The following is a 56,901-nucleotide window of genomic DNA, read 5'->3' on the forward strand; positions in this document are numbered from 1 at the left end:
ACGTGCTCCAGCCCCTCGACCAGGGCGTCGACCTCGGCCGGAGTGGAGTACAGATAGAACGACGCCCGCGTGGTCGCAGGAATTCCGTACCGCAGGCAGACCGGCCGCGCGCAGTGGTGGCCGACCCGGACCGCGATGCCCTGCTCGTCCAGCACCTGCCCCACGTCGTGGGGGTGGATGTCCCCGAGCGTGAAGGAGATCGCCGCGCCGCGGTCCTCGGCCGTCGTGGGGCCGATGATCCGCAGGTCCGGGACCTCCTGGAGGCGCCGGACGGCGTACTCGGTGATGGCGTGCTCGTGGCGCGCGATGTTCTCCATGCCGATCGCGGACAGGTAGTCCACGGCGGCACCGAGCCCGACGGCCTGGGCGATCGGGGGCGTACCGGCCTCGAACTTGTGCGGGGCCGGCGCGTAGGTCGAGGAGTGCATCGAGACGGTCTCGATCATCTCGCCGCCACCGAGGAAGGGCGGGAGGTCCTCCAGGAGCTCCTGCCGTCCCCACAGCACGCCGATGCCGGTCGGGCCGCACATCTTGTGGCCGGTGAAGGCCACGAAGTCGGCCTGGAGCGCCTGCACGTCCAGCACCATGTGCGGGGCCGCCTGGGAGGCGTCGATGCAGACGAGGGCACCGACCTCCTGGGCACGCCGGATGATCGTCTCGACCGGGTTCACCGTGCCGAGGAGGTTCGAGACCAGCGTGAAGGAGACGATCTTCGTCTTCTCGGTGATGACCTCCTCGATGTTCGAGAGGTCGAGACGGCCGTCGTCGGTGAGGCCGAACCACTTCAGCTTCGCGCCGGTGCGCTGCGAGAGCAGCTGCCACGGGACGATGTTGGAGTGGTGCTCCATCTCCGTGATCGCGATCTCGGTCTCGTGGTCCACGCGGTAGGGCTCGTCGGCCCAGCCCAGCATGTTGGCCACGAGGTTGAGCGACTCCGAGGCGTTCTTGGTGAAGATCACCTCGTCGCGGCTCGGCGCGTTGATGAAGGCGGCGACCTTGTCGCGGGCGCCCTCGTACAGCGCGGTGGCCTCCTCGGCGACCGTGTAGACGCCGCGGTGGACGTTGGCGTTGTGCCGCTCGTAGTACGTATTGAGGGCGTCGAGGACCTGGCGCGGCTTCTGCGAGGTCGCCGCGGAGTCCAGGTACACGATCTTCTTGCCGTCGTGGACCACGCGGTCCAGGAGCGGGAAGTCCTTGCGGATCGCCTCGGTGTCGAGGAGGCCGGTCAGCCCCTGATGGGCGGAAGTCACGCGGATGCGCCACCCTTCACGTACTTGTCGTAGCCCTCGTTCTCCAGCTGGTCGGCGAGCTCGGCGCCGCCGGACTCGACGATGCGGCCGTTCGCGAAGACGTGCACGAAGTCGGGCTTGATGTAGCGCAGGATGCGCGTGTAGTGCGTGATCAGCAGGGTGCCGACCTCGCCGGTCTCGCGGACGCGGTTGACGCCCTCGGAGACGATGCGCAGCGCGTCGACGTCCAGGCCGGAGTCGGTCTCGTCGAGGATCGCGATCTTCGGCTTGAGCAGCTCGAGCTGAAGGATCTCGTGGCGCTTCTTCTCACCGCCGGAGAAGCCCTCGTTGACGTTGCGCTCGGCGAAGGCCGGGTCCATGTGGAGCTTCTCCATGGCCTCCTTGACCTCCTTCACCCAGGTGCGGAGCTTGGGGGCCTCGCCGCGGACGGCGGTGGCGGAGGTGCGCAGGAAGTTGGAGACCGAGACACCGGGGACCTCGACCGGGTACTGCATGGCGAGGAACACGCCGGCGCGGGCGCGCTCGTCGACCGACATCTCCAGGACGTCCTCACCGTCGAGGGTGACGGTGCCGCCGGTGATCGTGTACTTCGGGTGTCCGGCCAGGGAGTACGCCAGGGTCGACTTGCCGGAGCCGTTCGGGCCCATGACCGCGTGGGTCTCGCCCTGCTTGATGGTCAGGTCGACGCCCTTGAGGATCTCGCGGGGGCCGTTCTCCGCATCGACGGAGACGTGCAGGTCGTGGATTTCGAGCGTTGCCATGGGTGACTCAGGACTCCTGGGTGACGGAGACGAGCACATCGTCCCCTTCGATCTTTACGGGGTATACGGGGACGGGGCGCGTCGCGGGAAGGCCGGACGGCTTGCCGGTGCGGAGGTCGAAGCTGGAGCCGTGCAGCCAGCACTCGATGGCGCAGTCCTCGACCTCGCCCTCGGAGAGGGAGACGTTGGCGTGCGAGCAGATGTCGTTGATGGCGAACACCTCGCCCTCGGTACGCACCACCGAGACGGGCGTGCCGTCGACCTCCACCCGCTTCGGGGTGTCGGCCTCCAGCTCGCTCAGCGCGCAGACGCGGACGAAGGCCATCAGACGGAGGCCTCCAGCTCGGCCTCGATCTTGGCGATCAGGCGCTCCTCGACGTCCGGCAGACCGATCTGCTGGACCAGCTCCGCGAAGAAGCCGCGGACGACCAGGCGGCGGGCGTCGGCCGCCGGGATGCCGCGGGACATCAGGTAGAACAGCTGCTCGTCGTCGAACCGGCCGGTGGCGGAGGCGTGGCCGGCGCCGGCGATCTCGCCGGTCTCGATCTCCAGGTTGGGGACGGAGTCGACCCGGGCGCCGTCGGTGAGGACGAGGTTCCGGTTGAGCTCGTAGGTGTCCGTGCCCTCGGCCGCGGCCTGGATGAGGACGTCACCGATCCACACGGCGTGCGCGTCCTGGCCCTGCAGCGCGCCCTTGTAGGCCACGTTGGAGGTGCAGTGCGGGGTGTTGTGGTCGACCAGGAGGCGGTGCTCCTGGTGCTGGCCGGCGTCGGTGAAGTACAGGCCGAACAGCTCCGCCGAACCGCCCGGGGCGGCGTAGGCCACGCGCGGGTGGATGCGGACCAGGTCGCCGCCGAAGGTCACCACGACCGACTTGAAGGAGGCGTCGCGGCCGACCAGCGCGTTGTGCTGGGCGACGTGGACGGCCTTCTCGTCCCAGTCCTGGACGGAGACGACGGTGAGCTTGGCGCCGTCGCCGAGGACGTAGTCGACGTTGGCGGCGAGCACCGCGTCACCGGTGTGGTCGATGACCACGACGGCCTCGGCGAAGGCGCCGAGCTCGATGACCTGGTGGCCGAAGGCGACCCCGCCCTCGCCGTGGACGGCGATGCGGATCGGCTCGGCGAGGACGGCCTCCTTGGCGACGGTGACGACCGAGGCCTTCTCGAAGGACGAGTACGCCTGGGCGGCGACGCGGTCGACGGGCGTGCCCGCCCGGCCGAGCCGCTCGTCGTCGCGGCCGACGGTCTCCACCGTGACGCCCTCGGGGGCCTGGATCTCGACCTTGACGCCCTCGCCCGTGGCCACCGCGGTGCCGTCGTGGAGCCCGCGCAGCCGCTCCAGCGGGGTGAAGCGCCACTCCTCCTCGCGGCCGTGCGGCACGGGGAAGTCCGCGACGTCGAAGGACGGGGGCGCGCTCATGCGCGTGGCGACGGTGGACTCGGCGGCCACCGCGATCGAGCCGGCGGTGGTGGAGCCCGCCGGGATGTTCTGGGCCTCAGCCATGGCTGTCGTGTTGCTCTCTTCCTGCGTACGTGGAAACGGTCGCTGCTGGTGCGGAGGGACTTAGCCGACCGCGCCTTCCATCTGCAGCTCGATCAGCCGGTTGAGCTCCAGCGCGTACTCCATCGGGAGCTCCTTCGCGATGGGCTCGACGAAGCCGCGGACGATCATGGCCATGGCCTCGAACTCGGTGAGGCCGCGGCTCATCAGGTAGAACAGCTGGTCCTCGGAGACCTTGGAGACCGTGGCCTCGTGGCCCATGGAGACGTCGTCCTCGCGCACGTCCACGTAGGGGTACGTGTCGGAGCGGGAGATGGTGTCGACGAGCAGCGCGTCGCAGAGCACGTTGGACTTGGCGCCCGGGGCACCCTCGCCGATCTCGATGAGACCGCGGTAGGAGGTGCGGCCGCCGCCTCGCGCCACCGACTTGGAGACGATGTTGGAGGAGGTGTTCGGGGCCATGTGGACCATCTTGGCGCCGGCGTCCTGGTGCTGGCCCTCGCCCGCGAAGGCGATGGAGAGGGTCTCGCCCTTGGCGTGCTCGCCCATGAGGTAGACGGCCGGGTACTTCATGGTGACCTTGGAGCCGATGTTGCCGTCGACCCACTCCATGGTGGCGCCCTCGTAGGCGACGGCGCGCTTGGTCACCAGGTTGTAGACGTTGTTCGACCAGTTCTGGATGGTCGTGTAGCGGCAGCGGCCGCCCTTCTTGACGATGATCTCGACCACGGCGCTGTGCAGCGAGTCCGAGGAGTAGATCGGCGCGGTGCAGCCCTCGACGTAGTGGACGTAGGCGTCCTCGTCGACGATGATCAGCGTCCGCTCGAACTGGCCCATGTTCTCCGTGTTGATGCGGAAGTAGGCCTGGAGCGGGATCTCGACGTGCACGCCCTTGGGGACGTAGATGAACGAGCCGCCGGACCACACGGCCGTGTTGAGCGAGGCGAACTTGTTGTCGCCGACCGGGATGACGGTGCCGAAGTACTCCTTGAAGAGTTCCTCGTGCTCCTTCAGCGCGGTGTCGGTGTCGACGAAGATGACGCCCTGCTCCTCCAGGTCCTCGCGGATCTGGTGGTAGACGACCTCGGACTCGTACTGGGCGGCGACACCGGCGACGAGGCGCTGCTTCTCCGCCTCCGGGATGCCGAGCTTGTCGTACGTGTTCTTGATGTCCTCCGGGAGGTCCTCCCAGGACTCCGCCTGCTTCTCGGTGGACCGAACGAAGTACTTGATGTTGTCGAAGTCGATGCCCGACAGGTCGGAGCCCCAGGTCGGCATGGGCTTCTTGTCGAACAGCTTCAGCCCCTTGAGACGCAGCTTCAGCATCCACTCGGGCTCGTTCTTCTTCGCGGAGATGTCGCGGACGACGTCCTCGCCCAGGCCGCGCTTGGCGGCGGCACCGGCCGCGTCGGAGTCGGCCCAGCCGTACTCGTACCGACCCAGGCCCTCGAGCTCGGGGTGGCTGATCTCGGTGGTCATGCGGGGTTCCTCCCGGCCGTGCTTGCGGATGCTGTTTCGGTGGTCTGTGGGGCGCCGTGCGGGATGAACGTGGTACAGACGCCGTCACCATGCGCGATGGTGGCGAGACGCTGGACGTGCGTTCCCAGGAGGCGGGAGAAGATCTCCGTTTCCGCCTCGCACAGCTGGGGGTACTGCTCGGCGACGTGGGCGACCGGGCAGTGGTGCTGGCAGAGCTGCTCGCCGACCGGCGCGTTCCGCGCGGTGGCAGCGTACCCGTCCGCCGTCAGGGCCTTGGCCAGCGCCTCGGTCCGGCGTTCGGGCGGGGCCGACTCCACGGCCTCGCGGTAGGACTCGGCCTGGGCCTCGATCCGGTCGCGGGCGAAGGCGGCGACGGCCGCCTCTCCTCCGGCGTTGCGCTCGATCCAGCGGAGCGCCTCGACGGCGAGGGAGTCGTACGACTGGTCGAAGGCGTCCCGGCCGCAGTCGGTGAGCGCGAAGACCTTGGCGGGACGTCCCCGGGCCCGGGTCCCGTAGACCCGCTTCTCCCGGGGTTCGACGACCTTCTCGGCGACGAGCGCGTCGAGGTGGCGCCGGACGGCTGCCTGGGTGAGGCCGAGCCGCTCGGCCAGATCGGCGACGGTCGACGGCCCGTGGTCCAGGATCGAGCGCGCGACCCGGTTGCGCGTCGAACGCTCACGGGTCGCGAGTTCCTCCACGGGAGCCGCGCCTACGTTTTTCACAACGCCATTGTTGCGTAATTAATCCGGGGGTGACAAGCGAGGCCCGGACCGGTGACGGTGCTCTGCGTCACGCAGGTAAGGCTTACCTGACCTGCGGAAACGATCACTCCGGACCGGTCGCGGGAGCCGCCGGACGCGCCACGGCGCGGCCCGTCGCGGCCATCGCCCGGGTGAAGGAGACGGCGTTGCGGACGGCCGCGCCGCCCGGGTCGTTGTTGAGGAACACGTACACGTCGGCCCCCTCCGGCCAGCTCGCGGCCACCCTGTCGGCCCAGCTCACGAGCGCCTGCCGGCCATAGGCCGGCCACGGCCGCGCCCGTCCCTCGTGCAGCCGCAGATAGCCCCAGCCGGCCGTCCGCCACAGCGGGGTGAGCGGCCGGGACCCGCGGTCCGCCCAGCACAGGGCGGCGCCCCGGGCGGCGAGGACGGAGGCGATCTCCTCGGTCCACCAGGTCTCGTGCCGCGGCTCGACCGCGACGCGCACCCCGGACGGGAAGCGGGCCAGCGCGGCGTCGAGGAGACCGGCGTCGGCGCGGAGCGTGGGCGGCAGCTGGAGCAGCACCGGCCCGAGCCGGTCGCCGAGGGCCCGCGCCCGGCCCAGCAGCCGTTCCACGGGCTCCTCGGGGTCCCTGAGGCGTTTGACGTGCGTGAGGAAACGGCTGGCCTTCACGGCCATGACGAACCCCTCCGGCGTACGGTCGCGCCACTCGGCGAAGGTGTGGCGTTCGGGCAGCCGGTAGAAGGCGTTGTTGTTCTCCACGGCGGCGAACCGGCGCGCGTACTCCTCCAGCCAGAGCCGCTGGGGCAGGCCCTCCGGGTAGAGGACCCCGCGCCAGTCCCGGTACTGCCAGCCTGAGGTACCGACGAACACGGGCATACGACAGCGGTTGCCCCGTTCGGCGCGGCTCACCCGGCGCGGGCGCTCGCGGATCCGGAAACGGCGGCCGGCCCCGGGCGGGCCCCGCGCCGAGACCGCCCCGCCGGGCTCTCTAGACTTCCCGGCATGCGAGAAAAGTCCGTCGACACCGCCGTCCGTGTGCGCGGCCTGGTCAAGCGGTACGGCAACAGGACCGCCGTCGACGGCCTCGACCTCGACGTGCGGACCGGCACCGTCACCGCCGTCCTCGGCCCCAACGGGGCCGGCAAGACCACCACCGTCGAGACCTGCGAGGGCTACCGCCGGGCCGACGCCGGCACCGTCCGCGTCCTCGGCCTCGACCCGGTCGCCGACGCCGCCGCCCTGCGCCCCAGGATCGGCGTCATGCTCCAGTCCGGCGGGGTCTACTCCGGCGCCCGCGCCGAGGAGATGCTCCGCCACATGGCGAAACTGCACGCCCACCCGCTGGACGTGGACGCCCTGATCGAGCGCCTGGGCCTCGGCTCCTGCGGGCGTACGGTCTACCGGCGCCTCTCCGGCGGCCAGCAGCAGCGCCTCGCCCTCGCCCTGGCCGTCGTCGGGCGCCCCGAACTCGTCTTCCTCGACGAGCCGACGGCCGGCCTGGACCCGCAGGCCCGCCGTGCCACCTGGGACCTCGTCCGGGAGCTGCGCGCCGACGGCGTCACCACGGTGCTGACCACGCACTTCATGCAGGAGGCCGAGGAGCTCGCCGACGACGTCGCGATCGTCGACGCCGGCCGGGTCGTCGCCCAGGGCAGCCCCGAGGAGCTGTGCCGGGGCGGGGCCGAGAACACCCTGCGCTTCACCGGCCGCCCCGGCCTCGACCTCGGCTCGCTGCTCAAGGCGCTGCCCGACGGCACGGCCGCGGCCGAGCTCACCCCGGGCGCGTACCGGATCAGCGGCGACGTGGACCCGCAGCTGCTCGCCACCGTCACCACCTGGTGCGCCCAGCACGGCGTCATGCCCGAGGGCATCGCGGTCGAGCGCCACACCCTCGAGGACGTCTTCATGGAGCTGACCGGCAAGGAGCTGCGCGGATGAGCACGGGAACCTACTCCCCGAGGCCCGGGGCGGCCCCGGTCGGCCGGATGATCGCCGCCCAGGCGGCCCTGGAGACCCGGATGCTGCTGCGCAACGGCGAGCAGCTGCTGCTCACCGTGGTCATCCCCTCGCTGCTGCTGGTCCTCTTCTCCACCGTCGACGTCGTCGACACGGGCGCGGAGAAGGCCGTCGACTTCCTCGCCCCGGGCGTCCTGGCCCTCGCCGTGATGTCCACCGCCTTCACCGGCCAGGCCATCGCGACCGGCTTCGAGCGCCGCTACGGGGTCCTCAAGCGGCTCGGCGCCTCCCCGCTCCCCCGCTGGGCGCTGATGACCGCCAAGACGCTGTCGGTGCTGGTCACCGAGGTCCTGCAGATCGCGCTCCTCACGGTGATCGCGTTCGCGCTCGGCTGGTCCCCGGAGGGCGGCCCGCTCCCGGTGGCCCTGCTCCTGATCCTCGGTACGGCGGCCTTCTCGGGCCTGGGGCTGCTCATGGCCGGCACGCTCCGGGCCGAGGCCACGCTGGCCGCCGCCAACCTGGTCTTCCTGCTGCTCCTGGTCGGCGGCGGGGTGATCGTCCCGCTGGAGAAGTTCCCGGACGCGGCCCGCGCGGTGCTCGAACTGCTGCCGATCTCGGCCCTCTCCGGCGGCCTCCGGGACGTGCTGCGGGGCGGGGCGGGCATGCCCTGGGGCGACGCCCTGATCCTGGCCGTCTGGGCGGTCCTGGGGCTCGGCGCGGCGGCCCGGTTCTTCCGCTGGGAGTAACCGGATCGTTCCGTTCAGGTACTTTCGACCCCCTCGTGAAAGCGTGCACAAGCCCCGGCCTACGATAGGGCGCGTGCTGAACCCCCTCGCCTCCATCGCCCGGCGCTGGACCCCGTCCCCCCGGACGCTCCGACGCGCAGCGCTCTCCGTCGTCGTGATGAGCGTGGTCATCATCGTCACGGGCGGCACGGTGCGGCTGACCGGTTCCGGTCTCGGCTGCGACACCTGGCCCAAGTGCACGGACGACAGCCTCTTCGCCACCCCCGAGCAGGGCCTCCACGGTGCCATCGAGTTCGGCAACCGCCTGCTGACGTACGTGCTGTCGGCTGCGGTCGGCTGGGCGATCGTCGCCGCCCGCTCCACCAAGCCGTGGCGGCGCGGGCTGACCCGGCTCGGCTGGGCGCAGTTCTGGGTCGTCGTGCTCAACGCGGTCCTCGGCGGCATCACCGTGCGCCTCGAACTGAACCCGTGGACGGTCGCGGCCCACTTCGTCGCCGCCAACCTGCTCCTCACCGTCGCGGTGATCACCTGGCAGCGCACCCGCGAGGGCGACACCGCGCCCCGCCCACGCGTCCCGGGCCCGGTTCGCAAGCTGTCCTGGGCGATCACCGGCGTCTCCGCGCTGCTCATCGTCCTCGGCACGGGGGTGACCGGTTCCGGCAAGCACGCCGGTGACAGCAGCGAGGTCCCCCGTATGCCGTGGGACTGGACCGCCGCCGCGCACGTGCACGCCATCGCCGCCTGGGTGGTCTGCGCCCTCGCCGTCGCGATGTGGCTGGTGCTGCGGGTCGTCGACGCCCCGGACGACACCCGGGCCCGCGCCCGTGACCTGCTGCTGGTCCTCCTCGCTCAGGGGGCGATCGGCTACGTCCAGTACTTCACCGGCGTCCCCGAGCTGCTGGTCGGCCTGCACATGCTCGGCTCGTCCCTGATGTGGATCGCGGTGCTGCGGCTCGCCCTGAGCCTGCGCGAGCGCCCGGTCCCGGCCCCGGAGATCCCGGCCCAGGCCGACCCGGAGCCCGCCACCGTCTGAGCGGCGTCCGGGCGTACCGGACAGGCCGGAGGCCCGCCACCGTCGACGGTGGCGGGCCTCCGGCGTGTCCTCAGGGCAGGCGGTAGACGCGGCGCGCGTTCTCCGCGGCCAGCATCGCGGCGACCCGCCGGGCGTCCGCCGGCGACCAGGCCCCGTCCCCGACCCACTCCCCCAGCACCCTGGTGAGGGCCGACCGGAAGGTGTGCGCGGCGACCACGTGCAGCTCCGGCAGCCCGTCGGCGCCGCTGGAGAACAGCAGCTTGCCGAACGGAGCGAGCTCCAGGACCTCGGCGAGGACGGCCGCCGCGCGGGCTCCGGTACGGGCGAGGGCCGGGCCGAGGTCGGCGTGGACGTGGGGGTGGATCCCGGTCAGCCGGGCCGCCGTGCGGTGGTGCGGGTACGCGTGCATCAGCACCAGGTCGGTGCCGAGTCCGGCGGTGGCGGCGGCGAAGCCGGCGAGGCTGCCCGGGTCCCGGTCGCCGGTGTGCAGCTGGAGGGGGCGCCCGGTGGTGACGGCGATCCAGACCAGGTGGCGCAGCAGGACGGGATCGGCCGTCCGGTCGCCGGCTCGGCGTGCGGCCAGGCACCGCCCGGCGGCGCGGCGTACCTCGGCGGGGTCCGGCGGGCCGGGCAGGGCGGCGAGCCCGCTGTGCGCGGCCGTCACGGAGGTGAAGGCGACGGCGCGGACGGCGGCGCCGTGGACGGCCTCGGCCAGATTGGCGAGGAAGGCGTCGACCGTGCCCGAGGTGGCGGCGACCTCCTCGGCGAGGAGTTCGAGGCGGACGATCTCGTGGGCGGTGGCGGCGCCCGTGGCGGCCAGCTCGTCCGGCCCCGTGAGGTCGCCCGGGGGGCCGGTGTCGACGAGGTAGGTGGCGATGCCGGAGGAGCGCAGCAGCCGCCGGCCGGTCTCCCCGACGCCCAGCTCGCGGCGGCGGGCCAGGTAGCGGGCCGGCGGGCAGTGCGGTTCCAGGCCGAGCAGCGGCGGGCACCAGCGGCGCACGGCGAAGCCGGTCTGGGTGTCGAAGAAGGTGGTGCCGGGGGCGGGCGTGGAGCCGCCCGCGCCGAGGCGGGCCTCGAAGGTGCCGAGGCCGAGCTCCGTACGGAGTACGCCGTGGCAGTACTGGTCCACCAGGCTCGGTATGTCGATCATCTCGGGGGGCTCCCTGTGTGGACGTGTCGGCACACGTCCTAACGGGTGAGCCCCGCGCGAGGTTGTCGCCCGGCGGCGGGCCGGCCGCCGAAACCGGTCCCGCGCGGCGGCGGACACGGCGGTTCCGCGGCGGCGGCCGTACCGGGCGTCAGCGGTTGGCGGGGCCGCCGATCTGGATGCCGGCCATGCGGGACCACTCGTACGGTCCGGTGACGACCTTGGCGGCGAACTCGCCGTCGAACTCCTCGTGGAGCGTCAGCCCGGCCTTCTCGGCGGCCTGCTGGGCGATCGCGTAGGTGGGCGCCACGAGGTCGCCCCAGCCGCCGTCCTCGCCGACGAGGACGATCCGGGTGCCGGCCTGGCCGATGTGGGCGAGCTGCCCCTCGGCGCCGCCGTGCTCCGCGGCGAAGGCCCGGATCTCCTTGGCGAGCTTGGCCGCCTTGCGGTCCGACTGCTTCGTGACCGTCGTCGTCTCTGCCGTGGTGTCTGCCATGACAGGGATGCTACCGAGCGGTAGATCGACTGACGACGGCCGGGCCACGTGGGACAGCCCACACGGCCCGGCCGTCGGCGGAGTCCTCGGTGCCTACCGCAGGAAGGGGTCCACCGCGACCGCGACGAACAGCAGCGAGACGTAGGTGATGGACCAGTGGAAGAGGCGCATCTCCTTCAGCTTGGCGCCGGTGACCTCGGCCTTGGCCCGGTTGAGGAGCCCGTGGGCCTCCCAGAGCCACCAGCCGCCGGTGACGAGCGCCACGGCCGTGTAGAACCAGCCGGTGTAGCCCAGCGGGGTGAGCAGCAGCGAGACGGCCACCATGACCCAGCTGTAGGCGACGATCTGCTTGGCCACGACCTTGTTGGAGGCGAGGACCGGGAGCATGGGGACGCCGGCGCGCGCGTAGTCGTCCTTCACCTTCATGGAGAGCGGCCAGTAGTGCGGCGGCGTCCAGAAGAAGATCACCAGGAAGAGGATGATCGCGGCCCAGGACATCGAGTTGGTGACGGACGACCAGCCGATGAGGACCGGCAGGCAGCCGGCGATGCCGCCCCAGACGATGTTCTGCGCGGTGCGCCGCTTCAGGATCATCGTGTAGACGACCACGTAGAAGAGGAGCGCGCCGAGCGAGAGCGCCGCCGACAGCCAGTTGACGAGCAGGCCGAACCAGAGCGTCGAGACGACGGCGAGGGTGAGGCCGAAGACCAGGCCCTCGCGCGGCGTGAGGACGCCGGTCACCAGCGGCCGCTGGGAGGTGCGGTCCATGAGCGCGTCGATGTCGCGGTCGATGTACATGTTCAGCGCGTTGGCGCCGCCCGCGGAGAGGTAGCCGCCGAAGCAGGTGGCGAGGACCAGCCACAGGTCCGGGACGCCCTGCTCGGCGAGGAACATCACCGGAACGGTGGTGATGAGCAGCAGCTCGATGATTCGCGGCTTCGTCAGCGCCACGAATGCCTTGACGCGGGCCCCGAACGGCCGATGGCCCCCCGGGCTGGGAGTCAAGACGACCCCTGCGGGTCGGGACTCGACGGCCGTCACGCACACCCCTGACAGAGAAATCCCAGCAAGCTCCCCGGATGAAGGCGGGGTGAAACTTGCGCGTACCACGCCACTGTAGACGTTGCCCAGACGCCGATCTTCGCGGGGGTGGGGTCGTGTTGAGGCGCCCCGCCCGGGGACGCCGGGCCTCCCCCGGGCGGGTGCCCCGGAGCCGGCCCGCCGCCACGCCGTCCCACCTGGTGGACAGGGTTTCGATGACGACTCGGTGACGACGCGGGCGCGGTCGGCGGACCGTTCGGGAGGCGAAGTCCCGCCGTCGGCGGCAGTCTGGCTCTGTCCGCTCATTTGAGGGGCATGACCCCGAAAAGAGGGGGCTTTCTCGGGGGTAGGCTCGACAACACCGGTGCACCCTCCGTGACCGGCTTCCGACTTGTGGAGAGGAGCCCTGACCCAGGGTGAGCACTCAGCCGACCACCACAGACCTCGAGTGGACCGAATTGGACCAGCGGGCCGTCGACACCGCCCGCGTCCTGGCCGCGGACGCCGTACAGAAGGTCGGCAACGGCCATCCCGGTACGGCGATGAGCCTCGCGCCCGCCGCGTACACCCTTTTCCAGAAGGTGATGCGGCACGACCCCTCCGACCCCGAGTGGGTCGGGCGCGACCGGTTCGTCCTCTCCGCGGGCCACTCGTCCCTGACCCTCTACACCCAGCTGTACCTGGGTGGCTTCGGTCTCGAACTGGACGACCTGAAGTCCTTCCGCACCTGGGGCTCGAAGACCCCGGGTCACCCCGAGTACGGCCACACCGCCGGCGTGGAGACCACCACGGGCCCGCTGGGCCAGGGTGTCGCCAACGCCGTGGGCATGGCGATGGCCGCCCGCTACGAGCGCGGTCTGTTCGACCCGGAGGCCGCCGCCGGCACCTCCCCGTTCGACCACCGCGTCTACGTGATCGCCGGTGACGGCTGCCTCCAGGAGGGCATCTCCGCCGAGGCGTCCTCGCTGGCCGGCCACCAGAAGCTCGGCAACCTGATCATGCTGTGGGACGACAACCACATCTCGATCGAGGGCGACACCGAGACCGCCGTGTCCGAGGACACGATGAAGCGGTACGAGGCGTACGGCTGGCACGTCCAGCGCGTCGAGCCCAAGGCCGACGGCGACCTGGACCCGGCCGCCCTCTTCGCGGCGATCAGGGCCGCGGAGGCGGAGACCGAGCGCCCGTCGTTCATCGCGATGCGCTCGATCATCGCCTGGCCCGCCCCGAACGCGCAGAACACCGAGGCCGCCCACGGCTCGGCGCTCGGCGACGAGGAGGTCGCGGCCACCAAGCGCGTCCTGGGCTTCGACCCGGAGAAGACCTTCGAGGTCTCCGAGGAGGTCATCGCGCACACCCGTGGCCTCGGTGACCGCGGCCGCGAGGCCCGCGCCGCCTGGGAGAAGTCGCTCGCGGAGTGGCGTACGGCCAACCCGGAGCGGGCGGCCCTGTTCGACCGCGTCCAGGCGAACGAGCTGCCGGCCGGCTGGGCGGAGAAGATCCCGGTCTTCGAGCCCGGCAAGAGCGTCGCGACCCGCGCCGCCTCCGGCAAGGTCCTCCAGGCGCTCGGCTCGGTCATCCCCGAGCTGTGGGGCGGCTCCGCCGACCTGGCCGGCTCGAACAACACGACGATCGACAAGGGCTCGTCCTTCCTGCCGGCGGGCAACCCGCTGCCGGAGGCCGACCCGTACGGCCGCACGATCCACTTCGGCATCCGCGAGCACGCCATGGCCGCGGAGATGAACGGCATCGCGCTGCACGGCAACACGCGCATCTACGGCGGCACCTTCCTGGTGTTCTCCGACTACATGCGCAACGCCGTGCGCCTGTCGGCGCTGATGCACCTGCCGGTGACGTACGTGTGGACGCACGACTCGATCGGTCTCGGCGAGGACGGTCCGACCCACCAGCCGGTCGAGCACCTGGCCTCGCTGCGGGCCATCCCGGGCCTGAACCTGGTCCGGCCGGCCGACGCCAACGAGACGGCCATCGCCTGGCGCGAGATCATGCTGCGCCACACCAAGGTCTTCGGCAAGGGCGCCCCGCACGGTCTGGCCCTCACCCGCCAGGGCGTGCCCACCTACGCGCCGAACGAGGCCGCGGCCAAGGGCGGCTACGTGCTGTTCGACGCCGAGGGCGGCCAGGCCGAGGTGGTCCTCATCGCGACCGGCTCCGAGGTGCACCTGGCCGTGGAGGCCCGGGAGCAGCTGCAGGCGGCCGGTGTGCCGACCCGTGTGGTGTCGATGCCGTCGGTGGAATGGTTCGAGGAGCAGGACCAGGAGTACAAGGACTCCGTGCTGCCGCCGTCGGTCAGGGCCCGGGTCGCGGTCGAGGCCGGTGTCGGACTGACGTGGCACAAGTACGTGGGCGACGCCGGCCGGATCGTCTCGCTGGAGCACTTCGGTGCCTCGGCGGACGCGAAGGTCCTGTTCCGCGAGTTCGGGTTCACCCCGGAGGCGATCGTCGCCGCCGCGCGGGAATCCCTGGACGCCGCGGCGCGCTGACGCCCTTAGATACGACTTTTGGAGAACCTCTCATGACAGACGCTCTCAAGCGCCTCTCCGACGAAGGCGTCGCGATCTGGCTCGACGACCTCTCGCGCCAGCGGATCACCTCCGGCAACCTGGCCGAGCTCATCGACCAGAACCACGTGGTGGGTGTGACCACCAACCCGTCCATCTTCCAGAAGGCCATCTCCGAGGGCCACGGCTACGACCAGCAGCTGGCCGACCTCGCCGCCCGCCGGGTGACCGTGGAAGAGGCCATCCGCATGATCACGACGGCGGACGTCCGTGACGCCGCCGACATCCTGCGGCCGGTCTTCGACGCGACCGACGGTCAGGACGGCCGGGTCTCCATCGAGGTGGACCCGCGCCTGGCCCACGACACGCACGCCACCGTCGCCGAGGCCAAGCAGCTGGCCTGGCTGGTGGACCGTCCCAACACCCTGATCAAGATCCCGGCGACCCAGGCGGGTCTGCCGGCGATCACCGAGGTCATCGGCCTCGGCATCAGCGTCAACGTGACGCTGATCTTCTCGCTCGAGCGCTACCGCGCGGTCATGGACGCCTACCTGGCCGGTCTGGAGAAGGCCCGCGAGCGCGGCCTCGACCTCTCCACGATCCACTCGGTGGCCTCCTTCTTCGTCTCCCGCGTGGACACGGAGATCGACAAGCGCCTGGACGGCATCGGCACCGACGAGGCCAAGGCCCTCAAGGGCAAGGCCGCCCTGGCCAACGCCCGCCTGGCCTACGAGGCGTACGAGGAGGTGTTCTCCTCCGAGCGCTGGCAGGCCCTGGACAGGGCGCAGGCCAACAAGCAGCGTCCGCTGTGGGCCTCGACCGGCGTCAAGGACCCCGCGTACAAGGACACGCTGTACGTCGTGGACCTGGTCGCCCCGGGCACGGTCAACACCATGCCCGAGGCCACCCTGGAGGCCACCGCCGACCACGGCGAGGTCACCGGTGACACGATCCGCGGCACGTACGACGCGTCCCGGGAGGTCCTGGAGTCCGTCGCGAAGCTGGGCATCGGCTACGACGAGGTCGTCCAGCTGCTGGAGGACGAGGGCGTCCAGAAGTTCGAGGCGTCCTGGAACGACCTGCTCAAGTCCACCGAGGCGGAGCTGCAGCGCCTCGCACCTTCGGAGGCGTAAGCACCTTGAGCGCTGTCCACGGAGCCAACCCGCTCCGTGACGCCGCAGACCGACGGCTCCCGCGCATCGCGGGGCCGTCGGGTCTGGTGATCTTCGGCGTCACGGGCGATTTGTCCCGTAAGAAGCTGATGCCCGCCGTCTACGACCTGGCCAACCGCGGCCTGCTGCCGCCGGGCTTCTCGCTCATCGGCTTCGCCCGCCGCGAGTGGCAGGACGAGGACTTCGCGCAGGAGGTCTACGAGGCCGTCAAGCAGCACGCGCGCACCCCCTTCCGCGAGGAGGTGTGGCAGCAGCTGATCCAGGGGATGCGTTTCGTCCAGGGCGACTTCGACGACGACGACGCCTTCGACCAGCTCAAGACGACGATCGAGGAGCTGGACAAGGCGCAGGGGACGGGCGGCAACTTCGCCTTCTACCTCTCCGTGCCGCCGAAGTTCTTCCCGCTGGTCGTGCAGCAGCTGAAGAAGCACGGCCTGGCCGACCAGAAGAACGGATCCTGGCGCCGCGCGGTCATCGAGAAGCCCTTCGGACATGACCTGGCCTCCGCCAAGGAGCTCAACGAGGTCGTCCACGAGGTCTTCCCGCCCGAGGCGGTCTTCCGCATCGACCACTACCTCGGCAAGGAGACCGTCCAGAACATCCTGGCCCTCCGCTTCGCCAACACCCTCTTCGAGCCGATCTGGAACCGGTCGTACGTCGACCACGTGCAGATCACCATGGCCGAGGACATCGGCATCGGCGGCCGGGCCGGCTACTACGACGGCATCGGCGCCGCCCGCGACGTCATCCAGAACCACCTGCTCCAGCTGCTCGCGCTGACCGCGATGGAGGAGCCCGCCTCCTTCGACGCCGACGCGCTCGCCGCCGAGAAGACCAAGGTCCTCGGCGCGGTGAAGCTGCCGAAGGACCTGGGCAAGAGCACGGTGCGCGCACAGTACGCGGCCGGGTGGCAGGGCGGCGAGAAGGCCGTCGGCTACCTCCAGGAAGAGGGCATCAACCCGGAGTCGAAGACCGACACCTACGCGGCGATCAAGCTGGAGATCGACAACCGCCGCTGGGCGGGCGTCCCCTTCTACCTGCGGACGGGCAAGCGCCTGGGCCGCCGCGTCACCGAGATCGCGGTCGTCTTCCAGCGCGCCCCGCACTCCCCCTTCGACCACACCGCGACCGAGGAGCTCGGCCGCAACGCCATCGTGATCCGGGTCCAGCCGGACGAGGGCGTCACGGTGCGGTTCGGTTCGAAGGTGCCGGGTACGCAGATGGAGATCCGGGACGTCTCGATGGACTTCGCCTACGGCGAGTCGTTCACGGAGTCCAGCCCCGAGGCGTACGAGCGGCTCATCCTCGACGTCCTGCTCGGCGACTCCAACCTCTTCCCGCGGGTCGAGGAGGTCGAGCTGTCCTGGAAGATCCTCGACCCGATCGAGCAGTTCTGGGACACGCACGGCAAGCCCGCGCAGTACCAGTCCGGGACCTGGGGTCCGGTCGAGGCGGACGAGATGCTCGCACGAGACGGACGGAGCTGGCGCCGGCCATGAAGACCGACCTGACGGACACCACGTCCTCGAAGATCAACAAGGCGCTGGTGCTCGGGCGGCGGGCGATCGGCACCCCGGCCGTCGGCATGGTGCTCACCCTCGTCATCGTCACCGACGAGGAGAACGCCTACGACGCGCTGAGGGCGGCCAACGAGGCGTCCCGCGAGCACCCCTCGCGGACCCTGGTCGTCATCAAGCGGGTCTCGCGCTCGCCGCGGGACCGGGCCAAGACGCGGCTCGACGCCGAGGTCCGCCTCGGCGCCGACGCGAGCACCGGGGAGACGGTGGTCCTGCGGCTGTACGGCGAGGTCGTCGACCACGCCCAGTCGGTGGTCCTTCCGCTGCTGCTGCCCGACGCGCCCGTGGTCGTCTGGTGGCCGGTCAACGCCCCCGCCGACCCGGCGAACGACCCGCTGGGCGCCCTCGCCCAGCGCCGGGTCACGGACACCTACGCCGCCGAGCAGCCCATCCAGGAGCTCATAGGCCGGGCCGAGACCTACACCCCGGGCGACACGGATCTGTCGTGGACCCGGATCACCCCGTGGCGCTCGATGCTGGCCGCCGCGCTCGACCAGGTCGCGTGCGAGGTCACCTCGGCCGAGGTCGAGGGCGAGGAGTTCAACCCGAGCGTCGAACTGCTCGCGATGTGGGTGGCCGAGCGGCTGAAGGTGCCGGTACGGCGCTCGAAGTCGGCGGGACCCGGTCTCACCTCCGTACGGCTGGAGACCAGCGCGGGCCCGATCGTGCTGGACCGGGCGGACGGCTCGCTCGCCACGCTCTCCATCCAGGGCCAGCCGGACCGCGGCGTGGCGCTCAAGCGCCGCGAGACGGCCGAGCTGATCGCGGAGGAGCTGCGCCGGCTCGACCCGGACGACACCTACGCGGCGGCGCTCCGGTTCGGTCTGGAGCGGCTCGACGAGCGGGCGGCGACCACCGCGCCCGAGCCGGCCGCCCCGGAGGCGGAGCCGGCGCCGGCCGCGGAGCCCGCCCCCGCCGCGGCGGAGGCCGCGGAGACGGACGGAGGCGAGGGGACGGACGGCGCCGCCGAGCCCGCGCCGAAGGCCGCCTCCAAGAAGGCCCCGGCCAAGAAGGCGGCGGCCAGGTGACCGCCCCCCAGCTGGTCGTGCACCGCGACAAGGAGCTGATGGCCCAGGCCGCCGCGGCCCGGCTCATCACCCGGATCGTGGACGCGCAGGCGACGCGCGGGACGGCCTCGGTCGTGCTGACCGGCGGCCGGAACGGCAACGGCCTGCTCGCGGCGCTCGGTTCGGCGCCCGCCCGGGACGCGATCGACTGGTCGCGGCTCGACCTGTGGTGGGGCGACGAGCGGTTCCTGCCCGAGGGCGACCCCGAGCGGAACGTGACCCAGGCCCGGGAGGCGCTGCTCGACCGGGTGCCGCTGGACCCGGCGCGGGTGCACGCGATGCCCGCCTCGGACGGTCCTCACGGTGACGACGCCGACGCGGCCGCCGCCGCGTACGCGGCCGAGCTGGCCGCCGCCGCGGGCCCCGACGGCCTCGACGGGGTGCCCTCCTTCGACGTGCTGATGCTGGGCGTCGGGCCGGACACGCACGTGGCCTCGCTCTTTCCGGAGCTGCCGGCGGTCCGGGAGACCGAGCGGACGGTGGTCGGGGTGCACGGCGCGCCCAAGCCGCCGCCGACCCGGATCTCCCTGACGCTCCCGGCGATCCGGGCGGCGAAGGAGGTCTGGCTGCTCGCGGCCGGCGAGGACAAGGCCAAGGCGGCGGCGCTCGCGCTGTCCGGCGCGGGCGAGGTCCAGGTCCCGGCGGCCGGTGCCCGGGGTCGCTCGCGCACCCTGTGGCTGCTGGACGCGGCGGCCGCCGCGGAGCTGCCGCGGAGCCTGTACCCGCACGCGACGGCCTGACCGCGGAGGTCACCGGAACAGGACGGAGGCCCGGTTCACCCGAGGGTGGGCCGGGCCTTCGTCGTGTCCGGGACGTGGGCGTCCGGGGTGTCGGCGTCCCGGGTGTGCGCGTCCGGGGCGTGCGCGTCCGGGGCGTGCGCGGGCTCCAGGAAAGGGGCGAGCAGGCCGGGTACGGCCTCGGCGGCGAAGGCGAGGCCCTGGTCCACCCCGGCGTCCGGGACGGTGTACGCGCCCGCGCCGGCGGCCGTGGTCGCGGTCACCGTCAGGAGGCCGGCGCGGCGCTGGACGTACGACTGCTTGACGGTCCATCCGATGACGCCGGAGCGCCGGAGGGCGACGGTCGACCGGCGGATCGTGCCCGAACGGGCCACCAGATAGGGGCCGCTGACGGCGTGTCCGAGCGAGCGGTAGGCGTCGCGGGCGAGGAGCACGGCGAGCGGGGCGAGGACGGCGGCCCCGCCGGCCGCCACGTACAGCAGGACCGGGGTGAGGAGAACGCCGAGGACGGCGAGGGCCGCGGCCGGGAGGAGGACGGCGGCGAGCGCCCACCGCAGCCGGCGGGTCCCGGCGGCGCGGGGGTGGGCGGCCAGCGGCGCGGACGTGGGCGGTTCGGCCTCGCGCAGCACCTGGGCGGCGACCCGGTCGGCCGTACGGCGCTCCGCGGCCGGCAGCAGGTTCTTCAGGTCGCCGTGCCGGTCGTCGTCGTCCTCGACCAGGCCGGTGGCGACGGCGTCCACCCGGGCGGCGCCGCAGAGGCGCACGCCGAGCGGTTCGACCAGCTCGACGCCGCGCAGCCGGCGCTCCTCGATCGAGACCGAGCGGGCGGTGAGCAGTCCGCGGCGGACCCGCAGGGTGCCGCCGGGCTCGCGCTCCAGGCGGTAGTTGCCCCACATCTCGACCCACAGGCCGAGGGCGCCGAGAGCTCCGGCGGCGGTGGCGACGAGGACGAGGGCGAGGACCGTCCAGGGCAGCGGGACGTCCTGGAAGCGGTCCCCTATCCAGTGGATGACCTCCCCCTGGGCGCCGAACCACTCGCTGACCTGGAGCACGGCGCCGGCGGCGGCACCGCCGAGGGCGGGGGCGACGAAGGAGACGGGGGCGTAGCGGATCCAGCGCGGGTCGAGGACGGCGAGGGCGCCGTCGTGGCGCGGGTCGCCGGGAGCGGCCGCGGGCCGGACCAGAAGCTCCCGGCGGAGCCGTTCGCCCTCGGCGCGGGCGACCAGGTCGAGTTCGAGGGTGGACTCGGCCCCACCGGTGCTCTCGCCGGTGCCGATGCGGACCTTGACGAGCCCGAGGACGCGCTGGAGGGGGTTGGCGGTGAGGTCGACGCTGCGGATCCGCTCCCGGGCCAGGGAGCGGCGTTTGAGCAGCAGGAGCCCGGTGTGGAGGTCGACCCGTTCGGGTCCGTCCCGGTAGCGGGTGCGGCGCAGGCGGACGAGGTCGGCGGCGGTGCCGCCGAGGACGAGGAGGAGGGCGCCCGCGATCACCCAGACGACGGCGTGCGCCGCCGGCGTCCCTGCGATGCCGACCGCCAGGGGCAGACCGGCGCCCGCGGCGACCCCGCAGAGAACGGCCGCGGTGACGGCCGGCGTGCGGGGGTCGAGGCGCCGCCACTGTCCCGGCTCCCCCGGTCCCCCGGCGTCCGGGCCGCCGTCCGCGCTCATGTGGCGTCCCCGGGCGTGGCCTGGGTGAGGGAGGTCAGCCGCTCGCCGAGCGCGGCGGCCAGCTCGTGGTCCAGGCCCTCGATCCGCAGGGCCCCCTTGGAGGAGGCCGTGGTCACCGTGACGGTGCCGAGCCGGAACAGCTGCTCCAGCGGGCCGCGTACGGTGTCGACGGTCTGGATCCGGGAGAGCGGGGCGATCCGCCACTCCTGCCACAGGGCCCCGGTACGGACGTAGACCGCCTCGTCGGTGACCTCCCAGCGGTGTACCCGGAACCACCAGAGGGGGAGGAACGCGGTACCGGCGAGGCCCGCCACCGCCACGAGGGCGGCGGCGGGGACCAGCCAGGTCCTGGCGGGCCCGACGAGGGCGCCGAGGAGGCCGAGGACCGCCGCCGGGGCGGCGGTGGCCATCAGGCAGCGGGTGCGCCACCAGGCGACGGCCCGCCGGTCGACGGCGTTCCTCGGCGGCCGGAGCCGTACCGCGCCCTCCCCCGTCACCGGATCAGCTCCGGCCGCGCAGCGTGCGGTAGGCCGCGACCAGTCCGGCGGTGGAGCTGTCGAGCTCCTCGCCGCCCGTGCCCTCGGTCAGCACGGGCTCGATCCGCTTGGCGAGGACCTTGCCGAGCTCGACGCCCCACTGGTCGAAGGAGTCGATGTCCCAGATGGCGCCCTGGACGAACACCTTGTGCTCGTAGAGCGCGACCAGCTGACCGAGGACGGACGGGGTGAGGGCGTCCGCGAGGATCGTCGTGGTCGGGTGGTCGCCGCGGAAGGTCTTGTGCGCGACGAGCTCCTCCGGGACGCCCTCGGCCCGTACCTCCTCGGGGGTCTTGCCGAAGGCCAGCGCCTGCGTCTGGGCGAAGAAGTTCGCCATCAGCAGGTCGTGCTGGGCGACGAGGCCCGGAGCCAGGCCGTCCACGGGGCGGGCGAAGCCGATGAAGTCGGCCGGGACGAACAGGGTGCCCTGGTGGATCAGCTGGTAGTAGGCGTGCTGGCCGTTGGTGCCGGGGGTGCCCCAGACGACGGGACCGGTCTGCCAGTCGACCGGGCGGCCCTGGCGGTCCACCGACTTGCCGTTGGACTCCATGTCGAGCTGCTGGAGGTAGGCGGTGAACTTCGACAGGTAGTGGGAGTACGGCAGGACGGCGTGCGACTGGGCGCCGAAGAAGCCGCCGTACCAGACGCCGAGGAGGCCGAGGAGGAGCGGCGCGTTCTCCTCGGGCGGCGCGGTGCGGAAGTGCTCGTCGACGAGGTGGAAGCCGTCGAGCATCTCGCGGAAGCGCTCCGGGCCGATGGCGATCATCAGGGAGAGGCCGATGGCCGAGTCGTACGAGTAACGGCCGCCGACCCAGTCCCAGAACTCGAACATGTTGGCGGTGTCGATGCCGAACTCCTCGACCTTGCCCGCGTTGGTCGAGAGGGCCACGAAGTGCCGCGCCACGGCCTCCTGTCCGGCTCCGAGGCCCGACAGGAGCCACTCGCGGGCGGAGGTGGCGTTGGTGATCGTCTCGATGGTGGTGAAGGTCTTCGAGGCGACGATGAAGAGGGTCTCGGCCGGGTCGAGGTCCACGATCGCCTCGTGGAGGTCGGCGCCGTCCACGTTGGAGACGAAACGGAACGTCAGGTCGCGCCGCGTGTAGGAGCGCAGGACCTCGTAGGCCATGGCGGGTCCGAGGTCGGAGCCGCCGATGCCGATGTTGACGATGTTCTTGACGGGCTTTCCGGTGTGGCCGGTCCACTCGCCCGCCCGGACCTTGTCGGCGAAGGCGGCCATCTTGTCGAGGACGGCGTGGACGCGGGGGACCACGTTCTCCCCGTCGACCTCGACGACGGCGTCGCGCGGAGCGCGCAGCACGGTGTGGAGGACCGCCCGGTCCTCGGTGGTGTTGATCTTCTCGCCGCGGAACATGGCGTCGCGGAGCTCGGCCACGCCGGTGGCGGCGGCCAGTTCGCGCAGCAGGGTCAGCGTCTCGTCGGTGACGAGGTGCTTGGAGTAGTCCAGGTAGAGGTCACCGACGCGCAGCGTGTGGTCGGTGCCGCGCGTCGGGTCGGCGGCGAACAGCTCCCGCAGCCGGGTGCCTTCCAGCTGCTCCCGGTGCTTGGCGAGGGCCGCCCACTCGGGCAGCTGGTTGAGCCTCGTACGGCCTGTGCTGGTCATCTCGGACATCGCCCACTTCTTCTCGTGCTTTTCTGCCCCGCTGCCCTTCAACCTAATTGATCAGAGGGCGCAGCGAGGCGACGGCGAGCGCGAACAGCGCCGCCGCGAGGAAGGCGGGGGCGTGCGGTCCGGCCCCGGCGGCCACGGCGCCGCCGAGGACGGCCCCCAGGGGCGTGCCCGCGACGGCGAGGGTGCGGAAGGCCGCCGCGACGCGGCCGAGCATCCCCTCCGGGGCCCGCTCCTGCATGAGGGTCGTCTGGTGCACGTTCCACACCGTCCCCAGGAGACCGAACACCGCCAGGGCCGCGATCGTTACCGCGAGGGTCGGGACGGCGCCCAGGAGCACGAGGCAGCCGGTCTGCGCGGCGCCGGCGAGGAGGATCGCGCGTATGCGCCCGGTCCGTCGGGCCAGGCGCCGGGCGGCGAAGCCTCCGGCGACGGCGCCGGCCGCGTAGGCGGTGACGGAGGCCGCGTACCCCGCCTCCCCCGCTCCCAGTCCGTCGGTGACGTGGACGACCAGGGTGGCGATGAGCACGCCCACGCCGATGTTGCAGAGGGTGGTGGCGACGCAGAGCCCGCGCAGGTCGCGGTCGGCGCGGAGCGCGGCGATGCCCTCGGCCGTCTCGGCGCGCAGGGTGGAGCCGGCCGGGCGGGGCGGCCGGGCGGGGGCGGGGACGCGCAGGGAGGCGATGAGGAGGGCGGCGAGGACGTAGGTGGCGGCGTCGGCGGCGTACGGCACGGCGGGCCCGGCGAGGAGCAGGAGCGGGACGAGGGGCGCGGCGAGCAGCCCTCCGGCGAGCTGCTGGCCGGTCATGAGCCGCGCGTTGGCCCCGGCCAGGGTCCCGGCGGGCACGAGGGCGGGCAGCAGGGCCGTGGCCGCGTTGTCGAAGAGGGTCTGGAGGGTGGTGAGGGCGAAGGTGACGGCGAGGAGGAGGGGAAGGCTCGCGTGGCCGAGGGCGACGGCGGCGGCGAAGCCGGCCATGAGGGCGCCGCGCAGGAGGTCGACGGCCCACATGGCGCGCCGCTGGTCGACCCGGTCGGCGACGGCCCCGCCGAGGAGGCCGAAGAGGAGCCAGGGCAGGAAGCCGCAGGCGGTGACGGAGGCGATGAGGAGCGGGTCGTCGGTGAGGGAGGCGGCGAGCAGAGGCAGCGCGGCGGTGCGCAGCGAATCGCCGAAGCGGGAGACGACGGCCGCCGTCCACAGCCGTCCGAAGCCGCCCCGCCAGGCGGGCGCGGCCCTGGCGCCCGCCGTCCCCGCGGTCTCCGTCGTCGTCACGCGTCCCCCTGGGTCCCGTCGGCCGTCTTCCGTTCCGACGGTAGGGGACGCCACTGACAACGGTTCAGGGAACGGCGAAGGGCCCTGCCGGCGAACGGTGTTCGCGGGCAGGGCCCTTCGGCCGTCGGTTCTTCACACCACGCCGGGAGCGCTCAGATCTCGCCCCGGAGCTTGGCGAGCGCCTCCGCGAGGATCGCCTCGCCGTCGGCGTCGCTGCGCCGCTCGCGGACGTACGCGAGGTGCGTCTTGTAGGGCTCGGTGCGCGGGGGGTCCGGCGGGTTGTCCCGGTCCTGTCCGGCCGGGAAACCGCACCGCGGGCAGTCCCAGGTCTCGGGGACCGCCGCGTCACTGGCGAAGCTCGGCTGGGTCTCGTGCCCGTTCGAGCACCAGAAGGAGATGCGGAGACGCGGTGCCGACTCGCCCCGCTCGGCCTCGCCCATCGGCCCCGCTCCGACCCGGCTCCCCCGGATCGCGTTGCCACTTGCCACGGTCGTAACTCCCTGCGTGATGGTGCTCGAAGATGCCCCAGTCTACGTAAGGCCCAACGCGCGTCCAGTGTTCGGAGTTACCCGTCCAACTTCATCAGCAGACCAAGTACGACAATGCAGGCGAACCACAGCAGGCCGACCACGATCGTGATGCGGTCGAGGTTGCGCTCGGCGACCGAGGAGCCGCCGACGGACGACTGCATGCCGCCACCGAACATGTCGGAGAGGCCGCCGCCCTTTCCCTTGTGCATCAGCACGAGCAGCATCAGCAGCGCGCTGAAGACGATCAGGGCGATCGAGAACCCCATAACCACGGCTGGACCAACTTCCTCGGACTTATACGGACGGGGGCCGGGCACCTGCCCGGCCCCCGCAAGGGTACGACGGATCGCCGCTACGGCATACTCACCGGTCGCGTCACTGGTCGCGGAAGCGCACGATCCTGACGAACTCGTCGGCGTCGAGCGCCGCGCCGCCCACGAGGGCGCCGTCGACGTCGGGCTGCGCCATGATCGCGGCGACGTTGCCGGCCTTGACGGAGCCGCCGTACTGGATGCGGACCTTGTCGGCCAGCTCCTGGGAGTACAGCTCCGCGAGGCGGCCGCGGATCGCCCCGCAGACCTCCTGCGCGTCCTCGGGGGTGGCGACCTCGCCGGTGCCGATGGCCCACACCGGCTCGTAGGCGATCACGATCGACTCGGCCTGCTCGGCCGGGACGTCCTTCAGGCCGCCGTCGACCTGCGCGAGCGTGTGCTCGACCTGGCGGCCGGCCTTGCGGACGTCCAGGCCCTCGCCGACGCAGAGGATCGGGGTCAGGCCGTGCTTGTAGGCGGCCTTCACCTTGGCGTTGCAGACCTCGTCGGTCTCGGCGTGGTACTGGCGGCGCTCGGAGTGGCCGACGGCCACGTAGGAGCACTTCAGCTTGGACAGCATCGCGCCCGAGATCTCACCGGTGTAGGCACCGGAGTCGTGCGCCGAGATGTCCTGGGCGCCGTACTTGATCTTGAGCTTGTCGCCGTCGACCAGGGTCTGGACGGACCGCAGGTCGGTGAAGGGAACCAGGACCGCGACCTCACAGGCGTCGTAGTCCTTGTCGGTCAGCGCGAAGGCGAGCTTCTGGACGTGGGCGATGGCCTCCAGGTGGTTGAGGTTCATCTTCCAGTTGCCCGCCATCAGCGGGGTGCGCGTGCTCATCAGGGGGTCAGTCCTCCAGTGCGGCGAGGCCGGGAAGCGTCTTGCCCTCGAGGTACTCGAGGGAGGCGCCGCCGCCGGTCGAAATGTGGCCGAATGCCTTCTCGTCGAAGCCCAGGGTGCGGACGGCCGCGGCGGAGTCGCCGCCGCCGACCACGGTGAACGCCGGGGAGTCGGCGAGCGCCTGGGCGACGGCCTTGGTGCCCTCGGCGTAGTCGGGGTGCTCGAAGACGCCCATGGGGCCGTTCCAGAAGACGGTGGCCGCGTCGGCGAGCTTCGAGGCGTAGAGCTTACGGGTCTCGGGACCGATGTCCAGGCCCTCCTCCGTCGCGGGGATCGCGTCCGCGGCGACGGTGGTCGGGTTGGCCGGAGCCTTGGTCTTCAGGTCGGGGAACTCGGCCGAGACCAGCACGTCGACGGGGAGGACGAACTCCACGCCGCGCTTCTCGGCCCGCTCCAGGTACTCCCGGCACGCCGGGACCTGGTCCTCCTGGAGCAGGGAGATGCCGACCTCGTGGCCCTGGGCCTTGAGGAAGGTGTAGGCCATGCCGCCGCCGATGAGGATGCGGTCGGCCTTCTCCAGGAGGTGGTCGATGACCCCGAGCTTGTCGGAGACCTTGGCGCCGCCGAGGACGACCACGTACGGCCGCCGCACGTCCTCGGTGAGCTTCTTCAGGACGCCGACCTCGGTGGCGATGAGGTAGCCGGCGGCGTGCGGGAGGCGCGCCGGGAGGTCGTACACCGAGGCGTGCTTGCGGTGCACGGCGCCGAAGCCGTCGCCGACGTAGAGGTCGGCGAGGGCGGCCAGCTCGTCGGCGAAGGCACCGCGCTCGGCGTCGTCCTTCGAGGTCTCGCCGGCGTTGAAGCGCAGGTTCTCGATGACGGCCACCTGGCCGTCGGACAGACCGGCGACGGTGGCCCTGGCGGACTCGCCGACGGTGTCGGTCGCGAAGGCGACGTCGGCACCGAGCAGCTCACCGAGGCGCGCGGCGGCCGGCCCGAGGGAGAACGCCGGGTCCGGGGCACCCTTGGGGCGGCCCAGGTGCGAGGCGACCACGACGCGGGCGCCGGCCTCGGCCAGCGCCTTGACCGTGGGCACGACGGCGCGGATGCGGCCGTCGTCGGTGATGGTGGTGCCGTCGAGCGGCACGTTGAGGTCGGCGCGGACGAACACCCGCTTGCCGGAGACGCCTTCGGCGAGAAGCTCGTCGATCGTCTTCATCTGTTCACAGACTCCTTGGTACGCGGTGGAGCACACGAGACAGGGCTCGCACAGCGCGGCGTTGCGCTGCCCGAGCCCTGCTCACATCGAAAGCCTGCCCTGAACCCTAGAGCTTAGAGCCGGCCGCCGACGAAGACGGTGAGGTCGACGAGACGGTTGGAGTAGCCCCACTCGTTGTCGTACCAGCCGAGGATCTTGACCGAGCTGCCCTCCTGGACCATGGTCAGGGAGGCGTCGAAGGTGCAGGACGCCGGGTCGCTGACGATGTCCGAGGAGACGATCGGGTCCTCGGTGTAGAAGAGGATGCCCTTGAGCGGGCCGTCCTCGGCCGCCTTCTTGAAGGCGGCGTTGACCTCGTCCTTGGTGACCTCGCGGTCGAGGGTGACGACCAGGTCGGTGGCGGATCCGGTCGGGACCGGGACGCGCATGGCGATGCCGTCCAGCTTGCCCTTGAGCTGCGGGAGGACCAGGGCGGTGGCCTTGGCGGCGCCCGTCGTGGTCGGGATGATGTTCTCCGCGGCGGCGCGGGCGCGGCGCAGGTCCTTGTGCGGGAAGTCCAGGATGCGCTGGTCGTTGGTGTACGCGTGGACCGTGGTCATCAGGCCCTTGACGATGCCGAAGTTCTCGTCGAGGACCTTGGCCATCGGCGCGACACAGTTGGTGGTGCAGGACGCGTTGGAGATGACGTCGTGGTTCGCCGGGTCGTACTTGTCCTGGTTGACGCCCATGACGATGGTGATGTCCTCGTCCTTGGCCGGAGCCGAGATGAGGACCTTCTTGGCGCCGCCGGCGAGGTGCTTGGCGGCGTCCTCGCGCTTGGTGAAGATGCCGGTCGACTCGATGACGATGTCGACGCCCAGCTCGCCCCAGGGGATGTCGGCGGGGTTGCGCTCGGACAGGACCTTGATGGTGTGGCCGTCGACGGTGATGGTGTCGGCGGTGTGGGTGACCTCCGCCTTGAGGCGGCCCAGGATGGTGTCGTACTTCAGCAGGTGGGCCGTGGTCGCGGTGTCACCCAGGTCGTTGACGGCCACGACCTCGATGTCAGCACCCTGCTCAAGGAGCGCTCGGAAATAGTTCCGGCCGATGCGGCCAAAGCCGTTGATGCCTACGCGGATCGTCACGAACCGATCTCCTCGTTAGGTACGCCGGTGCACTCGGCGCCGGCGAGAATTTTTGTTTTTTTGGGATGTCCCCGACCGCTTACGACCCTACCTCTCCGGGAGCCGCCGGGTGACATCGAGCGCGTTCCGGCGAGCCCGGAACGTGAGGAACAGGGGCCCGCGGCCCGCACCTACCGGCGGGTACGGGCCGTCTTGGGACCTTTGTCCCGACTACTCTCCGTCAGCGCCGGAGGGCCGTGAGGGCACGGCCGAGGAGCCGTCCGCGCTCCCCCGGATCCGTCACGTGTTCGAGCCCGAAGCCGAGCAGGACGGTGTCCCGGGTGGTGACCGCGGCCTGCGAGTGGAACAGGGCCGGTGAACGCCTCCAGTCCGAACCGTTGACCGGGCTGCCCGCCGGGGCGCCCGGCACGGACCACGCGCCGAGCGAGGTCTCGAAGCCCTCGGTCTCGGCCGCGGCACCGGTGACCAGACGGACGTCGTCCACGAAGGCGCCGGTCTCGCCGGTGCTCGGATCGGAGACGTACGAGAAGGACAGCTCGACCTTCTTGCCGGCCCAGGCGCTCAGGTCGACGGAGGCCTGCCGCCAGCCGTTGGAGGGGCCGGTGAAGGCGTGCCAGGCGCCGGAGGTGCCGGTGGCGGCGCAGGCTCCGCCGCCGACGGTGAGGTAGTGGGCGAGGAAGGGGTGGCCGCGCACGTAGTAGCCCTCGCCGCAGTCGGCCGGGGGCTCGGCGGACGTGCCGCCGTTGCGGTCGGGCAGGGTCGTCCAGTCGTCCTGGCCGGCGGTGCGGGCCTCGACCACCAGGTGGTCGTAGCCGGGCTCGGTGTCGTGGCTGACCTGGAAGTCCAGGCGCGGCGCGGCCGCCGCGGCGACCCCGGTCAGGTCGACGGTCCTGCTGAGCCGGGCCCAGGTGTCGTCGGCGTGGGTGACGGCGGCGAAGGAGGTGCCCTCGGCGGGTTCGAAGGGGGTACGGACGCCGGGGTAGCCGCCGGCGGCGGCGCTGCTCGCGAACTGCGGGAAGGTCTTCGGGTCGAGGGTGTCGGAGGTGACCGTGTACGCCCCGGCGTTGTCCGGCGGGTTGTCCCCGGCGGGACCGAGGGCCGCCGCGGCGCCGCCGAGGCGGCCGCTCCCGGCGAAGGACGCCGGGCCGTTCAGGCCGGCCCGGTGGTAGGCGCCGAGGTAGTACTGGGCGAAGTCGTTGGACTCGGCACGGCCGATGCGGGTGAGCCCGCCGGACTTCTCCCCCGCGTTGACCAGCTTGCCGCCCTCGTTGAGATAGGCGCGGACGGCCAGCTGGACGGCGCCGGAGGGGCGCTCGGCGCCGGTGTACCAGACGACGGTGCGGAAGTGGGACAGGACGCCGAGGGGGTGCGGGGTGCCCTGGGTGGCGACGTCCCAGACGGCGGCCCGGCGGCCGGTGGCGGCGAGCGCCTTCACGTAGGTGCCGGCGTGCCGCGCGGCGGTGGTGCCGCCCTCCTCGGCGAGGACCAGGACGTCACCGCGCGGCCGCTCGGCGACGGTGTACGTGAACGGGGCGGAGGCGGTCGCCCGCCCCTCGCCCGTGCGGGCGGTGAACCGCACCTCGACGGTGTCGCCCGGCCGGGCACCGCGCACCACGGCCCGGTACTCGTCGAAGTACAGGTTGTCCTCGCCGCCGAAGGTCTCGCCGCCCTCCCAGGCCTCCAGCGGCACGCCGCGGGCGCGCCCGCCGTTGATCCGGTACGTGAGGGTCTTGCCGCGCAGGCTCTTGCGCGCGGTGACGGCGACCTCCTGGTCCCCGCCGCCCGCGTAGGAGGTGGTGAAGGCGTCGGGGGTGAAGTCGGGGGCCTCGGCGCCGACCGGGGAGACCGGCCGGTCGGGGCGGGCCGCGGATTCGGCGACGGCCAGCGCGAAGGGGACGTTCTTGGCGAACTCGGCCTGGATCAGCTTCTCGTCGTCGGGGAAGGTGAAGGCGGAGGCACAGTCGGCCGGTTCCCAGGCGTCGTTCGGGTCGGCCCGGGAGACCGTGGCGCAGGTCGACATCTCCGGGGTGAACATCTGCATGCCGTTGACGTTGGCGGCGTGGCCGTCCGCCTCACCGTTGGTGATGTACAGCTCGGAGGAGACCTGCGGCCGGTAGCCGGGCACGGCCGGGTTCTGCGGGGTGCCCGCGAGCGCCTTCAGGGCGGTGTCGTCGGGCGTGTCGGTGGCGACCTGCCAGCCGACGCCGTACAGCAGCAGCTGCGCGGCGGAGTGGTAGTTGATGCCGTACGAGAAGCCGATGCGCTTCTGGAAGGCGTCGAGGGCCCGGGTCTCGGGCTCCGACATGGGACCGGGGCCGCGGTAGGTCTCGTCGGCCGGGTCGGGGGACGAACCCTCGTTGTCGTAGCCCCACTTGTAGGCGAAGTTGCGGTTGAGGTCGACGCCGTCGCCCGGCGTGATCCGGCCGTCGCCGTCGTTGTCGCGGAGGTTCTTGCGCCACTGCCGGTTCGCCGGGTCGGCGTGGGTGAAGTCGTAGCCGTCCGGATTGGCGGAGAGGACGAACCACAGTTCGGTGGAGTCGACGATGCGGGTGATCCGCGGGTCCCGGCCGTAGTGGTCGAGGTAGTGGTGGAGCAGCCGCCGGGTCATCTCGGGCGTGATCCACTCACGGGCGTGCTGGTTGGAGAGGTAGAGCGTGGCGGGCCGTGAGCCGTCCTTGACGCGCGGGGCGCCCTTGGTGACCTTGACGGCGAGGATGTCCTGACCCCGGACGGTCCGGCCGAGGGAGACGACCTTGGTGAGGTCCGGACGGGCGCGGGCGGTGTCCAGGATCTCCTGCTTGAGGCCGCCGGGACCGCTGTACGGGCGGAAGACGCCGTCCCCCGCGGCGGCGGCGCGCCGCTCGGCCCCGGCGGGCAGGGTGTGCTCGGTGAGCGTGACGCCGCGGGCGCGCAGCTGCCCGGCCTGGTCGCCGGTGAGGTGGAGCTCGAGGGTGGCGGTGCCCCGGTCGGGCACCTGCTCGGTCAGTTCGTGGGCGTCGGTCCCGGCCTCCAGGAGCAGGGGCACCTGCTCCTGGGTGACCTCGGCGCGCCAGACGGAGAGGGTGTCACCGCCCTCCGGGTCCTTCGGCTGTGCTCCGGCGGCGGGTGCCGCCGTCACTCCGGCGATCAGCAGTGAAGCCGCGGCGAGGATGGATCTCGCTCTGCGTCTCATGAGCCCCCCTTGCTGTGGTCCGTCACGAAGGTGAACGGACGCCAGGCTTCTGGGGACCCGGAGTGGTGTCAAGGGTGCCTCGCGGGCCGTTCACACGACTGCCGGTGCCCCGGAAAGGGCACCGGCAGGGTGGACCGGAGGGTTTTGTACGGTCAGCCGACGAGGCTGTCGTCCAGCTCCTCGGTGAGGTTGGACTCGGTCCCGGGGATGCCGAGGTCCTGGGCCCGCTTGTCGGCCATGGCGAGCAGCCGGCGGATGCGGCCGGCGACGGCGTCCTTGGTCAGCGGCGGGTCGGCGAGTGCGCCCAGCTCCTCCAGGGAGGCCTGCTTGTGCTCCATGCGGAGCCGGCCGGCGGCGGCGAGGTGCTCGGGCACCTCCTCGCCGAGGATCTCCAGGGCGCGCTGCACCCGGGCCCCGGCGGCGACCGCGGCGCGGGCCGAGCGGCGCAGGTTGGCGTCGTCGAAGTTGGCCAGCCGGTTGGCGGTGGCGCGGACCTCGCGCCGCATCCGCCGCTCCTCCCAGGCGAGCACCGACTCGTGGGCGCCGAGGCGGGTCAGCAGGGCGCCGATGGCGTCGCCGTCGCGGACGACGACCCGGTCCACGCCCCGTACCTCACGGGCCTTGGCGGCGATGGAGAGCCGGCGGGCCGCGCCGACCAGGGCGAGGGCGGCCTCCGGGCCGGGGCAGGTGACCTCCAGGGAGGAGGACCGGCCGGGCTCGGTGAGCGAGCCGTGGGCCAGGAAGGCTCCGCGCCAGGCGGCCTCGGCGTCACAGGTGGCCCCGGAGACGACCTGCGGGGGCAGGCCTCGGATGGGGCGGCCGCGGCCGTCGACCAGGCCGGTCTGGCGGGCCAGCTGGTCGCCGCCCGCCACCACCCGTACGACGAAGCGGGAGCCCCGGCGCAGTCCGCCGGGGGCCATCACGATCAGCTCCGAGCTGTGCCCGAAGATCTCCATGATGTCCCGCTTGAGCCGGCGGGCGGCCATGGCCGTGTCCAGCTCCGCCTCGATCACGATGCGTCCGCTCACCAGGTGCAGCCCGCCGGCGAACCGCAGGATCGACGAGACCTCTGCCTTCCTGCAGCAGGTCCGGGTGACGGGGAGCCGGGAGATCTCGTCCTTCACCGCTGCCGTCATCGCCATGGGCCGATCCTTCCATGCATCCGAAAAATACGGTCGTACGCGGCGGCCAACCGCTCCGGGTCGTGCTTCGGAGCACCGTCGGCCCTGGCCACCGGTGCCAGCTCGACCGCGGCGCCGAGCCGCTTGGCGGCGTCGACGAGGGGTTCCCTTGCTGACACGTCGGGCACGGCGGCCTCGTCGGCCAGCACCACGTCCAGGGCGAGTTTAGGGGCGTGTCGTCCCAAAACCTCCAAATGACGCTGCGGGGAGAAGCCCTCGGTTTCTCCGGGCTGCGGCGCCAGGTTGAGGGAGAGCACCTTCCGGGCCTTCGTCTCGACCAGCGCGTCGAGCAGTTCCGGCACCAGGAGGTGCGGGATCACGGAGGAGAACCAGGAGCCGGGACCGAGGACCACCCAGTCGGCGTCCAGGACGGCGGCGACGGCCTCGGGCACGGCGGGCGGGTCGTGCGGCACCAGGTGCACGGACTGCACCTCACCGGGGGTGAGCGCCACCGTCGCCTGGCCCCGGACCACGTCGACGTCGTCCGGGCGGGCCGGGTCGTGGCCCCGCACCAGGGCCTGGAGCTCCAGGGGGACCGCGGACATGGGCAGCACCCGGCCCTGGGCGCCGAGCAGGCGCCCCACCAGGTCGAGGGCCTGCACGGGGTCGCCGCCGAGCTGTTCCCAGAGGGCGACGATCAGGAGGTTGCCGACGGCGTGGCCGCCCATCTCGCCCTTGGAGCGGAAACGGTGCTGGATGACCCGGGCCCAGGTCTGGCCCCAGTCGTCGTCGCCGCAGAGCGCGGCGAGCGCCTTGCGCAGGTCGCCCGGGGGCAGGACGCCCAGCTCCTGGCGGAGCCGGCCGCTCGAGCCGCCGTCGTCGGCGACGGTGACGACGGCGGTGAGGTCGCCGGTGATCCGGCGCAGCGCGGCGAGGGAGGCCGACAGGCCCATGCCGCCGCCCAGCGCGACGACCTTGGGCTGGGCCCCGCGCCTGCGGAGCGTACGCCGCACCGTGAGGGTGGACGTGCGCCGACGGTACGGCTTCACTCGCGCCCCATGTCCCGGTGCACGACGACGGTCTCGACCCCTTCGGCGGCGAGGCGGGCGGCGAGGCGCTCGGCGGTGGCCACGGAACGGTGCTTGCCGCCCGTGCAGCCGACGGCGACGGTCACGTACCGCTTGCCCTCACGGCGGTAGCCGGCGGCGATCAGCTGGAGCAGCTCGGTGTAGCGGTCCAGGAACTCCTTGGCGCCGGGCTGGTTGTAGACGTAGTTCGCGACCTCCTCGTTGAGGCCGGTGAAGGGCCTCAGCTCGGGAACCCAGTGGGGGTTGGGCAGGAAGCGCATGTCGACCACGAGGTCGGCGTCGACCGGCAGGCCGTACTTGAAGCCGAAGGACATGACGGTGGCCCGCAGCTCGGGCTCCTCGTCGCCGGCGAACTGGGCGTCCATCTTGGCGCGCAGCTCGTGGACGTTGAGGCTGGAGGTGTCGATCACCAGGTCGGCGTCGCCGCGCAGCTCGCGCAGCAGGTCGCGCTCGGCGGCGATGCCGTCGGTGATGCGGCCGTCGCCCTGGAGGGGGTGGGGCCTGCGGACGGACTCGAAGCGCCGGACGAGGGCCTCGTCGGAGGACTCCAGGAAGACGATCCGGCGGGTGACCTGCTTGGCGTCCAGGTCGGCGAGGGACTCGCGGAGGTTGTCGAAGAACTGCCGGCCGCGCACGTCGACGACGACGGCGATGCGGGCGACGTTGCCCTGGGAGCGGGCGCCGAGCTCCACCATGGTGGGGATCAGCGCGGGCGGCAGGTTGTCCACGACGAACCAGCCGAGGTCCTCCAGGCACTTGGCCGCGGTGGACCGGCCGGCCCCGGACATGCCGGAGATGATGACCAGCTCGGGGATGGCCGCCTCGGCGCCGTTGTCGCCGGGGGTCTCCTTCGTGCCCGTACTCACGTGTCCTGCTCCGTCTTCTCGGTCGTGCCCGCCGTGCGTGGGGTGCTGCTCGTCGTGCTCGGTCATGCGGTGGTGCCCCCGTCGTCTTCCATGATCTCTCCTGTCGCCGTGTTCACGGCGGGTGCGGCCGGGGCCGCCTGGGCGAGGGCCACGACGACCGCCTCCGCGGTCTTCCTGCCCATGCCGGGGACCGCGCAGATCTGCTCGATTGTCGCCTGCCGGAGCCGCTTCACCGAGCCGAAATGCTTGATCAGGGCCTGCTTCCGGGTGGCGCCGAGGCCGGGGACGTCGTCGAGGGGGCTGGTCCGGATGCGTTTGGTCCGCTTGGACCGCTGGTAGCGGATGGCGAAGTCGTGAGCAGTGTCACGCACGCGCTGCAGGAGGTAGAGGCCCTCGCTGGCGCGGGGCAGCACCACGGGGTCGTCCTCACCGGGGAGCCACACCTCCTCCAGGCGCTTGGCGAGGCCGCAGACGGCCACGTCGTCGACGCCGAGCTCGTCCAGGGCCCGCCGGGCGGCGGCGACCTGCGGCTGCCCGCCGTCGACCACGACGAGCTGCGGCGGGTACGCGAAGCGCTTCGGGCGGCCGTCGTCCTCCCGGCCCTCGGGCGCGGCCGGGACCTCCCCGTCGGCCGGGAGGTCCCACTCGCCGGTCTTCTCCTTCTCGGCGAGGTAGCGCTTGAAGCGGCGGCCGATCACCTCGTACATGGACCGGACGTCGTCCTGGCCCTCGAAGCTCTTGATCTGGAAGCGGCGGTACTCGCTCTTGCGGGGCAGGCCGTCCTCGAAGACGACCATGGACGCCACCACGTCCTCGCCCTGGAGGTGGGAGACGTCGAAGCACTCGATCCGCAGCGGGGCGGTGTCCAGGCCCAGGGCGTCGGCGATCTCCTCCAGGGCCCGCGAGCGGGTGGTGAGGTCGCTGGCGCGCTTGGTCTTGTGCAGGACGAGGGCCTGCTGCGCGTTGCGCGCGACCGTCTCCATCAGGGCCTTCTTGTCGCCGCGCTGCGGCACGCGCAGCGAGACGCCGGAACCGCGGCGGCCGGCGAGCCAGGCGGAGAGCGCCTCGGCGTCGTCGGGGAGCGCGGGGACCAGGACCTCCTTGGGGACCGCGTCGCCGCTCTCCTCCCCGTACAGCTGCTGGAGCGCGTGCTCGACGAGCCCGGCGGTGTCGACGGCCTCGACCTTGTCGGTGACCCAGCCGCGCTGGCCGCGGACCCGGCCGCCGCGCACGTGGAAGATCTGGACGGCGGCCTCCAGCTCGTCCTCGGCGAGGGCCACGAGGTCGGCGTCGGTGGCGTCGGCGAGGACGACCGCGTTCTTCTCCATGGCCCGGCGCAGGGCCGTCAGGTCGTCGCGGAGCCGCGCGGCCTTCTCGTACTCCATGTCCTCGGCCGCCGCCGTCATCAGCTTCTCCAGGCGGCGCAGGTACGCGCCGGTGCGGCCGGCCATGAAGTCGCAGAACTCCTCGGCCAGTTCGCGGTGCTCCCCGGGGGAGACACGGCCGACGCAGGGCGCCGAGCACTTGCCGATGTAGCCGAGGAGGCAGGGACGTCCGGCCGAGGCGGCGTTGCGGAAGACGCCGGCCGAGCAGGTGCGGACGGGGAAGACGCGGAGCATCAGGTCGACGGTCTCGCGGATGGCCCAGGCGTGCGCGTAGGGCCCGAAGTAGCGCACGCCCTTCTTCTTGTGGCCGCGCATGACCTGGACGCGGGGGAACTCCTCGTTCAGCGTGACCGCGAGGTAGGGGTAGGACTTGTCGTCCCGGTACTTCACGTTGAACCGGGGGTCGAACTCCTTGATCCAGGAGTACTCCAGCTGCAGCGCCTCGACCTCGGTGGAGACCACGGTCCACTCCACGGAGGCGGCCGTGGTGACCATCGTGGCCGTCCGCGGGTGCAGGCTCGCGAGCGGCTGGAAGTAGTTCGCGAGCCGCTGGCGCAGGGACTTCGCCTTGCCGACGTAGATCACCCGGCGGTGCTCGTCACGGAACTTGTAGACCCCCGGCGAGTCGGGGATCTGACCCGGCTTGGGGCGGTAGCTGGAGGGGTCTGCCATGCTCCCCACCCTACTGGCGGCCACCGACAGCCCGGCCTGCGCCGGAGGCGCCCCCGGCGCAGGCCGGGGGCACGGTCCGGGCCCGGGGGTGGGGGCCCCGGGCCCGGAGTGCGGGCCGCCGCCGGCTCAGCCCTCCGCGCGGGCGCGGCGCCGCAGCGCCGCCGCGGCCGTCAGGGCGAGGGCGAGGACCGCTCCGGCCCCGGCGGCCGCGGAGACGGCGGTGAGGGGGGCGCCGCCGGTACGGGCCGGCGCTGCGGCCGTGGCCGTGGTCGGGGCGTCCGCCGCCGGGGCCGCACCGGCCGCGTAGCCGCCCGCCGCGCCCTTCCGCGCGTAGGCCGAGCCGGGGAGCTTGTCGCCGTACGCGCGCGCCACCCGGTCCCGGTAGGCGGCGAGGCTCGTCCCGGCGCGGCCGACCGCCCGGGTCGCGTCCTCGTCCAGCGGGAGCACCTTCGTGCCCTTCTGGACGTACCAGGCGTCGATCTGCGGCTCGCGGAAGACGAGGCCGCCGGGGAGCAGGCGCCCGCCGCGCTCGGCGTACCGGATCTCGTCGTCGCCGGTGGCGATGTTCACCACCTGCCAGCCGTCCGCGCCCCGCACCGTCCACAGGGCGGCCTTCCGGCCGTCGGCGGCGACGGCGCGGCTCGCCCGGTACTCCTCCCGTGCCACCGGTGCCCCGGGCCGTCCGGCGACGAAGTCCGGGGAGAGGATCCGCACCGGTACGGACGCGCCGTCGATGCGGGGCGCCGCGGCGGCGGCCGCGGACGCGGCGGCCGCCGGGGCCGCGTCGCGGGCGAAGAACCGGGCGAGGGTGCCCAGGGTGGCGGGCGCGGCGGCCGCCGCCTCGGGCGTCGGGGCGGACGGCGGAGCGCCGGCGGAGGCGGGCGGCGCTGCCAGGGCGATCAGCGCGGCGGCGGCCGCGAGGCCGGCGGCCCCGGCCCGCACGGTGGCGGCCGTCGTCGTTCGCGTCGTTCTCTTCATCGTCCTCACGCCCCTATCCGGTAGAGCGAGTGGGTCCAGGAGAAGGAGCCGTTGTTCACGTACCAGGCGTGGGAGGCCCAGTTGTAGCGGTCGCTGGAGGGCCAGGGGTCGCCCCAGTACACCCAGCTGTCGGTGTCGTCGTAGCCGTACACGACGTGCATGTGGCCGCCGCCGCTCGCCCACTGGATGCGGGTCTCGACGGGCCGGCCGGCGTTGATCTCGCTCTGCACGGTCGAGTAGCGCAGCCAGCCGTCGACGTACGAGCCGGGGTTGATACCGGCCCAGCGCAGTCCGGTCTGGACGTTGCCGAGGGTGGCCTGCCAGTTGGGGCAGTCGTAGCCCTGCTGCCGGTTGAAGGCGGCGTTGCAGAACTGGTTCTGGCTGTACGAGCGGCCGAACCAGGCGGCGATGGTGTTGCCGCCGGCGGCCCAGCACCAGTTGGTCTTCTGCTGGGCCTGCATGGTGATGTTCAGCCGCTTGGCGGCGAAGGCGGAGACGTCCTCGCCGCCCGGGGCGGCGGCGGTGACGGGGGCGGCGGAGGCGACCGCGGCCTGGGGGGCGGCGGTGGCCGGGGTGGCGGTGGGGACGAGGAAGAGTGCCGCAGCGGCGGCGGCCGGCGCCACGAGGGACAGCCTTCTTCTGCGCATCGCGTTCCTCCCGGGGTGGGGGGTGGGGATGAAGTGGGGGGTGTGGAGGAGCGCGTCCGGACGCTGGTCAGGAGCATCGGGCGTTGTCCGGATCCGGTCAACACGCTTCAATGCGGGATGACATCGGGCTGTGAACGGTGTGACCCGCCTGTGAACGGGCGCCGCGCCCCACCTGCCCGCCCGCCGTCCCCGGCGCGGCGGGCCGCCCTCAGGAGTGAACGTTCACGGAGGAGCCCTCGTGAGCCACACCGAGGCCGATCTGGTGCAGCTGCTGCACACCGGCCCTTTCCATCTGGCCCTGCGCACCGCGCTGGCCGTGCGCGGCCTGCCGCTCCAACGGGTCCAGCACCATCTGGCGCACCGGGGCGTCAAGGTCGGCGTGACCTCGCTGAGTTACTGGCAGCAGGGGGCCCGGCGGCCCCGGCGGCCCGAGTCCCTCAAGGCGGTCAGGGCCCTGGAGGAGGTGCTGCAGCTGCCCGGCAACTCGCTGCTGCGGCTGCTGTCGGCGGACGCCGCCGGTCGCGCCGAGGTGGAGCGGCCGGCGGCCCGCTCGTACCGCTCCCTGGTGGAGGCCTCCGGCACGGTCGAGCGGCTGCTCGCCGAGCTGGAGTCCCCGGCGGACGGCGGGCTGCACACGGTCGGGCAGATCGACCGGGTACGGATCGGGGCGGCGCGGCAACTGCTCGGGCGGGACACCCAGCAGGTGGTGCGGGCGCACCGGGACGGCGTGGACCGGTACGTGGCCGTCCATCACGGCGACCCGGGCTGCGATCCGTCGCGGGTGGCGGTGCGGGCGGTGGAGAACTGCCGCGCGGGGCGGGTGCGGTGGCACGCGGAGACAGGTGTGCTGGTGGCGGAGCTGCTGTTCGACGCGCGGCTGCGGGCCGGGGACACGCACCTGTTCGCGTACGGCTTCGACGACGGTACGGCGGGGCCGAGCGGGGAGTACGTCCGCGGGTTCACCTTCGCCGCCGGGCAGTACGTGCTCCAGGTCCGGTTCGACGAGGCCGCGCTTCCGGTGCGGTGCCGCCGGTTCGCGCAGGCGTCGGCGGGGGCGCCGCGGGGCGGCCGGGCCGAGCTGACCCTGCACGGCCCCCACCGCACGGTGCACCTCGCGGAGCAGGGGGTGCGTCCCGGGCTCCTGGGGATCGACTGGGACTGGGCGTGAGACCGGGACGGGCCGCGCGCGGGGTGTGCGGGGGCGCGCGTGGCGGAGGGGTGGGGCCCGGGGGCCGGGATCAGGCCTCGGGGCCCGCGATCAGCTTGCCGTTCTCGACGCGGACCGGGACCTCCGGGAGCGGGACGGTGGCGGGGCCCTTGAGCGCCTTGCCGGTCGTGACGTCGAAGCGGCTGCCGTGGCAGGGGCAGTTCCCCTCGTTGTCCTGGATCTTGTCCAGGACGCAGCCGGCGTGGGTGCACTGGGCGCTGAACGCCTTGTACTCACCCTTGGCCGGGCAGCTCACCAGGAGCCGCTGCTCGCGGTAGAGCTTCGCGCCGCCGACGGGCACGGCGTCCGGGGCGCCGAGGTCGACCGGGGCGGTCGGGGTCGGGACCGTGGCGTGGCCGAGCTTGGACTCGGTGGAGCAGGCGGCGACTCCCAGCCCGGCGGCACCGGCGAGCGCGGCGCCTTTCAGGACGGTGCGGCGGGTGGACTGGCCGGACATGAGCGCTCCACGGGGCTGGCGGTACGGAGGTGTCGCGACCGACGATACCGGCGCGGATTCGTGTGCTTTCGGGCGGGCCTGTCATGGCGGGCGGACATGGGTTACGTTCCGGTACGTGATCGTCGTCGCCGGTGAGTCCCTGATCGACCTGGTCCCCGACGGGGCGGCCGGGCCCGTGTCCGCGCTGTCCCCGCTGCTCCCCCGGCCGGGCGGTGGGCCCTACAACACGGCCGTCGCCCTGGGGCGGCTGGGCGCCCCGGTGGCCTTCTGTTCCCGGGTGTCGACGGACGCGTTCGGCGAGGTCCTGATGGGGGGCCTCGCGGAGGCCGGGGTGGCGACGGGGCTGGTGCAGCGGGGACCGGAGCCGACCTCGCTCGCGGTGGCGACGGTGGGGCCGGACGGTTCGGCCCGGTACGGCTTCTACGTGGAGGGGACGGCGGACCGGCTGTTCGAGCTGCCCGGGCCGCTCCCGGCGGAGGCGCGGGCGCTGTGCCTCGGCACCTGCTCCTTGGTCCTGGAGCCGGGGGCGAGCGCGTACGAGGCGCTGCTGCGGCGCGAGGCGGGCCGGGGGGTGCTGACGCTGCTCGACCCGAACGTGCGGCCCGGCCTGATCCCGGACCCGGAGGCGTACCGGCGCCGTTTCGATGACTGGCTGCGTCACGTCTCGCTCCTGAAGCTCTCGGAGGAGGACGCCGCCTGGCTGGGCGGCTCCCCCGCCGCGTGGCGGGCGCGCGGGCCGGCCGCGGTGGTCGTGACGCGGGGCGGGGCCGGCCTGTCGGTGGTCACGGAGGCGTTCGAGGTGTCGGTGCCGGGGGTGCCGGTGCGGATCGCGGACACCATCGGCGCCGGGGACACGGTGAACGCGGCCCTGCTGCACGGTCTCGGCGACCGCAGGCCGGAGGTCCTTTCGGCGGAGGAGTGGCGGGAGCTGCTGACGTACGCGGCGAGAGCGGCGGCCGTCACCTGCACCCGCCCCGGCGCGGAACCGCCGTACGCGCACGAGCTGCGGGGCTGAGGGAGCGGCGGTCCGCGCTCCCGGCGACCGGACCCGGGGTGCATCACGGCCGCGGTCCCCGGATCGGTCCGGGGCCCGCGGCCGTGGTGGTCCGGCGACGGAGGTCAGGCCTTGGCGGCCCGGCCCGTGGCCTTCGCCGTCTTCCTGGCCGTGGCCGTCGTCTTCGCGGCGGCCTTCTTCGCCGGGGCGGCCGTCTTCTTGGCGGGGGCCTTCTTCGCCGCCGTCTTCTTCGCTCCGCGCGCCGCCGGGACGGCCCCGGTGGCGTCGCTGACCCGGTCCGGGCCGAGGATCTCGCGGAGGAACTTGCCCGTGTGGCTCGCGGGCACGGAGGCGACCTCCTCGGGGGTGCCCTCGGCGACGACCACGCCGCCGCCGCTGCCACCCTCGGGGCCCATGTCGATGATCCAGTCGGCGGTCTTGATGACATCGAGGTTGTGCTCGATGACGATCACCGAGTTGCCCTTGTCGACCAGACCGGACAGCACCTTGATCAGCTTCGAGATGTCCTCGAAGTGCAGACCGGTGGTCGGCTCGTCCAGGACGTAGACCGTGCGGCCGGTCGAACGCTTCTGGAGCTCGGAGGCGAGCTTCACGCGCTGCGCCTCACCACCGGAGAGCGTCGGCGCCGACTGGCCCAGCCGCACGTACCCGAGACCGACCTCGTTGAGCGTGCGCAGGTGGCGGGCGATCGTCGGGACGGCCTCGAAGAAGTCGAGGGCCTGCTCGATCGGCATGTCCAGGACCTCGGCGATGGACTTGCCCTTGTAGTGGACCTCCAGGGTCTCCCGGTTGTACCGGGCGCCGTGGCAGACCTCGCACGGGACGTAGACGTCCGGCAGGAAGTTCATCTCGATCTTGATCGTGCCGTCGCCGGAGCAGTTCTCGCAGCGGCCGCCCTTGACGTTGAAGGAGAACCGGCCGGGCAGGTAACCGCGGACCTTGGCCTCCATCGTCTCCGCGAAGAGCCTGCGGACGTGGTCGAAGACACCGGTGTAGGTGGCCGGGTTCGACCGGGGGGTGCGGCCGATCGGGGACTGGTCGACGTGCACCACCTTGTCGACCAGGTCGTCGCCGTCCACCCGGGTGTGGCGTCCGGGCACCGACTTGGCGCCGTTCAGCTCGCGGGCCAGGTGGGTGTAGAGGATGTCGTTGACCAGGGTCGACTTGCCGGAGCCGGAGACACCGGTGACGGCGGTGAGGACGCCCAGCGGGAAGGAGACGTCGATGTCCCGCAGGTTGTTCTCCCGGGCGCCGTGCACGGTGAGCATGCGGCCGGGGTCGACGGGACGGCGGGCCTGAGGGGTGGCGATCGCCCTGCGGCCGGACAGGTACTGCCCGGTCATCGACTCCTCGTTGGCGAGGAGCTCCTTCAAAGGACCGGAGTGGACGACCTTGCCGCCGTGCTCTCCGGCGCCCGGGCCGATGTCCACGACCCAGTCGGCGACCTTGATCGTGTCCTCGTCGTGCTCGACCACGATGAGCGTGTTGCCCATGTCCCGCAGCCGGACGAGGGTCTCGATGAGCCGGTGGTTGTCCCGCTGGTGCAGGCCGATGGACGGCTCGTCCAGGACGTACAGCACTCCGACCAGGCCGGAGCCGATCTGGGTGGCGAGCCGGATGCGCTGGGCCTCGCCGCCGGAGAGCGTGCCCGCGGCGCGGTTGAGCGAGAGGTAGTCGAGGCCGACGTCCACGAGGAAGCGGAGCCGCTCGTTGACCTCCTTGAGGACGCGCTCGGCGATCTTCTTGTCGCGCGCGCTCAGCGTCAGGCGCGAGAGGAACTCGGCGCAGTCGCTGATGGACATCGCGGAGACCTCGGCGATGGACTTGTCCATGACGGTGACCGCGAGGACGATCGGCTTGAGGCGGGTGCCCTCACAGGTGGGGCAGGGCACCTCGCGCATGTAGCCCTCGAAGCGCTCGCGGCTGGAGTCGCTCTCGGCCTCGCTGTGCCGCCGCTTGACGAAGGAGACGGCGCCCTCGAAGGCGGGGGTGGTGTACGCCCGCTCGCGGCCGTACCGGTTGCGGTAGCGGACCTCGACCTGCGTCTTGTGGCCGTACATCAGGGCCTTCTTGGCCCGCTGCGGCAGCCCCGCGTACGGGATGTCCGTGCGGAAGCCGAGCGCCTGGGCGAGACCGCCGATGAGCCGGCCGAAGTACTCCTTGGTGTGGCCGTGCGACCAGGGGTGGATGGCGCCCTCGTCGAGGGACTTCTCCTCGTCGGGGACGATCAGCTCCGGGTCGACCTCCATGCGGGTGCCGATGCCGGTGCAGTCCGGGCAGGCGCCGAAGGGCGAGTTGAAGGAGAAGGAGCGCGGCTCCAGCTCCTCGAAGGAGAGGTCGTCGTACGGGCAGTAGAGGTGCTCCGAGAACATCCGCTCGCGCTCGGGGTCGTCCTCGGGGAGGTCGACGAAGTCGAGCACGACCATGCCGCCGGAGAGGCCGAGGGCGGTCTCCACGGAGTCGGTGAGCCGGCGCTTGGCACCGTCCTTCACGGTGAGGCGGTCGACGACCACCTCGATCGTGTGCTTCTCCTGCTTCTTCAGCACCGGCGGCTCGCTGAGCTGCACGGTCACCCCGTCGACCCGGGCGCGGCTGTAGCCCTTGGTCTGGAGGTCGGCGAAGAGGTCCACGAACTCGCCCTTGCGCTCGCGGACGAGCGGCGAGAGGACCTGGAAGCGGCTGCCCTCCGGCAGCTCCAGGACCCTGTCCACGATGGCCTGCGGCGACTGGCGCGAGATGGGGCGGCGGCACTCGGGACAGTGCGGCTTGCCGATGCGCGCGAAGAGGAGCCGGAGGTAGTCGTAGACCTCGGTGATGGTGCCGACCGTGGAGCGCGGGTTGCGCGAGGTCGACTTCTGGTCGATGGAGACGGCGGGCGAGAGACCCTCGATGAAGTCCACGTCCGGCTTGTCCATCTGGCCGAGGAACTGCCGTGCGTACGAGGAGAGGGACTCGACGTAGCGACGCTGCCCCTCGGCGAAGATCGTGTCGAAGGCGAGGGAGGACTTGCCCGACCCCGAGAGTCCGGTGAAGACGATGAGGGAGTCGCGCGGGAGGTCGAGCGAGACGTTCTTGAGGTTGTGCTCGCGCGCGCCACGGACGATGAGACGGTCGGCCACGCCGGTCCGCACCTTTCTTGAGAGAGCGGATGTGCCTGAACACCCAACAACCAAGGATGCCTGATGCTTCCAGCGAGCTTATAGCACGCACATTCGATTCCCGGCCGGTCGACGAGCGCTTCACCCGAACGAGTGGTCGGCGCTAGGGTCGGCGCCATGATCGATCACGAGCGCGACCTGGCCTCCGTACGCGAGGCGACCGAGCGGCTGCTGAACGACGCCGCCTCCTGGGACAACGCGGCCGTCGCCGAGCCGTCACGGCTTCCGGGCTGGAGCCGCGGCCACGTTCTCGCCCACCTCTCCCGGAACGCCGACGCCCTGGTGAACGTCCTGCGGGGGCTGCCCATGTACGCGAGCGCCGAGGCGCGCGACGCCGACATCGAGCGGGACGCCGCGCGGCCGCTCGACGCGCAGCTCGCCGATCTGCGCGCGACCGCCGACCGCTTCCAGGCCGTGGCCGCCGAGCCCGCCGACTGGAGCCGTACGGTCGAGCTGCGCAACGGGGTCACCGACAGCGCCTCCCGGCTGCCCTTCCGCCGCTGGGTGGAGGTGGCCCTGCACCACGTGGACCTGGGCGCCGGCTACGAGCTGGAGGACCTTCCCGCGGAGTTCACGGACCGGGAGATCGCCTTCCTCGCGGACCGCTTCGCCGGCCTGGAGAGCGTGCCGCCGACCGCCCTGCGCGCCGACGACGGACGTACCTGGACGACCGGCCGCACTCGGGGCGCCGACGAGCAGGCCGTCACGGTGTCCGGCCCCGCCGCCGATCTGCTCGGCTGGCTCGCCGGACGGCGCGACGGCTCGGCCCTGAAGACCGAGGGCGGCGCGCTGCCCGCCCTGCCGCCGCTGTAGACACGGAGCCCGGCCGGTCCCGCCCGCGGGCGGGGCCGGCCCGCACCTCATGACGGGCGGGGCCGGATTACGCTGAGCCCATGACGTACAGCGGAGCGGTGAAGGTCGGCGGGCCCGCCGACGTGCACGAGCTGTCGGAGCTGATGATCTCCAAGGTCGCGGTCGGCCCGATGGACAACAACGCGTACCTGCTGCGCTGCCGGGCGACCGGTGAGCAGCTCCTGATCGACGCGGCGAACGAGCCCCACACCCTCCTCACCCTGATCGGCGACGACGGCATCGCCGGTGTCGTCACCACGCACCGGCACGGCGACCACTGGCAGGCCCTGGCCGAGGTGGTGGCCGCGACCGGCGCCCGGACGTACGCGGGGGCGTACGACGCGGAGGGCATCCCGGTCACGACCGACGTGCCCGTGGAGGACGGCGACACGATCCGGGTCGGCCGGGTCGGGCTGACCGCCCGCCGGCTCGTCGGCCACACCCCGGGTTCGATCGTGCTGATCTACGACGACCCGCACGGCCACCCCCACGTCTTCACCGGCGACTGCCTCTTCCCCGGCGGCGTCGGCAACACATGGCAGGACCCCGAGGCGTTCGCGCGCCTGCTCCACGACGTCGAGACCAAGCTCTTCGCCGTTCTGCCGGACGAGTCCTGGATCTACCCGGGCCACGGCAGGGACACCACGCTCGGTGACGAGCGCCCGCACCTGCCGGAGTGGCGCGAGCGGGGCTGGTGAGCCGGGACGGCCCCCGGCGGTCACCGCCGTGACCAGGGTGGCGCGCACACGGTTTCCCGTGCGCTTCCGCACGCCCCCGTAACCGGGACGCCCGGCGGGTAGTTGGCGCGACATGCGCCACAGTCACCCTCCGTCGCCGTCCCGTGCGCCTTCGATGGCCCGGCTCGCCGTCGCCTCGCTCGTCGGCACGGCCGTCGAGTTCTACGACTTCTTCATCTACGGCACCGCCGCGGCCCTCGTCCTCGGGCCGCTCTTCTTCCCGACCTTCTCACCGCTCGCCGGGACGCTGGCGGCCTTCGGCACCTTCGCCGTGGGCTTCCTCGCCCGCCCGCTGGGCTCGATCGTGTTCGGCCACATCGGCGACCGGTACGGGCGGCGGCCGGTGCTGTTCGTGTCGCTGCTGCTCACCGGCTGCGCCACCGTCGCGGTCGGCTGCGTCCCGGCGTACGGGTCGATCGGCGTCGCCGCCCCCCTGCTGCTGCTGACGCTCCGCTTCCTGCAGGGCCTCGGCCTGGGCGGCGAGTGGGGCGGGGCGGTGCTGCTCACCGCCGAGCACGCGCCCGCGCACCGGCGCGCGCTGTGGGCGAGTTTCCCGCAGATCGGTCCGGCGGTCGGCTTCCTCCTCGCCAACGGGGTGATGCTGGGACTCTCGGCGGGGCTAAGCGACGCCGAGTTCCGCTCCTGGGGCTGGCGGGTGCCGTTCTGGGTGGCCGGTGTCCTGGCCGCCGCGGGCCTGCTGCTGCGCTCCTCGCTGGCGGAGACCCCGCAGTTCGAGGAGCTGTCGGCGACCGGACGCCGGGCGAGCGCCCCGCTGGCCGAGGTGGCACGCGGCCACTGGCGTCTGGTGCTGCTCACGGCCGGCGCGCTGGCGGTCGGGTACGCGATCTTCTACACGGTCTCCACCTGGGCGCTGGCCTACGGCACCGAGCGGCTCGGAGTGAGCAGCACGGTGATGCTGACCTGCGTCATGGCCGCCGTGGCGATCAAGGGGGCTGCCACCCCGTTCGTGGCCCTGCTCGCGGACCGCTGGGGGCGCCGCCCGCTGTGCCTGGCGGGCTGCGCGGCGGCGGCGTTGTGGATGTTCCCGCTGGTGGGGCTGCTGCACACGGGCCGGCCCCTGCTGATGTTCCTCGGTTTCCTGGGGGCGCTGCTGGCCTTCATCACGATGTTCGCGGTGGTGGCGGCGTACCTGCCGGAGCTGTACGAGCCCCGGGTGCGCTGCACGGGCGCCGCGGTCGGCTACAACCTGGCGGGTGTCCTGGGCGGCGCGCTCACCCCGCTCGTCGCCACGGCGCTCTCGGAGGGCCGCTCGGGGCCGCCCTGGGGGGTGGCGGCCTATCTGACGCTGCTCGCCCTGCTGAGCCTGGGCTGCTTCGCGCTGCTCCCGGAGACGATGCCGGAGCGCTCGGGCGCGGTGGAGGGGGCGCCCGCCTGAGGGCGGCGGACGCGCCGACGGCCGGCCGGGAGGATTCCCGGCCGGCCGTCGCCGTGCGGTGGGGCGTACGCCCGTGGGCGTCAGGCGCCGACGCTGTCCTTCTCGCCGGACCCGGTGGCCGCGGCTTCCTCGGCCTCCTTGCGCTCCTGCTTCTTCGAGGCGATCAGGCTGGTGACGGTCGTGATGACCAGCACGCCGCAGATGACCGCGAGGGAGAACGGGATCGAGATCTCGGGGACGTGGACGCCGGACTCGTGCAGGGCGTGCAGCACGAGCTTGACGCCGATGAAGCCGAGGATCACCGACAGGCCGTAGCTGAGGTGGACCAGCTTCTTCAGCAGGCCGCCGATCAGGAAGTACAGCTGGCGCAGACCCATGAGGGCGAAGGCGTTGGCGGTGAAGACGATGTACGGGTCCTGGGTGAGGCCGAAGATCGCCGGGATCGAGTCGAGGGCGAAGAGGACGTCGGTGGTGCCGATGGCCAGCATGACGACCATCAGCGGCGTCAGCACCCGCTTGCCGTTGTTGCGGATGAACAGCTTGGTGCCGTGGTACCGGTCCGCGACGCCGAACTTCTTCTCGACGGACTTCAGGAGACGGTTCTCCTCGAAGTCGTCCTCCTCCTCGTCGGAGCGCGCCTCCTGGATGAGCTTCCAGGCGGTGTAGATCAGGAACGCGCCGAAGATGTAGAAGACCCAGGAGAAGCTGGCGATGATCGCGGCGCCCGCCGCGATGAAGATCGCGCGGAGCACCAGGGCGATCAGCACACCGATCAGCAGCACGCGCTGCTGGAGGTGGGAGGGCACCGAGAACTTCGCCATGATCAGGACGAAGACGAAGAGGTTGTCGACGCTCAGCGACTTCTCGGTGATGAATCCGGCGAAGAACTCTCCGGACGCCTGGCTGTTGCCGAAGAACAGCAGGCCGAGGCCGAAGAGGACGGCGAGGACGATCCAGACGACCGTCCAGATGCCGGCTTCCTTCACCGACACGTCATGGGGCTTGCGGCCGATGAGGAAGTCGGCTCCGATGAGGGCACACAGACCGAGAATGGTCAGCACCCACAGGGTCATTGAAACGTCCACTGCGCCTCCGGCGTCGTACGGCTACTGATCAGCGTCGTCGCTGCCGGAGGTCTCTTCCACCCGGGCGGCACGCGTGCCGCCACCGGGCCGACGCCCCGGGCCGGATCACCGTGATCCGTCCGTACTGACGGGAACGCCGCGCATGGGGAGTACTCCCCTCCGCACCAAGAACACTACCCGAAGAACCAAGAGAAGGTAAAGGGCAGGGTAAAGAGGGCTCAAAAGGCCAGGTCAGCGCGGGCTCTGAGGACGAGCTCCGGCCACGTGGGCGAGGACCTGACGCAGCACGGCGCTGCCCGGCGGGAGCACCGGCGGCTCGTACGTCCAGGCGTGGCCGACCCACGGATCGGCGAGGTGGTCGTCGGGCACCGGGGTGAGCCGGAGCAGCGAACGCCACAGGGGGTCGAGCACGGGGCCGTAGGCGGCGGCGTCCTCCCGGTCGGCGACGAGCAGCAGATGGACCCCGACCGAGGGGCCCTCGTCGGCGAGGTACCGCAGCCGGGTGACGGCCCGGTCGTCGAAGCCGTGCGGGAAGTCGTGCACGATCAGCAGCTGCCGGGCCGTGTCCAGACCGGGCGGCAGCGCGTCGGGGGCGCCCGCGCGCAGCGCCATCTGGAGCAGGTCGACCCGTTCGGTCAGCTGTTCCAGGACGGTGGTGACGCCGGCCGCGCCCCGGGCCACGGGGGCGGCGAGGACGCCGGTCTCCACGAGGGGCGCGAAGGCGGCGGCGCCCGAACCGGCCGGGTCGAGGACGTGGACGGCGAACCGGCCCGGCGGGTGGACCGCGAGCAGCCGGGCCGTGTGCGCGACGGCGGTGTCGAGGGCGAGCCGCCGCAGTTCCGCCGGGTCGAGGACGCCGGCCGCCCCGGAGCGGTCCCGGCCGCTGTCCACCCAGATCCCGCGCTCCAGCGGGAGCCGGACGAGCAGCGGGATGCGCAGCTCCGGACGCTCGGGAAGGTGCAGGTCGCCCAGGCGGACGGCCATCGGCGGCTCGTCGGGGGCGCGGTAGGCGTGCCAGACCGGGTTGTCCCAGCGGGCGTACGCGACGGGGAGGGCCGGTTCGACCACCTCCGACTCGGCGGCGAGCCGGTCCAGGTCGCGGTCGAGGACCTCCCGGGCCCGCTCCACGAGGTCGTCGTGCCGGGCCTTGGCGGCCGCCCTGGCGGCGTCGCCGGCGCCGCCGATCCGGGCTCGGGGGTCGGAGAGCGCCTGGTCGAGCTCCTGGTCGAGCCGCGTCTCGGCGAAGTCGCGGGCGCTGCGGTAGGCGGCGGCGGTGCGGGCCAGGTCCTCGAACATGCCCCAGACCTGGTTGTAGAGGCGCTCGTCCATGGACCAGCCGGCGGCGTCCCCCGCGACGGGTGCGGGGTAGGGGGAGGCCGGGTCCGGCTCGCCGGGGCCGGGCGCGGGAACGGGAGCCGTGGCCGCGGGGACGGGGGTGGCCGGCGCGGGGACGGGGGCGCTCGGCCGGCGGCGCGGGTGGCTGTAGCTGATGGTCCCTCCGCCGCTCGTCCCGTCCTGCGGCGCGCTCCGCGGTGCGCCCCCCGTCCCCGGGGCTCCGGCGGCGGTGACCGGGGGCCGGGCTGCGGCTTCGAGGACCGTGGCCGCGAGCTCGGCGGGACGTTCCAGGCCCTGGTCGGCGAGGAGCGCGGCGAGCCCGCCCTCGTACCCCTGGCCGACCGCGCGGACCTTCCAGGCGCCCTGGCGCCGGTACAGCTCCAGGGCGACGACGGCGGTCTCGCGGCCGAGGCCGGCGAGGGTGTGCGCGACGAGGGCCCGGCCCTCCGGCCCGCACACGGAGACGTAGGGGGCGGCGGCCGTACCGAAGCGGTCGGGGCCGCCCTCGCCCGGGGGCAGGACGAGCAGCACCGAGACCCGGTGGACGGCCTCCGGGAGCGCCGCCGGGTCGACGGCGAGACGGTGTTCGGCCGCCACCGTGCGGGGCACGCCGACGCCGGGCAGGGCGGGCGCGCCGGGATGGGCGACCCGTCCGGCGTCCGTGACCCGGCCGTCCGCGTCACCGAGGGTGGCCAGGGCGACGACCGGATGACCGGCCGAGACCCGGATCTCCAGGCGGGTGTCGGGCAGGGGGTGGTTCTGCCCCCGGACCAGCTCGGCGGTCATCTCGGCTCTGTTCCCCTCGGCGTGTCCCCGGCCGGGCGCCGGGTGGTTGCTGTGGAACAGCTCCCGGTGGCCTGGGCCGCCGGGAGCTGTGGGTGCGTACGCGGGCCGCGGGTTACAGGTGCGGCAGGATGGCGGGCATGAGGTCCTGGAAGGTGCGGCCGTTGGCCGGGTTCCCCAGGGCGGTCATCTGCCAGCCCGTACCGGCCCGGTGCACCTTGGCCATGATCTGCGCGGTGTACTGGCCGCCGCCGTCGAGGGTGTAGCGCGCGAGCTCCTGCCCGTTCGTCTCGTCGACGAGCCGGCAGAAGGCGTTCTGCACCTCCTGGAAGGTCTGGCCGGTGAAGGAGTTCACCGTGAAGACGATCTGGTCGATGTGGACCGGGACGCGCTGGAGGTCGACGAGGATCGCCTCGTCGTCGCCGCCCTGGCCGACACCGCCGACCAGGTTGTCACCGGTGTGCCGCACCGAGCCGTCGTCGCTGACGAGGTGGCGGAAGAAGACCACGTCCACCGGCTGCTTGCCGGCGAACAGCACGGCCGAGGCGTCCAGGTCGATCTCCCGGGTGCGCGAGCCGAAGAGGCCGCGGCGCGGCGCGGCCTGCCAGCCGAGCCCCATCCGTACCTGGTCGAGGCTGCCCCCGCCCTGCTTCTCCAGGCTGATGGCCTGCCCCTTGGTCATGTTGACCGTCACGCGCTGCCCCTCTCGTTAGCGTTCCCCGCGCCCGCCGTCGTGTGCGTGCGGCTGGGCAGCACCCTACGCAGGGGCACCGACGGCGCAGCAGACGCGGTCCGGTTTTGTGTCGGTGTTGCAACACACCGGACCGCCTGCCGCACGGCGGGAAGGTCAGGCGAGCCCCGCCTCCTTCATCTGGCGCAACTCCTTCTTCAGCTCGCCCACTTCGTCGCGGAGCCGGGCCGCGACCTCGAACTGGAGCTCGGCCGCGGCGGCCCGCATCCGGTCGGTCATCTCCTCGATGATCGCGGCCAGTTCGGTCGCCGGGCGGTCGCCCAGTTCGACGGTGCCCGACCGGCCGGCGCCCTTGCCCTTCCCCTTGCCGGGGGCGCCGTGCGCGGCGAGCGCGGGGACGGGTGCCTTGGCGCCCTTGCCGTCCTTGGACTGGCGGTAGCCCGTGCCGAGGAGTTCCTCGGTGTCGATCTCCTCGCGGGCGATGGTCGCGACGATGTCGTTGATCTTCTTGCGGAGCGGCTGCGGGTCGATGCCGTGCTCGGTGTTGTACGCGACCTGCTTCTCGCGGCGCCGGTTGGTCTCGTCGATGGCCTGTGCCATCGCCGGGGTGATGGTGTCCGCGTACATGTGGACCTGCCCGGAAACGTTGCGCGCGGCACGGCCGATGGTCTGGATCAGGGAGGTGCCCGAGCGCAGGAACCCCTGCTTGTCGGCGTCGAGGATGGCGACGAGGGAGACCTCCGGAAGGTCGAGGCCCTCGCGGAGGAGGTTGATGCCGACCAGGACGTCGTACTCGCCGGAGCGCAGCTCGCGCAGCAGCTCGATGCGGCGCAGGGTGTCGACGTCGCTGTGGAGGTAGCGCACCTGGATGCCGAGCTCCAGGAAGTAGTCGGTGAGGTCCTCGGCCATCTTCTTGGTGAGGGTGGTGACGAGGACCCGCTCGTCCTTCTCGGTGCGCAGCCGGATCTCGTGCACCAGGTCGTCGATCTGGCCCTCGGTGGGCTTGACGACGACCTCCGGGTCGACCAGGCCGGTGGGACGGATGATCTGCTCCACGAAGCCGTCCGAGCGGGAGAGCTCGTAGGTGCCGGGGGTCGCCGAGAGGTAGACGGTCTGGCCGATCCGCTCCTGGAACTCCTCCCACTTCAGGGGCCGGTTGTCCAGGGCCGAGGGAAGCCGGAACCCGTGGTCGACGAGGGTCCGCTTGCGGGAGGCGTCGCCCTCGTACATCGCGCCGATCTGCGGCACGGTGACGTGGGACTCGTCGATGACCAGGAGGAAGTCCTCCGGGAAGTAGTCGAGGAGGGTGTTGGGCGGGGAGCCGGGCTCGCGTCCGTCGAAGTGCAGCGAGTAGTTCTCGATGCCGGAGCAGGAGCCGATCTGGCGCATCATCTCGATGTCGTACGTGGTCCGCATGCGCAGGCGCTGGGACTCCAGGTGCTTGCCCTGCTTGTCGAGCTCGGCCAGGCGGCTCTCCAGCTCGCGCTCGATGTCGTTGACGGCCCGCTCCATGCGCTCGGGGCCGGCGACGTAGTGGCTGGCGGGGAAGACGTACAGCTCCCGGTCCTCGCTGATGACCTCGCCGGTCAGCGGGTGGAGGGTGGAGAGGGCCTCGATCTCGTCGCCGAACATCTCGATGCGGACGGCGAGCTCCTCGTACACCGGGAAGATCTCGATGGTGTCACCGCGCACCCGGAAGGTGCCCCGGGTGAACGCGAGGTCGTTGCGGGTGTACTGGATGTCGACGAAGCGGCGCAGCAGCTGGTCGCGGTCGATCTCCTCGCCGACCTTGAGCGGGACCATGCGGTCCACGTACTCCTGGGGGGTGCCGAGGCCGTAGATGCAGGAGACCGAGGCGACCACGACGACGTCCCTGCGGGTGAGCAGCGAGTTCGTCGCGGAGTGGCGCAGCCGCTCCACCTCCTCGTTGATCGAGGAGTCCTTCTCGATGTAGGTGTCCGACTGCGGGACGTACGCCTCGGGCTGGTAGTAGTCGTAGTACGAGACGAAGTACTCGACCGCGTTGTTCGGCAGGAGCTCGCGGAACTCGTTGGCCAGCTGGGCGGCCAGGGTCTTGTTCGGCGCCATGACCAGGGTGGGGCGCTGGAGCTTCTCGATCATCCAGGCCGTGGTGGCCGACTTGCCGGTGCCCGTGGCGCCGAGCAGCACGACGTCCTTCTCGCCCGCGCGGACGCGCCGCTCGAGCTCGGCGATGGCGGCGGGCTGGTCGCCGCTGGGCTGGTAGGGGCTGACGACCTCGAAGGGCGCCACCGAACGTTCGATCTTGGAAACGGGCCGCATGCAACCACCGTACGACCCCGCACCGACAGTCGGGCGGTGATCGGTTCCCCGCCCGGTCCCGCCCGCCCGGTTCACCAGTCCTGGGAGCGGTGTCCGGCGCGGTGGACGGCCCTGCGGGCGCCGCGTCCGGCGGGGCGTGCGCTCCAGTTCGCGGGCTCGCCGTAGGTGGGCACGTAGCGGGGGGCGGGGACGCCGGGCCGGTGCACGGCGCGGGCCGGGGTCCGGTGCCGGTCCGGGTCGCCCATGACGAGCAGCGGGTCGAACATCACGACGACGGCCGCCAGGATCAGGAAGACCGCCGGCCCGATCAGCATCGGCAGGAGGGAGGTGGCGGTGTCGCCGGGGCCGGCCGGGGCGTCGCCGCCGTGGAGGTGGACGCTGACCGCCGACATGGCGGTGTAGTGCATACCACTGACGGCGACTCCCATCACCAGGCTCGCTCCGAGGCTGGCCAGAAATCCATGGACGGAGACAGCGGCCCAGAGGGCCGCGGTGGCGGCCACGACGGCGATGAGGACGGAGAGCGCGACGGTGAGGGTGTCGTACTCGATCCGGCCCTCCAGGCGTATGCCGGCCATGCCGAGGTAGTGCATGGTGGCGATGCCGAGACCGGTGATGGTGCCGCCGGTCACCAGGGTGAGAGCGGTCGCCGCGCGGTAGCCCACGATGAAGATCCCGATGCCGACCATGAGGACGGCGACGCCCAGGCTGGCGAAGGTGATGGGCAGGTCGTAGCTGATCGGCGCCTGCCGGACCGAGAAGCCCATCATCGCGATGAAGTGCATGGTCCATATCCCGGTGCCGATGGAGGTGGCGCCGAGGGCGAGCCAGCCGGCCTTGAAGGTGTCGTCGTGGCGGAGCGACCGGGTGGTGCACCTCAGTCCGAGGGCACCGCCGAGGCAGGCCATGAGAAAGGCGGCCACGGGCGTGACGAGCCCGTAGCTGAAACCGTCGACCGTGCCCTGCATGAGCGTGTGCCCTCCACCCCTGGTGCAACTTCGTCCGAAAACAGTCGGAACCGCTGGGTACTACCCCCGGGGCGAGATTATGGCGCGCCCGGAGGCGGGCGACCATGCGGCCGGGGATTTTCCCCTGGTGAGACCTGAGCGAGACCGCGCCGTGATGCCGGACCGGCTGTCGGTGGCGGGTCGTACGGTGAGGGCATGGACATCGAAGCGGGGTCCGCCGTCGAGTGGACGGTGGTGGAGAGCGGCATCGGACCGCTCCTCCTGGCGGCGACGGCGAAGGGGCTCGTGCGGGTGGAGTTCCACGCCGGTGCCGAGCGGCGCGCGGGCATGCTCGCCCGGCTGGCGGAGCAGCTGGGGACGCGGCCGGTGGAGTGTGCCTCGGGCCTGCTCGCCGAGCCGATACGCCGGCTCCACCGCTACTTCGCGGGCGACCCGCGCGGCTTCGACCTGCCCCTGGACTGGTCGCTGACGGCCGGCTTCCACCGGCAGGTGCTGCGTGAGCTCGCGACGGGCGTGCCGTACGGGACGGTCGTCGGGTACGGGGAGCTGGCGCGGCGCGTGGGGCAGCCGGGCGGGGCGCAGGCGGTGGGGGCGGCGATGGGTGCCAATCCGCTGCCGGTGGTGGTGCCGTGCCACCGGGTGGTGGAGAGCGACGGAGGGCTGGGCGGCTTCGGGGGCGGCCTGGAGACGAAGCGGCGGCTGCTGGCGCTGGAGGGGGTGCTGCCGGAGCCGCTGTTCTGAGCGGGCGTGCCGGGAACGGGCACCGTCGGAGGCGGGGCTCGCGGGAGGGACGGGGCCGGACCGCCGGAGGCGGGGGCGCGCGGGCGTTCCCCTGGTGGAGGACGGCTGGCAGACTCACGTAAGTGACCAAGATGCCCGACACCCCTGACAGCGAGCTCTCCTACGGAACGCCCGCGCCCGGCGCGCTCCCCGCTCTGCGCCGGCGCGTCCGGGCCGTCCTGATCGCCACCCAGATCCTGGGCGGTCTCGGCATCGCCACCGGAGTCGCGCTCGCCGCCGTCCTCGCCAAGGAGGTCAGCGGTACGGAGGCCCTGTCGGGACTCGCCTCCACGGCGACGGTGGCGGGGCCCGCGCTGCTCGCCATGCCGCTGGCCGCCCTGATGTCGGCGCGGGGACGACGGGCCGGGCTGGTCCTCGCCTACCTGCTCGGGGCGCTCGGCGCCGGGGTGGCCGTCCTCGGCGCGGTCGTCGACAGCTTCCCGCTGCTGCTCGTGGGTCTGGTGGGGTTCGGGGCGGGCTCCTCGGCCAATCTCGCGGCCCGTTTCGCCGCCGCCGACCTGGAGGAGGCCGACCGCAGGGCGCGCGCCATCTCCATGGTGGTGTGGGCGACCACGATCGGGGCCGTCCTCGGGCCCAACATCGCCGCGCCCGCCGGGGAGAGCGTCACCGGCCTGGGCATCCCCGCCACGGCCGGACCCTTCGTCTGGGCCGCCGGCGTCTTCGTGATCGCGGCGGCCGTGGTGGCCCTGCTGCTGCGCCCGGACCCGCTCCTGACCGCCCGCGCCCTGGCCGACGCCGAGGCGCCGGGCCGCCCGCCGGAGAACCGTTCCCTCAGGGCCGGCATGCGGGCCGTACGGGAGTCCGCGCCCGCCCGGCTCGCCCTCGTCACGGTCGCCGTCTCCCACACCGCCATGGTGTCGATCATGTCGATGACCCCGGTCGCCCTCGACCACCACGGGGCGGGCATCCAGCTGATCGGCCTGGTGATCAGCGGACACATCGCCGGTATGTACGCCTTCTCGCCCGTCATGGGCTGGCTCTCCGACCGGCTCGGCCGGCGCGCCGTGATCGGCCTCGCGGCCGGGCTCATCGCGCTGGCCGCGCTGCTCGCGGGCACGGCGGGACCGAGCCACGGCCAGACCGCGCTCGGCCTCTTCGTCCTGGGGCTCGGCTGGTCGGCGGGCCTGGTCTCCGGTTCGGCGCTGCTCACGGACTCGGTGCCGCAGGCGCAGCGGGCGGCGGCCCAGGGCCTCTCCGACTTCGTGATGAACACCGCCGCGGGCGTGGGCGGCCTCGCGGCGGGCCTGGTCGTGGCGCAGGCGGGTTACGGTCCGCTCAACGCGATCGCCGCGTGCCTGCTGCTGCCCATGGCGGCCCTGGCGCTGCGGAGCACCACCCGCGCGACCTGAGCCGCGCGGCCGGCCCGGCGGACGGCGGCGCGAGGCGGCCCGAGCCGGTCACCCGGGCGGGCCGGAGGGGGCGGGCGCCGGTACCGCCGGCGAGCTCGCGCCGGCGGCGAGGAGGCGCGGCGCGCCCGTACCGTCGGCGGGAACCGTCCAGACCCCGCCGCCGCGGCCGTACGCGAGGGTGCCGACGTCCGTCCACAGGGCCTGGTCGTCGATGCCCCGCCGCTCGGCGGTGGGGTGCTCCCGCCCGGTGCGGAGGTCGTACACGTACAGCCGCCACGGCTCGCGCGGGCCGTCGCCCACCCGCTTCTTGAAGGCGAGCCGGGTGCCGTCCGGGGAGAGCGAGGGGCATTCGACGTTCTCGCGGAGGGTGCGGGCCGACCAGGCGCGCAGGTCGCCTTCCACGAGGTGGGTGCGGCCGCCGGTCGAGACGGTGGCGTGGAAGCGGTTGTCGTCGGCGGCGAAGCTGACGCCCCAGTAGTTGACGTCCGGGGCGTGGTGGCGC

At 72.5% G+C, this 56,901-nt stretch carries 49 protein-coding genes (2 of these 49 cut by a window edge); 15 read left to right on the top strand and 34 right to left on the bottom strand.

Translation table 11 applies throughout. The features are described 5' to 3' along the window. From ABTY40_RS07490 to ABTY40_RS07520, 7 genes are all read right to left on the bottom strand, one after another. Positions 1–1,250, bottom strand: partial view of a cysteine desulfurase gene (locus ABTY40_RS07490; protein WP_309053394.1) — the 5' portion only. 19 nt of this gene lie to the left of the window's left edge; 1,250 of the gene's 1,269 nt are visible here — the first part of the coding sequence; it begins with the start codon at positions 1,248–1,250; the stop codon falls past the left edge of the window. Then, a complete protein-coding gene (gene sufC / locus ABTY40_RS07495) occupies positions 1,247–2,011 on the bottom strand; it encodes a Fe-S cluster assembly ATPase SufC (protein ID WP_352058646.1) in 765 nt (254 codons plus the stop codon). The genes ABTY40_RS07490 and sufC overlap by 4 nt, the downstream gene beginning before the upstream one ends. Positions 2,012–2,018: 7 nt before the next feature. Beyond that, positions 2,019–2,336, bottom strand: coding sequence for a bifunctional 3-phenylpropionate/cinnamic acid dioxygenase ferredoxin subunit (locus tag ABTY40_RS07500; RefSeq protein WP_030492833.1), 318 nt, complete (start codon positions 2,334–2,336; stop codon positions 2,019–2,021). Continuing rightward, positions 2,336–3,517: a Fe-S cluster assembly protein SufD gene (gene sufD / locus ABTY40_RS07505; protein ID WP_352058647.1), complete on the bottom strand. Its 1,182-nt coding sequence runs from the start codon at positions 3,515–3,517 to the stop codon at positions 2,336–2,338. Before sufD ends, ABTY40_RS07500 begins: the two co-directional genes overlap by 1 nt. A 60-nt stretch (positions 3,518–3,577) precedes the next feature. After that, complete coding sequence (sufB, locus tag ABTY40_RS07510; protein WP_352058648.1) at positions 3,578–4,993, bottom strand: Fe-S cluster assembly protein SufB; 1,416 nt, start codon at positions 4,991–4,993, stop codon at positions 3,578–3,580. Next, the gene (locus tag ABTY40_RS07515) at positions 4,990–5,715 is read right to left on the bottom strand and encodes a helix-turn-helix transcriptional regulator (protein ID WP_309050704.1); all 726 of its coding nucleotides are present in this window, start codon (positions 5,713–5,715) and stop codon (positions 4,990–4,992) included. The genes sufB and ABTY40_RS07515 overlap by 4 nt, the downstream gene beginning before the upstream one ends. Before the next feature lie 103 nt (positions 5,716–5,818). Beyond that, positions 5,819–6,592 carry a DUF72 domain-containing protein gene (locus ABTY40_RS07520; RefSeq protein WP_352058649.1) on the bottom strand — a complete coding sequence of 258 codons (774 nt, stop codon included), beginning with the start codon at positions 6,590–6,592 and terminating at the stop codon, positions 5,819–5,821. A gap of 126 nt (positions 6,593–6,718) precedes the next feature. Between ABTY40_RS07520 and ABTY40_RS07525 the strand changes: the two genes are divergently transcribed. The 3 genes from ABTY40_RS07525 to ABTY40_RS07535 are packed head-to-tail and all read left to right on the top strand — an operon-like array spanning position 6,719 to position 9,451. Beyond that, complete coding sequence (locus tag ABTY40_RS07525) at positions 6,719–7,654, top strand: ABC transporter ATP-binding protein (RefSeq protein WP_352058650.1); 936 nt, start codon at positions 6,719–6,721, stop codon at positions 7,652–7,654. Then, the gene (locus ABTY40_RS07530; protein WP_352058651.1) at positions 7,651–8,418 is read left to right on the top strand and encodes an ABC transporter permease; all 768 of its coding nucleotides are present in this window, start codon (positions 7,651–7,653) and stop codon (positions 8,416–8,418) included. Before ABTY40_RS07525 ends, ABTY40_RS07530 begins: the two co-directional genes overlap by 4 nt. A 43-nt stretch (positions 8,419–8,461) precedes the next feature. Then, positions 8,462–9,451: a COX15/CtaA family protein gene (locus tag ABTY40_RS07535; protein WP_502990510.1), complete on the top strand. Its 990-nt coding sequence runs from the start codon at positions 8,462–8,464 to the stop codon at positions 9,449–9,451. Positions 9,452–9,521: 70 nt separating this feature from the next. Here the strand turns inward: ABTY40_RS07535 and ABTY40_RS07540 are convergent, their stop codons facing one another. The 3 genes from ABTY40_RS07540 to ABTY40_RS07550 all read right to left on the bottom strand — a co-directional run bounded on the left by ABTY40_RS07540 (position 9,522) and on the right by ABTY40_RS07550 (position 12,141). Next, positions 9,522–10,601, bottom strand: a complete 1,080-nt coding sequence (locus tag ABTY40_RS07540) for an amidohydrolase family protein (RefSeq protein ID WP_352058653.1) — start codon at positions 10,599–10,601, stop codon at positions 9,522–9,524. Between the two features lie 148 nt (positions 10,602–10,749). Next, positions 10,750–11,094, bottom strand: coding sequence for a hypothetical protein (locus tag ABTY40_RS07545; protein WP_352058654.1), 345 nt, complete (start codon positions 11,092–11,094; stop codon positions 10,750–10,752). A gap of 93 nt (positions 11,095–11,187) precedes the next feature. Next, entirely contained in the window at positions 11,188–12,141 is a 954-nt protein-coding gene (locus tag ABTY40_RS07550; RefSeq protein WP_345280818.1) for a heme o synthase, read from the bottom strand. Positions 12,142–12,551: 410 nt separating this feature from the next. On the opposite strand from ABTY40_RS07550, the gene tkt reads away from it, so the two are divergent. Genes tkt through pgl form a run of 5 tightly spaced genes read left to right on the top strand, consistent with a single transcriptional unit; the run spans position 12,552 to position 19,213 of the window. Beyond that, positions 12,552–14,639, top strand: a complete 2,088-nt coding sequence (gene tkt, locus ABTY40_RS07555; protein ID WP_352058655.1) for a transketolase — start codon at positions 12,552–12,554, stop codon at positions 14,637–14,639. Positions 14,640–14,671: 32 nt separating this feature from the next. Beyond that, the gene (gene tal / locus ABTY40_RS07560) at positions 14,672–15,790 is read left to right on the top strand and encodes a transaldolase (RefSeq protein ID WP_352058656.1); all 1,119 of its coding nucleotides are present in this window, start codon (positions 14,672–14,674) and stop codon (positions 15,788–15,790) included. A 5-nt stretch (positions 15,791–15,795) separates the two neighbouring features. Further along, complete coding sequence (gene zwf, locus ABTY40_RS07565; protein ID WP_352058657.1) at positions 15,796–17,328, top strand: glucose-6-phosphate dehydrogenase; 1,533 nt, start codon at positions 15,796–15,798, stop codon at positions 17,326–17,328. After that, positions 17,325–18,434, top strand: a complete 1,110-nt coding sequence (gene opcA / locus ABTY40_RS07570) for a glucose-6-phosphate dehydrogenase assembly protein OpcA (RefSeq protein ID WP_352058658.1) — start codon at positions 17,325–17,327, stop codon at positions 18,432–18,434. The genes zwf and opcA overlap by 4 nt, the downstream gene beginning before the upstream one ends. Further along, positions 18,431–19,213, top strand: coding sequence for a 6-phosphogluconolactonase (gene pgl / locus ABTY40_RS07575; protein WP_352058659.1), 783 nt, complete (start codon positions 18,431–18,433; stop codon positions 19,211–19,213). The genes opcA and pgl overlap by 4 nt, the downstream gene beginning before the upstream one ends. A gap of 35 nt (positions 19,214–19,248) precedes the next feature. Here the strand turns inward: pgl and ABTY40_RS07580 are convergent, their stop codons facing one another. The 16 genes from ABTY40_RS07580 to ABTY40_RS07655 form a co-directional block, all read right to left on the bottom strand. After that, entirely contained in the window at positions 19,249–20,877 is a 1,629-nt protein-coding gene (locus ABTY40_RS07580) for a PH domain-containing protein (RefSeq protein WP_352058660.1), read from the bottom strand. Next, positions 20,874–21,374 (bottom strand): PH domain-containing protein, encoded by a 501-nt coding sequence (locus tag ABTY40_RS07585; protein WP_352058661.1) that lies wholly within the window; start codon positions 21,372–21,374, stop codon positions 20,874–20,876. The genes ABTY40_RS07580 and ABTY40_RS07585 overlap by 4 nt, the downstream gene beginning before the upstream one ends. 4 nt (positions 21,375–21,378) lie before the next feature. Beyond that, positions 21,379–23,043, bottom strand: coding sequence for a glucose-6-phosphate isomerase (gene pgi / locus ABTY40_RS07590; protein WP_502990511.1), 1,665 nt, complete (start codon positions 23,041–23,043; stop codon positions 21,379–21,381). Between the two features lie 43 nt (positions 23,044–23,086). Continuing rightward, the gene (locus tag ABTY40_RS07595; protein ID WP_352058662.1) at positions 23,087–24,310 is read right to left on the bottom strand and encodes an MFS transporter; all 1,224 of its coding nucleotides are present in this window, start codon (positions 24,308–24,310) and stop codon (positions 23,087–23,089) included. 152 nt (positions 24,311–24,462) lie between these two features. After that, positions 24,463–24,798, bottom strand: coding sequence for an RNA polymerase-binding protein RbpA (locus ABTY40_RS07600; protein ID WP_309055485.1), 336 nt, complete (start codon positions 24,796–24,798; stop codon positions 24,463–24,465). Between the two features lie 77 nt (positions 24,799–24,875). Next, on the bottom strand, positions 24,876–25,106 hold the full coding sequence (gene secG / locus ABTY40_RS07605) for a preprotein translocase subunit SecG (RefSeq protein ID WP_309055488.1): 231 nt from the start codon (positions 25,104–25,106) through the stop codon (positions 24,876–24,878). A gap of 109 nt (positions 25,107–25,215) precedes the next feature. Beyond that, the gene (tpiA, locus tag ABTY40_RS07610; RefSeq protein WP_345280837.1) at positions 25,216–25,992 is read right to left on the bottom strand and encodes a triose-phosphate isomerase; all 777 of its coding nucleotides are present in this window, start codon (positions 25,990–25,992) and stop codon (positions 25,216–25,218) included. 7 nt (positions 25,993–25,999) lie between these two features. Continuing rightward, the gene (locus ABTY40_RS07615; RefSeq protein WP_352058663.1) at positions 26,000–27,211 is read right to left on the bottom strand and encodes a phosphoglycerate kinase; all 1,212 of its coding nucleotides are present in this window, start codon (positions 27,209–27,211) and stop codon (positions 26,000–26,002) included. Between the two features lie 113 nt (positions 27,212–27,324). Next, on the bottom strand, positions 27,325–28,335 hold the full coding sequence (gene gap / locus ABTY40_RS07620; protein ID WP_352058664.1) for a type I glyceraldehyde-3-phosphate dehydrogenase: 1,011 nt from the start codon (positions 28,333–28,335) through the stop codon (positions 27,325–27,327). Positions 28,336–28,555: 220 nt separating this feature from the next. Next, positions 28,556–31,507 carry a M14 family metallopeptidase gene (locus ABTY40_RS07625; RefSeq protein WP_352058665.1) on the bottom strand — a complete coding sequence of 984 codons (2,952 nt, stop codon included), beginning with the start codon at positions 31,505–31,507 and terminating at the stop codon, positions 28,556–28,558. Between the two features lie 152 nt (positions 31,508–31,659). After that, the gene (gene whiA / locus ABTY40_RS07630; RefSeq protein ID WP_030205996.1) at positions 31,660–32,649 is read right to left on the bottom strand and encodes a DNA-binding protein WhiA; all 990 of its coding nucleotides are present in this window, start codon (positions 32,647–32,649) and stop codon (positions 31,660–31,662) included. Continuing rightward, entirely contained in the window at positions 32,640–33,677 is a 1,038-nt protein-coding gene (locus ABTY40_RS07635; RefSeq protein WP_309051575.1) for a gluconeogenesis factor YvcK family protein, read from the bottom strand. Before ABTY40_RS07635 ends, whiA begins: the two co-directional genes overlap by 10 nt. After that, complete coding sequence (gene rapZ, locus ABTY40_RS07640; protein ID WP_309051574.1) at positions 33,674–34,648, bottom strand: RNase adapter RapZ; 975 nt, start codon at positions 34,646–34,648, stop codon at positions 33,674–33,676. Before rapZ ends, ABTY40_RS07635 begins: the two co-directional genes overlap by 4 nt. Next, on the bottom strand, positions 34,645–36,639 hold the full coding sequence (gene uvrC, locus ABTY40_RS07645; RefSeq protein WP_352058666.1) for an excinuclease ABC subunit UvrC: 1,995 nt from the start codon (positions 36,637–36,639) through the stop codon (positions 34,645–34,647). The genes rapZ and uvrC overlap by 4 nt, the downstream gene beginning before the upstream one ends. Before the next feature lie 126 nt (positions 36,640–36,765). Continuing rightward, the gene (locus tag ABTY40_RS07650; protein WP_352058667.1) at positions 36,766–37,617 is read right to left on the bottom strand and encodes a hypothetical protein; all 852 of its coding nucleotides are present in this window, start codon (positions 37,615–37,617) and stop codon (positions 36,766–36,768) included. Positions 37,618–37,622: 5 nt separating this feature from the next. Further along, on the bottom strand, positions 37,623–38,264 hold the full coding sequence (locus ABTY40_RS07655) for a papain-like cysteine protease family protein (RefSeq protein WP_352058668.1): 642 nt from the start codon (positions 38,262–38,264) through the stop codon (positions 37,623–37,625). A 238-nt stretch (positions 38,265–38,502) separates the two neighbouring features. On the opposite strand from ABTY40_RS07655, the gene ABTY40_RS07660 reads away from it, so the two are divergent. After that, positions 38,503–39,432: a hypothetical protein gene (locus ABTY40_RS07660; RefSeq protein ID WP_352058669.1), complete on the top strand. Its 930-nt coding sequence runs from the start codon at positions 38,503–38,505 to the stop codon at positions 39,430–39,432. Positions 39,433–39,502: 70 nt separating this feature from the next. Here the strand turns inward: ABTY40_RS07660 and ABTY40_RS07665 are convergent, their stop codons facing one another. Beyond that, a complete protein-coding gene (locus tag ABTY40_RS07665; RefSeq protein ID WP_345280857.1) occupies positions 39,503–39,928 on the bottom strand; it encodes a Rieske (2Fe-2S) protein in 426 nt (141 codons plus the stop codon). A gap of 115 nt (positions 39,929–40,043) precedes the next feature. Here ABTY40_RS07665 and ABTY40_RS07670 point away from each other — a divergent pair, with 115 nt between their 5' ends. Beyond that, entirely contained in the window at positions 40,044–40,943 is a 900-nt protein-coding gene (locus ABTY40_RS07670; RefSeq protein ID WP_352058670.1) for a carbohydrate kinase family protein, read from the top strand. A 104-nt stretch (positions 40,944–41,047) separates the two neighbouring features. On the opposite strand, the gene uvrA is transcribed toward ABTY40_RS07670, so the two are convergent. Then, entirely contained in the window at positions 41,048–44,062 is a 3,015-nt protein-coding gene (gene uvrA / locus ABTY40_RS07675; protein ID WP_352058671.1) for an excinuclease ABC subunit UvrA, read from the bottom strand. Positions 44,063–44,218: 156 nt separating this feature from the next. Here uvrA and ABTY40_RS07680 point away from each other — a divergent pair, with 156 nt between their 5' ends. From ABTY40_RS07680 to ABTY40_RS07690, 3 genes are all read left to right on the top strand, one after another. Then, positions 44,219–44,914, top strand: coding sequence for a maleylpyruvate isomerase family mycothiol-dependent enzyme (locus tag ABTY40_RS07680; RefSeq protein WP_352058672.1), 696 nt, complete (start codon positions 44,219–44,221; stop codon positions 44,912–44,914). An 80-nt stretch (positions 44,915–44,994) separates the two neighbouring features. After that, positions 44,995–45,651 carry an MBL fold metallo-hydrolase gene (locus tag ABTY40_RS07685; protein WP_352058673.1) on the top strand — a complete coding sequence of 219 codons (657 nt, stop codon included), beginning with the start codon at positions 44,995–44,997 and terminating at the stop codon, positions 45,649–45,651. Between the two features lie 154 nt (positions 45,652–45,805). After that, the gene (locus tag ABTY40_RS07690) at positions 45,806–47,086 is read left to right on the top strand and encodes an MFS transporter (protein ID WP_352058674.1); all 1,281 of its coding nucleotides are present in this window, start codon (positions 45,806–45,808) and stop codon (positions 47,084–47,086) included. An 80-nt stretch (positions 47,087–47,166) separates the two neighbouring features. On the opposite strand, the gene ABTY40_RS07695 is transcribed toward ABTY40_RS07690, so the two are convergent. From ABTY40_RS07695 to ABTY40_RS07715, 5 genes are all read right to left on the bottom strand, one after another. After that, on the bottom strand, positions 47,167–48,171 hold the full coding sequence (locus ABTY40_RS07695; protein ID WP_309051313.1) for a TerC/Alx family metal homeostasis membrane protein: 1,005 nt from the start codon (positions 48,169–48,171) through the stop codon (positions 47,167–47,169). 231 nt (positions 48,172–48,402) lie between these two features. Continuing rightward, positions 48,403–50,292: a TerD family protein gene (locus tag ABTY40_RS07700; RefSeq protein ID WP_352058675.1), complete on the bottom strand. Its 1,890-nt coding sequence runs from the start codon at positions 50,290–50,292 to the stop codon at positions 48,403–48,405. A gap of 112 nt (positions 50,293–50,404) precedes the next feature. Then, positions 50,405–50,983: a TerD family protein gene (locus ABTY40_RS07705; protein WP_309051311.1), complete on the bottom strand. Its 579-nt coding sequence runs from the start codon at positions 50,981–50,983 to the stop codon at positions 50,405–50,407. Positions 50,984–51,136: 153 nt separating this feature from the next. Further along, complete coding sequence (gene uvrB / locus ABTY40_RS07710; protein ID WP_352058676.1) at positions 51,137–53,281, bottom strand: excinuclease ABC subunit UvrB; 2,145 nt, start codon at positions 53,279–53,281, stop codon at positions 51,137–51,139. A 71-nt stretch (positions 53,282–53,352) separates the two neighbouring features. Beyond that, the gene (locus tag ABTY40_RS07715; RefSeq protein ID WP_352058677.1) at positions 53,353–54,249 is read right to left on the bottom strand and encodes an MHYT domain-containing protein; all 897 of its coding nucleotides are present in this window, start codon (positions 54,247–54,249) and stop codon (positions 53,353–53,355) included. 195 nt (positions 54,250–54,444) lie between these two features. On the opposite strand from ABTY40_RS07715, the gene ABTY40_RS07720 reads away from it, so the two are divergent. Together ABTY40_RS07720 and ABTY40_RS07725 are read left to right on the top strand one after the other, a co-directional pair. After that, positions 54,445–54,990, top strand: a complete 546-nt coding sequence (locus ABTY40_RS07720) for a methylated-DNA--[protein]-cysteine S-methyltransferase (protein ID WP_352058678.1) — start codon at positions 54,445–54,447, stop codon at positions 54,988–54,990. Between the two features lie 131 nt (positions 54,991–55,121). After that, the gene (locus ABTY40_RS07725; RefSeq protein ID WP_352058822.1) at positions 55,122–56,399 is read left to right on the top strand and encodes an MFS transporter; all 1,278 of its coding nucleotides are present in this window, start codon (positions 55,122–55,124) and stop codon (positions 56,397–56,399) included. A gap of 48 nt (positions 56,400–56,447) precedes the next feature. Here the strand turns inward: ABTY40_RS07725 and ABTY40_RS07730 are convergent, their stop codons facing one another. Beyond that, positions 56,448–56,901, bottom strand: partial view of a TolB-like translocation protein gene (locus tag ABTY40_RS07730; RefSeq protein WP_352058679.1) — the end only. Its footprint extends 572 nt past the window's final position; the window shows 454 of its 1,026 coding nt (coding positions 573–1,026); the start codon falls outside the window, past its right edge; the stop codon is at positions 56,448–56,450.

Source organism: Streptomyces sp. NPDC126503 (assembly GCF_040302405.1).
GTDB lineage: Bacteria > Actinomycetota > Actinomycetes > Streptomycetales > Streptomycetaceae > Streptomyces > Streptomyces gulbargensis.

Bases quoted from the DNA above. Each gene is read 5' to 3' on its own strand.
- ABTY40_RS07540 (WP_352058653.1), bottom strand. From the start codon at position 10,601: ATGATCGACATACCGAGCCTGGTGGACCAGTACTGCCACGGCGTACTC.
- ABTY40_RS07615 (WP_352058663.1), bottom strand. From the start codon at position 27,211: ATGAAGACGATCGACGAGCTTCTCGCCGAAGGCGTCTCCGGCAAGCGG.
- sufB (WP_352058648.1), bottom strand. From the start codon at position 4,993: ATGACCACCGAGATCAGCCACCCCGAGCTCGAGGGCCTGGGTCGGTAC.
- opcA (WP_352058658.1), top strand. From the start codon at position 17,325: ATGAAGACCGACCTGACGGACACCACGTCCTCGAAGATCAACAAGGCG.
- tpiA (WP_345280837.1), bottom strand. From the start codon at position 25,992: ATGAGCACGCGCACCCCGCTGATGGCGGGCAACTGGAAGATGAACCTC.
- ABTY40_RS07525 (WP_352058650.1), top strand. From the start codon at position 6,719: ATGCGAGAAAAGTCCGTCGACACCGCCGTCCGTGTGCGCGGCCTGGTC.
- rapZ (WP_309051574.1), bottom strand. From the start codon at position 34,648: ATGACCGAGCACGACGAGCAGCACCCCACGCACGGCGGGCACGACCGA.
- ABTY40_RS07725 (WP_352058822.1), top strand. From the start codon at position 55,122: ATGCCCGACACCCCTGACAGCGAGCTCTCCTACGGAACGCCCGCGCCC.
- whiA (WP_030205996.1), bottom strand. From the start codon at position 32,649: ATGGCGATGACGGCAGCGGTGAAGGACGAGATCTCCCGGCTCCCCGTC.
- ABTY40_RS07530 (WP_352058651.1), top strand. From the start codon at position 7,651: ATGAGCACGGGAACCTACTCCCCGAGGCCCGGGGCGGCCCCGGTCGGC.
- uvrC (WP_352058666.1), bottom strand. From the start codon at position 36,639: ATGGCAGACCCCTCCAGCTACCGCCCCAAGCCGGGTCAGATCCCCGAC.
- ABTY40_RS07700 (WP_352058675.1), bottom strand. From the start codon at position 50,292: ATGACCGCCGAGCTGGTCCGGGGGCAGAACCACCCCCTGCCCGACACC.
- ABTY40_RS07680 (WP_352058672.1), top strand. From the start codon at position 44,219: ATGATCGATCACGAGCGCGACCTGGCCTCCGTACGCGAGGCGACCGAG.
- pgi (WP_502990511.1), bottom strand. From the start codon at position 23,043: ATGTCCGAGATGACCAGCACAGGCCGTACGAGGCTCAACCAGCTGCCC.
- ABTY40_RS07665 (WP_345280857.1), bottom strand. From the start codon at position 39,928: ATGTCCGGCCAGTCCACCCGCCGCACCGTCCTGAAAGGCGCCGCGCTC.
- ABTY40_RS07500 (WP_030492833.1), bottom strand. From the start codon at position 2,336: ATGGCCTTCGTCCGCGTCTGCGCGCTGAGCGAGCTGGAGGCCGACACC.
- secG (WP_309055488.1), bottom strand. From the start codon at position 25,106: ATGGGGTTCTCGATCGCCCTGATCGTCTTCAGCGCGCTGCTGATGCTG.
- uvrB (WP_352058676.1), bottom strand. From the start codon at position 53,281: ATGCGGCCCGTTTCCAAGATCGAACGTTCGGTGGCGCCCTTCGAGGTC.
- sufD (WP_352058647.1), bottom strand. From the start codon at position 3,517: ATGGCTGAGGCCCAGAACATCCCGGCGGGCTCCACCACCGCCGGCTCG.
- tal (WP_352058656.1), top strand. From the start codon at position 14,672: ATGACAGACGCTCTCAAGCGCCTCTCCGACGAAGGCGTCGCGATCTGG.
- ABTY40_RS07545 (WP_352058654.1), bottom strand. From the start codon at position 11,094: ATGGCAGACACCACGGCAGAGACGACGACGGTCACGAAGCAGTCGGAC.
- ABTY40_RS07520 (WP_352058649.1), bottom strand. From the start codon at position 6,592: ATGCCCGTGTTCGTCGGTACCTCAGGCTGGCAGTACCGGGACTGGCGC.
- sufC (WP_352058646.1), bottom strand. From the start codon at position 2,011: ATGGCAACGCTCGAAATCCACGACCTGCACGTCTCCGTCGATGCGGAG.
- ABTY40_RS07580 (WP_352058660.1), bottom strand. From the start codon at position 20,877: ATGAGCGCGGACGGCGGCCCGGACGCCGGGGGACCGGGGGAGCCGGGA.
- ABTY40_RS07650 (WP_352058667.1), bottom strand. From the start codon at position 37,617: ATGAAGAGAACGACGCGAACGACGACGGCCGCCACCGTGCGGGCCGGG.
- ABTY40_RS07685 (WP_352058673.1), top strand. From the start codon at position 44,995: ATGACGTACAGCGGAGCGGTGAAGGTCGGCGGGCCCGCCGACGTGCAC.
- ABTY40_RS07625 (WP_352058665.1), bottom strand. From the start codon at position 31,507: ATGAGACGCAGAGCGAGATCCATCCTCGCCGCGGCTTCACTGCTGATC.
- ABTY40_RS07690 (WP_352058674.1), top strand. From the start codon at position 45,806: ATGGCCCGGCTCGCCGTCGCCTCGCTCGTCGGCACGGCCGTCGAGTTC.
- ABTY40_RS07715 (WP_352058677.1), bottom strand. From the start codon at position 54,249: ATGCAGGGCACGGTCGACGGTTTCAGCTACGGGCTCGTCACGCCCGTG.
- ABTY40_RS07655 (WP_352058668.1), bottom strand. From the start codon at position 38,264: ATGCGCAGAAGAAGGCTGTCCCTCGTGGCGCCGGCCGCCGCCGCTGCG.
- ABTY40_RS07720 (WP_352058678.1), top strand. From the start codon at position 54,445: ATGGACATCGAAGCGGGGTCCGCCGTCGAGTGGACGGTGGTGGAGAGC.